47 protein-coding genes and 1 other RNA gene (1 of these 48 running past the window's edge) are annotated in these 57,671 nt (G+C 52.3%); 46 read left to right on the forward strand and 2 right to left on the reverse strand.

Annotated features, from left to right (window positions below; genetic code table 11):
• Positions 1-492 precede the first annotated feature (492 nt).
• The 40 genes from addB to rnpB all read left to right on the forward strand — a co-directional run bounded on the left by addB (position 493) and on the right by rnpB (position 49,348).
• Positions 493-4,053, forward strand: coding sequence for a helicase-exonuclease AddAB subunit AddB (gene addB, locus MHH78_RS10535; protein ID WP_341167368.1), 3,561 nt, complete (start codon positions 493-495; stop codon positions 4,051-4,053).
• Positions 4,050-8,234 (forward strand): UvrD-helicase domain-containing protein, encoded by a 4,185-nt coding sequence (locus MHH78_RS10540; RefSeq protein ID WP_341167369.1) that lies wholly within the window; start codon positions 4,050-4,052, stop codon positions 8,232-8,234. Before addB ends, MHH78_RS10540 begins: the two co-directional genes overlap by 4 nt.
• Before the next feature lie 160 nt (positions 8,235-8,394).
• Positions 8,395-9,576 (forward strand): exonuclease SbcCD subunit D, encoded by a 1,182-nt coding sequence (locus MHH78_RS10545; RefSeq protein ID WP_341167370.1) that lies wholly within the window; start codon positions 8,395-8,397, stop codon positions 9,574-9,576.
• Position 9,577: 1 nt separating this feature from the next.
• Positions 9,578-13,270: an AAA family ATPase gene (locus tag MHH78_RS10550; protein WP_341167371.1), complete on the forward strand. Its 3,693-nt coding sequence runs from the start codon at positions 9,578-9,580 to the stop codon at positions 13,268-13,270.
• Between the two features lie 1,041 nt (positions 13,271-14,311).
• Positions 14,312-14,671, forward strand: coding sequence for a histidine triad nucleotide-binding protein (locus MHH78_RS10555; RefSeq protein WP_076075810.1), 360 nt, complete (start codon positions 14,312-14,314; stop codon positions 14,669-14,671).
• A 142-nt stretch (positions 14,672-14,813) separates the two neighbouring features.
• Positions 14,814-14,987, forward strand: a complete 174-nt coding sequence (gene rpsU / locus MHH78_RS10560) for a 30S ribosomal protein S21 (RefSeq protein WP_005547957.1) — start codon at positions 14,814-14,816, stop codon at positions 14,985-14,987.
• A 15-nt stretch (positions 14,988-15,002) separates the two neighbouring features.
• Complete coding sequence (locus MHH78_RS10565) at positions 15,003-15,446, forward strand: GatB/YqeY domain-containing protein (RefSeq protein ID WP_036724349.1); 444 nt, start codon at positions 15,003-15,005, stop codon at positions 15,444-15,446.
• A gap of 903 nt (positions 15,447-16,349) precedes the next feature.
• Positions 16,350-16,757: a hypothetical protein gene (locus tag MHH78_RS10570; protein ID WP_341167372.1), complete on the forward strand. Its 408-nt coding sequence runs from the start codon at positions 16,350-16,352 to the stop codon at positions 16,755-16,757.
• A 139-nt stretch (positions 16,758-16,896) separates the two neighbouring features.
• Positions 16,897-17,982 carry a beta-glucanase/beta-glucan synthetase gene (locus MHH78_RS10575; protein ID WP_341167373.1) on the forward strand — a complete coding sequence of 362 codons (1,086 nt, stop codon included), beginning with the start codon at positions 16,897-16,899 and terminating at the stop codon, positions 17,980-17,982.
• On the forward strand, positions 17,979-18,851 hold the full coding sequence (locus MHH78_RS10580; protein WP_341167374.1) for an ABC transporter ATP-binding protein: 873 nt from the start codon (positions 17,979-17,981) through the stop codon (positions 18,849-18,851). Before MHH78_RS10575 ends, MHH78_RS10580 begins: the two co-directional genes overlap by 4 nt.
• Positions 18,845-20,068 carry an ABC transporter permease gene (locus MHH78_RS10585; RefSeq protein ID WP_341167375.1) on the forward strand — a complete coding sequence of 408 codons (1,224 nt, stop codon included), beginning with the start codon at positions 18,845-18,847 and terminating at the stop codon, positions 20,066-20,068. Before MHH78_RS10580 ends, MHH78_RS10585 begins: the two co-directional genes overlap by 7 nt.
• The gene (locus MHH78_RS10590; RefSeq protein WP_341167376.1) at positions 20,049-22,061 is read left to right on the forward strand and encodes a DUF5050 domain-containing protein; all 2,013 of its coding nucleotides are present in this window, start codon (positions 20,049-20,051) and stop codon (positions 22,059-22,061) included. The genes MHH78_RS10585 and MHH78_RS10590 overlap by 20 nt, the downstream gene beginning before the upstream one ends.
• A 172-nt stretch (positions 22,062-22,233) precedes the next feature.
• Positions 22,234-22,779: an RNA polymerase sigma factor gene (locus MHH78_RS10595; RefSeq protein ID WP_341167377.1), complete on the forward strand. Its 546-nt coding sequence runs from the start codon at positions 22,234-22,236 to the stop codon at positions 22,777-22,779.
• Positions 22,780-22,900: 121 nt separating this feature from the next.
• Positions 22,901-23,302 (forward strand): hypothetical protein, encoded by a 402-nt coding sequence (locus MHH78_RS10600; RefSeq protein WP_341167378.1) that lies wholly within the window; start codon positions 22,901-22,903, stop codon positions 23,300-23,302.
• A 91-nt stretch (positions 23,303-23,393) separates the two neighbouring features.
• The gene (locus MHH78_RS10605) at positions 23,394-24,452 is read left to right on the forward strand and encodes an ABC transporter permease (protein WP_341167379.1); all 1,059 of its coding nucleotides are present in this window, start codon (positions 23,394-23,396) and stop codon (positions 24,450-24,452) included.
• Positions 24,449-25,735, forward strand: a complete 1,287-nt coding sequence (locus tag MHH78_RS10610) for an ABC transporter permease (RefSeq protein ID WP_341167380.1) — start codon at positions 24,449-24,451, stop codon at positions 25,733-25,735. Before MHH78_RS10605 ends, MHH78_RS10610 begins: the two co-directional genes overlap by 4 nt.
• A 5-nt stretch (positions 25,736-25,740) precedes the next feature.
• Positions 25,741-26,409 carry an ABC transporter ATP-binding protein gene (locus MHH78_RS10615; protein ID WP_341167381.1) on the forward strand — a complete coding sequence of 223 codons (669 nt, stop codon included), beginning with the start codon at positions 25,741-25,743 and terminating at the stop codon, positions 26,407-26,409.
• 217 nt (positions 26,410-26,626) lie between these two features.
• Positions 26,627-27,991, forward strand: a complete 1,365-nt coding sequence (locus tag MHH78_RS10620) for an NfeD family protein (RefSeq protein ID WP_341167382.1) — start codon at positions 26,627-26,629, stop codon at positions 27,989-27,991.
• A gap of 36 nt (positions 27,992-28,027) precedes the next feature.
• Positions 28,028-29,029, forward strand: a complete 1,002-nt coding sequence (gene floA / locus MHH78_RS10625; RefSeq protein WP_209872081.1) for a flotillin-like protein FloA — start codon at positions 28,028-28,030, stop codon at positions 29,027-29,029.
• A 16-nt stretch (positions 29,030-29,045) separates the two neighbouring features.
• The gene (locus MHH78_RS10630) at positions 29,046-29,639 is read left to right on the forward strand and encodes a hypothetical protein (RefSeq protein WP_341167383.1); all 594 of its coding nucleotides are present in this window, start codon (positions 29,046-29,048) and stop codon (positions 29,637-29,639) included.
• Between the two features lie 181 nt (positions 29,640-29,820).
• Entirely contained in the window at positions 29,821-30,114 is a 294-nt protein-coding gene (gene yqfC / locus MHH78_RS10635; RefSeq protein ID WP_036690297.1) for a sporulation protein YqfC, read from the forward strand.
• Entirely contained in the window at positions 30,111-31,292 is a 1,182-nt protein-coding gene (gene yqfD, locus MHH78_RS10640; RefSeq protein WP_076075818.1) for a sporulation protein YqfD, read from the forward strand. The genes yqfC and yqfD overlap by 4 nt, the downstream gene beginning before the upstream one ends.
• A gap of 15 nt (positions 31,293-31,307) precedes the next feature.
• Positions 31,308-32,279, forward strand: coding sequence for a PhoH family protein (locus tag MHH78_RS10645; protein WP_036690294.1), 972 nt, complete (start codon positions 31,308-31,310; stop codon positions 32,277-32,279).
• Between the two features lie 17 nt (positions 32,280-32,296).
• A complete protein-coding gene (locus tag MHH78_RS10650) occupies positions 32,297-34,576 on the forward strand; it encodes an HD family phosphohydrolase (RefSeq protein WP_036724341.1) in 2,280 nt (759 codons plus the stop codon).
• Positions 34,548-35,048 (forward strand): rRNA maturation RNase YbeY, encoded by a 501-nt coding sequence (ybeY, locus tag MHH78_RS10655; RefSeq protein WP_340938864.1) that lies wholly within the window; start codon positions 34,548-34,550, stop codon positions 35,046-35,048. Before MHH78_RS10650 ends, ybeY begins: the two co-directional genes overlap by 29 nt.
• On the forward strand, positions 35,048-35,443 hold the full coding sequence (locus tag MHH78_RS10660) for a diacylglycerol kinase family protein (protein ID WP_341167384.1): 396 nt from the start codon (positions 35,048-35,050) through the stop codon (positions 35,441-35,443). The genes ybeY and MHH78_RS10660 overlap by 1 nt, the downstream gene beginning before the upstream one ends.
• 179 nt (positions 35,444-35,622) lie before the next feature.
• A complete protein-coding gene (locus MHH78_RS10665; RefSeq protein WP_341167385.1) occupies positions 35,623-36,042 on the forward strand; it encodes a cytidine deaminase in 420 nt (139 codons plus the stop codon).
• A gap of 215 nt (positions 36,043-36,257) precedes the next feature.
• Entirely contained in the window at positions 36,258-36,512 is a 255-nt protein-coding gene (locus MHH78_RS10670) for a hypothetical protein (protein WP_341167386.1), read from the forward strand.
• Positions 36,513-37,003: 491 nt separating this feature from the next.
• Positions 37,004-37,894, forward strand: coding sequence for a GTPase Era (gene era, locus MHH78_RS10675; protein WP_036724337.1), 891 nt, complete (start codon positions 37,004-37,006; stop codon positions 37,892-37,894).
• Positions 37,895-38,004: 110 nt separating this feature from the next.
• On the forward strand, positions 38,005-38,148 hold the full coding sequence (locus MHH78_RS10680; RefSeq protein WP_076075837.1) for a YqzL family protein: 144 nt from the start codon (positions 38,005-38,007) through the stop codon (positions 38,146-38,148).
• Positions 38,149-38,184: 36 nt separating this feature from the next.
• Positions 38,185-38,940 carry a DNA repair protein RecO gene (gene recO, locus MHH78_RS10685; protein WP_341167387.1) on the forward strand — a complete coding sequence of 252 codons (756 nt, stop codon included), beginning with the start codon at positions 38,185-38,187 and terminating at the stop codon, positions 38,938-38,940.
• Positions 38,941-39,387: 447 nt separating this feature from the next.
• Complete coding sequence (gene glyQ / locus MHH78_RS10690; protein WP_036724333.1) at positions 39,388-40,275, forward strand: glycine--tRNA ligase subunit alpha; 888 nt, start codon at positions 39,388-39,390, stop codon at positions 40,273-40,275.
• Complete coding sequence (gene glyS, locus MHH78_RS10695; protein WP_341167388.1) at positions 40,268-42,349, forward strand: glycine--tRNA ligase subunit beta; 2,082 nt, start codon at positions 40,268-40,270, stop codon at positions 42,347-42,349. Before glyQ ends, glyS begins: the two co-directional genes overlap by 8 nt.
• A 175-nt stretch (positions 42,350-42,524) precedes the next feature.
• Positions 42,525-43,004, forward strand: a complete 480-nt coding sequence (locus tag MHH78_RS10700; protein ID WP_036724396.1) for a YaiI/YqxD family protein — start codon at positions 42,525-42,527, stop codon at positions 43,002-43,004.
• Between the two features lie 24 nt (positions 43,005-43,028).
• Entirely contained in the window at positions 43,029-44,864 is a 1,836-nt protein-coding gene (gene dnaG, locus MHH78_RS10705) for a DNA primase (RefSeq protein ID WP_445668036.1), read from the forward strand.
• Between the two features lie 40 nt (positions 44,865-44,904).
• A complete protein-coding gene (gene rpoD, locus MHH78_RS10710) occupies positions 44,905-46,038 on the forward strand; it encodes an RNA polymerase sigma factor RpoD (protein ID WP_036690273.1) in 1,134 nt (377 codons plus the stop codon).
• Positions 46,039-46,177: 139 nt separating this feature from the next.
• Positions 46,178-47,002, forward strand: a complete 825-nt coding sequence (locus MHH78_RS10715; RefSeq protein WP_036724394.1) for a hypothetical protein — start codon at positions 46,178-46,180, stop codon at positions 47,000-47,002.
• On the forward strand, positions 46,999-47,778 hold the full coding sequence (locus MHH78_RS10720) for a tRNA (adenine(22)-N(1))-methyltransferase (protein WP_341167390.1): 780 nt from the start codon (positions 46,999-47,001) through the stop codon (positions 47,776-47,778). The genes MHH78_RS10715 and MHH78_RS10720 overlap by 4 nt, the downstream gene beginning before the upstream one ends.
• The gene (locus MHH78_RS10725) at positions 47,754-48,869 is read left to right on the forward strand and encodes a Nif3-like dinuclear metal center hexameric protein (protein WP_341167391.1); all 1,116 of its coding nucleotides are present in this window, start codon (positions 47,754-47,756) and stop codon (positions 48,867-48,869) included. Before MHH78_RS10720 ends, MHH78_RS10725 begins: the two co-directional genes overlap by 25 nt.
• 63 nt (positions 48,870-48,932) lie before the next feature.
• Positions 48,933-49,348, forward strand: an RNA gene (rnpB, locus tag MHH78_RS10730) — RNase P RNA component class A.
• A gap of 420 nt (positions 49,349-49,768) precedes the next feature.
• Here the strand turns inward: rnpB and MHH78_RS10735 are convergent.
• Positions 49,769-50,983: an aminotransferase-like domain-containing protein gene (locus MHH78_RS10735; protein WP_341167392.1), complete on the reverse strand. Its 1,215-nt coding sequence runs from the start codon at positions 50,981-50,983 to the stop codon at positions 49,769-49,771.
• 96 nt (positions 50,984-51,079) lie between these two features.
• On the opposite strand from MHH78_RS10735, the gene pdxR reads away from it, so the two are divergent.
• Positions 51,080-52,513 carry a MocR-like pyridoxine biosynthesis transcription factor PdxR gene (gene pdxR, locus MHH78_RS10740; RefSeq protein ID WP_341167393.1) on the forward strand — a complete coding sequence of 478 codons (1,434 nt, stop codon included), beginning with the start codon at positions 51,080-51,082 and terminating at the stop codon, positions 52,511-52,513.
• Positions 52,514-52,530: 17 nt separating this feature from the next.
• Here pdxR and MHH78_RS10745 read toward each other — a convergent pair whose 3' ends face one another.
• Positions 52,531-54,402, reverse strand: a complete 1,872-nt coding sequence (locus MHH78_RS10745; protein WP_341167394.1) for a S8 family peptidase — start codon at positions 54,400-54,402, stop codon at positions 52,531-52,533.
• Positions 54,403-54,689: 287 nt separating this feature from the next.
• On the opposite strand from MHH78_RS10745, the gene MHH78_RS10750 reads away from it, so the two are divergent.
• From MHH78_RS10750 to MHH78_RS10770, 5 genes are all read left to right on the forward strand, one after another.
• Positions 54,690-55,187: a YpuI family protein gene (locus tag MHH78_RS10750; protein WP_036724316.1), complete on the forward strand. Its 498-nt coding sequence runs from the start codon at positions 54,690-54,692 to the stop codon at positions 55,185-55,187.
• A gap of 155 nt (positions 55,188-55,342) precedes the next feature.
• On the forward strand, positions 55,343-55,558 hold the full coding sequence (locus tag MHH78_RS10755) for a DUF1540 domain-containing protein (protein WP_076075861.1): 216 nt from the start codon (positions 55,343-55,345) through the stop codon (positions 55,556-55,558).
• A 13-nt stretch (positions 55,559-55,571) separates the two neighbouring features.
• Positions 55,572-55,982, forward strand: a complete 411-nt coding sequence (locus MHH78_RS10760) for a hypothetical protein (protein WP_340938876.1) — start codon at positions 55,572-55,574, stop codon at positions 55,980-55,982.
• A gap of 218 nt (positions 55,983-56,200) precedes the next feature.
• Positions 56,201-56,848, forward strand: coding sequence for a lytic transglycosylase domain-containing protein (locus MHH78_RS10765; protein WP_445668090.1), 648 nt, complete (start codon positions 56,201-56,203; stop codon positions 56,846-56,848).
• A gap of 114 nt (positions 56,849-56,962) precedes the next feature.
• Positions 56,963-57,671 carry the 5' portion of a cysteine desulfurase family protein gene (locus MHH78_RS10770; protein WP_341167396.1) on the forward strand. Its footprint extends 443 nt past the window's final position, so the window shows 709 of its 1,152 coding nt (coding positions 1-709); its start codon is at positions 56,963-56,965; the stop codon falls past the right edge of the window.

The following is a 57,671-nucleotide window of genomic DNA, read 5'->3' on the forward strand; positions in this document are numbered from 1 at the left end:
TAACAGATAAGACTTCTCCGTTGCCCGTTTTCCGGCTGCGATAGGCTTAAATGCACTTTGTACAACTAAAACATCCGATGTCTAATCGATTACCTGTTTAGGTATATTTCGTACAATAAAATATTCACGTATTGCCGGTTCTTGCCTCTTTGGGCAGATCTAGTTGCACAGACTACAGCTATACGAGAAAAGTATGCTGTTCCGCTGCTTTTAAGTGTACATTCTACAACTATCCCTGTCTTGCCCTTCACTTGGGAGGAGTTGCAGCAGTAACTGTAAGGCTTGAGACCTAATTTACATGATTTATTCAGACTCTTCCGTCCGCCGTTTGCGCGGCTCCGGGAGAGTCTTCTTTATTTCTGCATTTGCAAACAATGGCAAACGTACGTTCTGGAGCGTGCGGTGGAGGTATGCTATACTATTGAGACGAGAAGTTTCATAGATTCTGGTATTGCATTGAGTGCCAGGGTTCAACGGAAGGAGTCTGCTGAAATGACGGTTAACTTCATCATCGGCCGCTCGGGCAGCGGCAAGACGACTACAATATGGGAGCGGGTATCCTCCAGGCTGAAGGCAGAGCCGCTGGGGGCCCCAATCATTATACTTGTTCCCGAGCAGGGATCGTTCGGAGCGGAACGGGGGCTGCTGGCGGCGGGCGGCGTGAAGGGAAGTCTGCGCGCCCAGACGCTCAGCTTCTCTCGGCTTGCCTACCGGGTGAAGCAGGAGACCGGCGGCAGCGCAAGTCTGCCTATCAGTGAAGAAGGCAAGAAGATGCTGATCTACAAGATTATCAGCAAGCGCAAGGAGGAGCTGAAGCTGTTCGGGGCTTCCTCGGACCGGCCGGGATTTGTGGAGCGGCTCAGCAGTCTGCATACAGAGCTGAAACGCTGCGCTCTGGGAGCCGGAGACCTGGAGGAGCAGATCGGCAGAATGCGGGATGCCACGCTGGGCAGCCCTATTCTGGCCGGGAAGCTGGATGATCTGCATCTCGTCTTCAGCGAGCTGGACCAGGAGATGTCACAGCTCTATATAGATGAAGAGGACAGACTGGCCGAACTGGCTGAGCATATTGCGGACTCTGCCTATATCCGCGGCGCCGAGATCTGGGTGGACGGCTTCCACGGCTTCAGCAACCAGGAATTCATCGTCTTGCGTGAGCTGATGCAGTACGCGGACACAATGACCATTGCGTTAACACTGGACCGGATCTATCCGCCGGGCGTTGCCCCGCATGAGCTGGAGCTGTTCCATCCGGCGGCGGTTACTTACATTAAGCTGCGGGGAATAGCGGAGGAGATGGGACTTACCGTATGGGATGAGCTGCTGGCTCCGCCCGTCCTGCCAAGGTTCAAGGACAGTCCCGTACTCGCCCATCTGGAGCGCGGATTACAGCGCCGGCATTCCTGGACGGGACCGGCTGAACAGGTGAAGGAAGCCATCAGCATCCGGGCTGCGGCTTCACGCCGCACCGAGGTGGAGGGCGTGCTGCGCGAGATGCAGGCCCTGGCCAGAGAATCGGGAGCCAAATATGGGGAAATGGCGGTATTCATGCGCAATATGGCTGATTATGAGCCGCTGATTGCCCCGTTATTTCAGGACTTCGGCGTTCCGTTCTTCCTGGACCAGAAGCAGAGTGAGCTGCATCATCCGCTGGTGGAATTCATCCGCTCGGCCCTGGATGTCGTCCGCCGCCGCTGGCGTTATGAAGATGTGTTCCGCTGCGTGAAGACCGAGCTGCTGCTGCCGCTGGACGGAAGCATTACCCGCGCGCATATGGATGAGCTGGAGAACTACGTGCTGGCCTGCGGCATTCACGGCTCGCGCTGGACGAACGGGCGCTCCTGGAAGGGGATTCCGCGCCTCTCCCTGGAGGGCAGTGAAGCTGTAGATGAAGCGATGCTGGCAAGGATGGAGGCCTGCCGGAAGGCGGTTGCGGAACCGCTGCAGGCATTTGAGCAGAGAATCAAAGCCAGCCGCAGTGGCCTGGAACTGTGCAAGGCGGTATATCTGCTTCTGGAGGATACGGAAGCGGCACGCAAGCTTGAAGGGATGGGAGCGGAGTCTCTGAAGCAAGGCCGCCCGGAAGCCGCCCGGGAGCATAGCCAGCTCTGGGGCGCTGTTCTGGGTCTGCTGGACCAGATTGCCGAGATGATGGGCAAGGAACGGATAGAATTCAGCCTGTTCGCCGGGGTGCTGGAGACCGGGCTGGCAGAGCTTAAGATGGGGCTCGTCCCGCCCGCACTTGACCAGGTGCTGGTAGGTACGATGGACCGTACCCGGGTGTCGGGGGTGAAGTACGCCTTCCTGCTCGGTTTCAACGAAGGAGTGGTTCCGGCGCAGTTCAAGGAAGACGGCATTCTTTCAGAAGGGGAACGTCTCCTGCTGGAGAAGTCCGGTATGGAGCTTGCGCCGGGCTCCTCCCGGAAGCTGCTGGATGAGCGCTTCCTGATCTACAATGCGCTTACGACGGCCAGCAGGAAGCTGTGGATCAGCTATGCTGTAGCTGACGATGAGGGGAAGGCGCTGCTGCCTTCGGAGGTCATCCGCCAGCTGCAGGGAATGTTCCCGCAGCAGTTAGATGAACAATTCCTCTCCGGCTTCCCGCAGAGCGGCAATGATGACGACGCTGTCCATATGGACTTCATCGGCCATCCTGAGCAGACGCTCCGCATGCTGCTACTTCAGCTCCGCCAGTGGCGTCAAGGGGCAGAGATACCCGGCATGTGGTGGGAGGTCTATAACTGGTTTGCGGCGGAGCAGGGCGCAGACAAGCCTGCGGATGAACAGGCAGCGGAATACCGCCATGCGGATCTGTCCATGAAGCTGAAGCTGGAGCGGCTGCTCGGCTCGCTGTTCTACCGCAATGAAGGCATACGGCTGAAGAAGGAGACCAGCCTGCGCCTGTATGGCGGCTCTACGCTGCGCGGCAGCGTGTCACGGATGGAACGGTTCGTTGCCTGCTCCTTCTCTCATTTCGCTTCTTACGGGCTGAGGCTGAAGGAGCGACAGCTCTATAAGCTCCAAGCTCCAGATATCGGGCAGCTTTTCCATGCGGCCCTTAGTGAAATGGCGAAGCGGCTGCAGGAGCAAGGCCGCAGCTGGGGCAGCATGACTGCGGAGGAATGCCGTCGTGAGGCAGGGGCGACAGTGGATAAGCTGTCTCCGCTGTTACAGGGAGAGATTCTGATGAGCAGCAAGCGCTACGGCTATATCTCGCGCAAGCTGAAGAATATTGTCGGCCGCGCTTCGGTCATCCTCGGGGAGCATTCGCGGCGCGGGAGCTTCGAGCCGGTCGGGCTGGAGCTGGATTTCGGCCCTGGGCAGGAGCTGCCTCCGCTGAGAATTACACTGCCCAACGGTTGTGTCATGGAGGTGGTCGGCCGGATTGACCGGGTGGATAAGGCTGAAGGGGAACAGGGTATTCTGCTGCGGGTGATCGACTACAAATCAAGCCAGAAGGATCTCAAGCTGCATGAGGTCTACTATGGATTGTCGCTGCAGATGTTAACGTACCTTGATGTGCTGCTGACCTATTCCGAGCAATGGCTCGGCCAGGAAGCACTGCCTGCCGGGGCGCTCTATTTCCACGTTCATGATCCGCTCCTGACCTCAGCCAACGGAATGAACCGGGAGCAGGCGGAGCAGGAGCTGATGAAGCGCTTCAAGATGAAGGGCCTGCTGACCGCCGACCGCGAGGTGGTCTCGCTGATGGATACCACACTAGACAAAGGGTATTCCTCTATTGTTCCGGTTGCGCTGAAGAGTGACGGCAGCTTCTACAGCAGCGCATCTGTAGCTACCCCAGAGCAGTGGGGGCAGCTGCGGTCCTCGGTGCGCAGCACGATCTCGGAGATCGGGACCAGCATTACGGAGGGGGATGTGGCGATACAGCCTTACCGCATCCAGCAGGAAACGGCCTGTACCTTCTGCTCCTTCCGCCCCGTCTGCCAGTTCGATGAAGCGGTGGAGGGCAATAGCTATAACATTCTAAGTAAGCCGGGCAAAGAAGTGATCTGGGATCTGCTGTCCCGCAAAGGAGGAGAGAAGCTGTGAGCACAAGACCTGTACCCGAAACGAAGCCGGAAGGTAGTCTGTGGAGTGACGACCAGTGGCGCGCTATTGCCGAGAGCGGCAGCGATATTCTCGTGGCAGCGGCAGCCGGTTCCGGCAAAACGGCGGTTCTCGTCGAGCGGATTATCCGCAAGATCAGTAATGAGGAAGCGGGCTTCAGTGTGGACCGGCTGCTGGTGGCAACATTTACCAAGGCTGCCGCCTCCGAGATGCGCCAGCGTATCCGGGAAGCGCTGGAGCGTAAGCTGGAGGAGGACAGTGAAGGCGGGAATGAATATCTGCGCCGCCAGCTTGCCCTCCTGGGCAGAGCTTCCATTACCACACTGCATTCCTTCTGCCTTGAAGTAATCCGCCGGTATTACCAGATGATCCCGATCGATCCCGGCTTCCGTATCCTGAATGAGCATGAGGCGGAGATGATGCGCCAGGAGCTGCTGGAAGAGCTGCTGGAAGAGAAATACGGCGAGGTTGCTGAGGACGGGGAAGATACCCTGTTCGTGCAGCTCGCAGACTGGTTCAGCGGTGAACGGAGCGATGATGCGGTGCATTCGCTGATTCAGCGGCTGCATGATTTCGCGCGCAGCCATCCCTGGCCTGCGCAGTGGCTGCGGGATACCGCAGCCGACTTTGCGCTGCCGGATGCTGAGGCTCTGAGCCATACGCCTTGGGTGCAGAGCATTCTTGCCGAAGCCAGGCTGACGCTGAAGGGGGCGGTCAGCCAGCTGGAGCAGGGGCGTGACATTGCGCTTCAACCCGGCGGTCCGGCGCCTTACGCGGAGAATCTTGCTGCCGATCTGGAGATGGCGCAAGGCCTGCTGGACGCGGTGGACTCACAGCCCTGGGCCGGATTGTATGATATCTTCATGGAGATCTCCTTCGGGAAGCTGAAGCCCTGCAAGAAGGATGCCACTGATCCGCTGCTTCAGGAGAGCGTTAAGGCAATCCGGGATCAGGTGAAGAAGAGCCTGCTCGAGCTGCAAAAATCCCTGTTCGGCCGTCCGTCGGAATCCTTCCTGAGTGAACTACATACGGCGGCTCCGCTGATGCAGGAGCTGGCGGAGACCGTAATCGCGTTCGGCGAGCGCTACAGGCTGGAGAAGGCGGGCCGGGGGCTGGTGGATTTCAGTGATCTGGAGCATTACTGCCTGCAGATTCTGCGCCATCCGGACTCGCAGCCGGGGCATTCGCTGCCGTCGGATGCGGCGATGGAGTACCGCAGCCAGTTCGACGAAGTGCTGCTGGATGAATATCAGGATACTAACAGTGTACAAGAGGAGATTGTCCGGCTGATTTCCCGGGAATTCCCCGGCAACCGTTTCATGGTCGGGGATATGAAGCAGAGTATATACCGGTTCCGCCTGGCGGAGCCGGGACTGTTCCTGGATAAATACCGCAGGTTCAGTAATGATCCATCCTACGGAGACAGTGCAGGTAGCACCCTGCATGTCGTTGAGGCAGATGGCTGGTCGGGGGCTGATCCGGGACAGGAGGAACGGGAAGATGGTCTCGTCATCGATCTGGCCCGCAATTTCCGCAGCAGGCTAGAAGTGGTGAATGCGGTGAATATGGTCTTCCGGCAGATCATGGACAGCAACGTCGCGGAGATCAGTTATGATGAGCGGGCAGAGCTGGTGTACGGAGCGAACTTTCCGGGAGCTGCGGAGAAAGGTCCGGATACTTATTTTACGCCGGAGCTGTTGCTGATCGACAAGGGAGCCTCAGCCCCGGGTCCGGCGGACGAAGCGGCAGAGGGCGATGAGCTGCCCCTTCTGGAGCTGGAGGCTGCCGAGAGTGAGACGGCGCAGCTGGAAGCACGGGCCATTGCCCGGCGTATCTCACAGATGACGGGAATGACCGGCGGTGAGCCGCTGCTGATCTATGATAAAGGACTGCGGATCATGCGTCCCGTGGTATACGGCGACATTGTCATTCTGCTGCGTTCGGCCCGGGTATGGACGCCGCTGATGATTGAGGAGCTGCGGGGTGAAGGTATTCCGGCATACGGGGACCAGAACAAGGGGTATTTTCAGGCTACCGAGGTGGAGATTGCCCTCTCCCTGCTGCAGATTGTCGATAATCCCCGACAGGACATTCCCCTGGCCGGAGTACTGCGCTCACCGGTAGTGAATCTTCGCGAGGAGGAGCTGGCGAAGGTGCGGCTGTGCAGCAGAGGGACGTTCTACGATGCGCTGGTTGCGGCCTCTGAAGCAGGGGGAGCACTGCGGAATAATTCGTCAGACCTGTTCCGGGAGTCTGCGCTGCTGGCGGGGCAGGGTGCCGGTACCGGTGACACAGCCGGAGAGACAGCCGCCGCGTCAGAGCTTACGCCATCGTCAGGAAATGAGAGTGTACAGGAAGGTATAACTGACGGAACCGATGCTTCGGCGGCGCTGCGGGATATTCCGCTTACGCTGCAGCGTAAGCTTAAGTCCTTCCTGGATAGGCTGGAGAACTGGAGAAATGCTGCCCGGCAAGGAAGCTTAAGCGAGCTGATCTGGAGGATCTACCGGGAGAGCGGGTATCTGGAGTGGGTCGGAGGGCTTCCCGGAGGCTTTCAGCGCCAGAACAATCTGAAGGCGCTGTATGACCGGGCTGTTCAATTCGAGAACGAGACCTCGGCCAGAGGGCTATTCCGCTTCCTGGTATTCATCTCACGGCTGAGAGAGAACGGCGGCGATCTGGGGGTTGCCGGAGGAAGCAGCGAGGAGGCCGGGGGCGTCAGAATTATGACGATCCACAAGTCCAAGGGTCTGGAGTTCCCTGTTGTCTTCCTGGCAGGTATGGCCAAAATGTTCAACCGTCAGGATCTGCATTCTCCATTCCTGATGCACAAGGAGCTTGGCTTCGGGCCGCGCTTCGTGGAGCGGGAGACCCGGGTCAGCTACCCGACACTGCCCTATCTGGCGATTAACCGCCGTTCGCGGCTGGAGCTGCTCGCTGAGGAGATGCGTGTGCTCTATGTCGGACTGACCCGTCCGCGCGACAAAATGATTCTGGTCGGCACGGTCAGAGATCTGCCGCGCACGGTTTCGGGCTGGGCAGCGATGCAGGGCCGCGAGGAGCTGCTGCTGGCGGATCACCTGCTGGCCCGGGGCCGCAGTTATCTGGACTGGGTGGGACCGGCGCTGATCCGTCACCCTGCCGCTGCTATTCTGCGTAAGCTGGCAGGCAGTGAGGGCCCGGTATCCACGGTGCTGCATGGTGATGAGTCGAACTGGAGCATTACGGTGACTGGTGCGGCGGAGCTTAGCCCGGGCGCTTTTCTTGCCGGGGATGGCGATCAGGACAAAAACGAACAACGCCGGGTGATGCTGGAGGCGCTCCGCAGGGGCAGGGCGGTGTCAACACCTGAGACCCCGGCAGCTGCGCAGATTGCAGAGAGACTGGGCTGGACTTACCGGTATGCGGCAGCGTCAAGCATCCCTGCTAAGACCTCGGTTACCGAGCTCAAGGGATTATTATCGATGCAGGAGCAGCCGTCTTACGACCAGCTGGAGGAGCGGAAGCTCCCGGGTGGACCGGACGAACGGAGTGAACGCGGGTATAGGGACAGCCTGCATCTCCAGCGGCCGAAATTCATGGAAAAGCGGGGACTCACGCCTGCAGAGCGTGGAACGGCTTACCATACGGTGATGCAGCATATTCCTCTGGATGAGCCGGTAGACCGGTCTGTGCTGGAGGCTACGCTTGCGCGTCTTGTAAGGCTTGCTATCCTTAGCAAGGAACAGGCAGATGCGGTGGTGCTGGAGGAAGTTGAGCAGTTCTGCCGGAGTGAGCTGGGCCACAGACTTTTCCACTCTGCCTGGAAGACCAGAGAACAGCCCTTCAGCTACACGATGCCAGCCGGTGAAGCCTACCGGGGGCTTGACTATCTGGACGAAGCGGCTGCCGGACTTGCGGATGAACGCGGCGGCGGTGATTTTGCAGAGACGGTGCTAATTCAAGGGGTGATTGATTGCCTGTTCCGGGAAGAGGGGCGGCTGATTCTGCTGGATTACAAAACAGATCATATCCCTCCGCACGGAGACGGGCTTACACGGCTGTCGGACAAATACCGTTTCCAGTTGGAGCTGTACAGCAAGGCGCTGCTGGATATTCTGGGCGAGCCGGTCAGCGAGGTGTGGCTGTACTTTTTCGACGGCGGACATGCTGTGAGATTGTGAGCGGTGGTTATTTAGCGCAGGAAGGTTGTAGTCCGTACAGGATTACTGGCCGATGACCAGGAGCAGCCGCAGGTGAATAATTGCGAGAGGTAAGTTTGGATAGAAATTTCGTTAGATGAATCTATGATTGCCGCAGACAGGCGGGGAAAAGAGGGCGGAAATGCGCATATTGCATACGGGAGACTGGCATCTGGGGCGGACGCTGGAGGGCCGAAGCCGGCAGAAGGAGCAGGAGCAGTTCGTGGATGAGCTGGTTATGATAGCCGACTCCTCCGGGGCGGATCTGATTCTGATGGCGGGGGATGTCTATGATTCGGTCAATCCTCCGGCTGCGGCAGAGCAGCTGTTCTACGAAGTGGCGGCCAGACTGACGGCAGGCGGCCGTCCGCTGGTGGTTATTTCGGGCAATCACGACCAGCCGGAGCGCGTAGCTTCCGTGTCCCCGCTTGTCCGCAGGCAGGGGATTACGCTCGTTGGAATGCCGACTTCGGAACCGGTCACGGTGCATGCGGCCAGAACCGGCGAGGTTGCCAAAATCGCTGCGCTCCCTTACCCCTCCGAAGCCCGGCTGGGCGAACTGCTTGCCGGAGACAGCGGAGAGGCTGAGCTGAGGCTGGCTTACAGCGCCCGGGTAGGGCGGCTGATGAATCTGCTTGGACGCGAGTTCACCCCGCAGACCGTCAATCTGGCGATGAGCCATATCTATGTGCTGGGGGGTGTGGAGAGTGACTCTGAACGGCCGATTCAGGTCGGCGGCGCTTATACCGTTGATCCTTCGGCACTCTCTTGCGGAGCGCAGTATACGGCACTCGGACATCTTCACCGCGCCCAGCGGGTCAAGGGCGAGGGGATGATCCGCTATAGCGGCTCCCCGCTGGCATACAGCTTCTCTGAGGCAGGCCAGGCCAAGTCGGTGGCCATGATTGATGTCGCACCCGGCGGGGAGCCGGTGTTCGAGGAAATCTATCTCTCCTGCGGGCGGCCGCTGGTGAACTGGAGATCTGCGGGCGGATTGCAGGAGGTCTACGGCTGGCTGGATGAGGGCAGGGATGAAGGAGCATTCATTGATCTGGAGCTACGGCTGACCGAGGCCATGTCCATGAATGATATCCAGCGGCTGCGCAAGTCACGGGAAGGCATCGTCCATATCCGGCCGATCTATCCGCAGATGGAGCAGGAGCTGGAAGAGATGTCCCGCTCCCGCATGCCGGTACAGGAGCTGTTCCGCAGGTTCTATCAGCGCCAGACCGGCGGTGCGGAGCCGGATGACAGCCTGATTGAGCTGTTCCTGGAGCTGGCGGAAGAAGAGCGGCATGAAGCTGCGGAAGGGGAGGAGAACTGATTTGAAGCCGATATTGTTGAAATTATCAGGGCTGCAGAGTTACCGGGCGGAGCAGGAGATTGATTTTGCCAGCCTGACCGAGACGGGGCTGTTCGGGATCTTCGGGCCGACGGGCAGCGGCAAATCCAGTCTGCTGGACGCGATTACACTGGCGATGTACGGTAAAGTGGAGCGCGCCGTGAACGGAACCCAGGGGATTATGAACCATTCTGAGGACCAGCTCAGCGTGGCCTTCACCTTCGAGCTGAACTCCTCTTCCGGGGCGCGTCGCTACCGCGTGGAACGGAAGTTCAAACGCACCGGGGAGCAGTCGGTCAGCAATACGATCAGCCGGTTCATCGAGGTCAAGGCGGACGGGGATTTTGTGATGGCCGACAAGCTGGCAGACGTTACGCGCTGTGTCGAAGAGCACATCGGGCTGAAGATGGACGACTTTACCCGAGCCGTTGTGCTGCCGCAGGGCAAATTCGCCGAGTTCCTGTCGCTGCGGGGCGTGGACCGCAGGCAGATGCTCCAGCGTCTGTTCCATCTGGAACAGTACGGCGACGGGCTGGCACTGAAGCTGAGCCGCCGCGTCAAGGAGAACGAGGCGGCACTGCGCGCTCTGGAGGCCGAGCAGCAGGGGCTGGGCAGTGCGGGCAAGGCAGACGTGGAAGCGGCCGCCGTCCGTGTGCAGGAGGCGATCCGTCATGCGGCGGATTGCCGGGGGCGGCTCACGCAGGCTGCGGAGCGCGCCGAGCGCTTCGCCCGCATCCGCGAGCTGCAGGAGGAACGGGCCCGCCGCGAGTCGCAGCGGCAGGCTCTGCTGGCCCAGGAGGAGCAGATCCTCCTCCTGGAGCAGAAGCTCGGCAAGGCGGACGAGGCCGAGCGCAGATTGCCCGCGCTGAAGGCCTGGCGCAGCGCGGAGGAGGCCTGGAAGGCCCGGGCGGCACGCGCCGGGGGCCTTGAGGCCTTGGCCGCCGCCGCCGTGCAGGAGGCGGCAGCCGGGGCGGAAGCGGAAGCAGCGGCCCAGGCCGCGCTGTCCGCAGGCGAGCCGGCCCTCCGCGAGGAGGAGGGCCGGTACCGGCGCGCGCTCGAGCTGGAGGCCGAGCTCGGCGCACTGCACAGCGAGCGGGCGGCGCTGCAGGCGCGCCGCGAGGAAGCCGCCCGGGGCCTGGCCGCCGGGCGGGAGAGCCTGGCCCGGGAGCGTGAGCTTTTGGCCCGCGGCCAAAAGAAACAGCACGAGCTGCAGCAGAGCCTGCAGCCGCTGGCGGTCCGCTCCCAGGAGCGGCAGTCTCTGCAGGAAGCCATGCAGAGACTGCAGGGACTGCGTTCTGCCGAGGCCCAGCGGGAATCGGCAGAACGTGAGCGCCAGGGCCGCGCGGCGGTGCTCGCAGCGGCGGAAGTGCGGCTGGCCGCCGCCGGGTCCCGGCGGCAGGCGCTGGATGCCGGGCGCGGGGAGCTGCTGGCCGCCGCCGCCCTGCACCAGGAAGAGCTGCGGACGGCCGAAGGGGCAGCGGGAGACGCTGCCGGCCGCCTGGAGGGGCACATCAGCGCGCTGGAGGCTGCGCTGAAGGAGCAGGAGGTTCACCGGCTCTCGCAGGCGCTCGCCGGTGAACTCCAGGAAGGGGTTCCCTGCCCGGTATGCGGCAGCGAGCATCACCCCTCCCCTGCGCTTGTTCAGAAGCAGGGGGACCCTGAGGAGCTGGACAATAGGCTCCGCCATGTCCGCGCTCAGGCCCGGCAGGCGCTGGAGACGCGCCATCTGCTGCGCAGCCTGCTGGAGCAGGACAGCTCGTGGCTCGCTGGGCTAGCGGGAGCCGCGTCCGAAGAGGCGCTGCACCAGTCTGCCGCTGGCGCCGCCGGGGCAGAGGCGGCTGCGGACAAGACGGCAAGCATTACTTCCTACGCCGCACCCGCACCCAAGCTCTCAAGCAGTTCCGGTTCGGATGCCGGATCTGTCACTCTCAGCAATTCCGAGTCCCACGCCGCTTCAGATTCCTTAAACACTTCAGAGTCTCTTGAGGCTTCCAAGTTCCCAAGCAGTTCCGGTTCTTATACAGCATCTGACTCTCTGGACAGTTCCGGCTTCCACGCCGAACCTGATTCTTTAAGCACCTCGGCCTCGGAGTCTCACGACTCCATGGTAACCGCGCAGCTTCCGGATGAACAAGCCTTATCCGCGCTGGATGGCCGGTTGTCTGCCTTGAATGATCAGCTGGCCGCGCTCCGAAGCCGCTCCGCAGAGCTGCGCCGCGCGGCTTCGGACTGGCAGCGTTCCCTGCAGGAGCTGGAGCAGGTGTATCACAAGGAAGCGGCAGGTGCCGAAGCGGAGAAGACCTGGCTGCAGGGACTGTCTGCCAAGGCAGAGGAGCTGGCTGCTTCAGCCAGCAAGCTAAGGGAGGAATGGAGCCGTCTCTTCCCGGAGCTTGCCCCGGAGGAAGCGGAGAGAACGTATCAGGAGATGCTTGGCAAGGATGAACGCGCCGAGGAGATCCGCAGCCGGCTGGAGATCAGCGTCAAGTTCCTGGACGAGAAAAGCCTCGCCGTGCAGACGCTGAACGAGCAGCAGGCCGGGCTGGACAAGGAGCTGGCGCAGTGGGATGCGCAGCTTGAAGGCAAAGAGGCGCTTGCCCGCGATAAAGAGCAGCGCCTTCGCGAAGGGACCGGCGGCCGGCCTGCCGGGGAACTGCTGGCCGGGTGTGAACGCAGATTGCTGGAGCTGCAGACTGCGCTGGAACGCAGCCGGCAGGAACACCGCCGGGCAGCGGACAAGGCGCAGCAGCAGACCCGTGAAGCTGCGGTAGCCCGCCAGGCGGAAGAATCGGCGCAGGAGCATTATACCGCCGCCGCCGCCCAGTGGGAGGAGAGTCTGCAGTCTTCGCCGTTCGCTTCGGCCGCAGAAGTGGAGGCCTCATCGCTGGAGACCGGAGAACGGGCACAGGCTGCCGAGCGTGTGAAGTCCTACCGCGAAGAAGAGGCGGAGTGCCTGCTGCAGCTGCGGAGTATTGAAGAGAAGCTGGCTGGAGCTGTGCTCAGCAGTGAAGAATGGCAGGAGAGCCAGGAAACGCTGCTGAGATGCAAAGAGGAGGATGAAGCCTCGCTTCAGGCCCGTGCACGGGCAGAGCGGGATCTGGAGGATCTGCAGCAGCGCCATATCCGCTGGGTAGAGCTGGAGGACAAGCGGGCCGGACATGCGGCGATGCAGGAGCGTCTATCCAAGCTGCAGACCGTACTGCGCGGCAACGCCTTTGTGGAGTATATTGCAGAGGAGCAGCTGATGCAGGTATGCCAGGCTGCGTCACAGCGTCTACGGTTCCTGAGCAAGCAGCGTTATGCATTGGAGGTGGATTCAGGCGGGGGCTTCGTCATCCGGGATGACGGGAACGGCGGCGTTAGACGTCCTGTGTCCACGTTATCCGGGGGAGAGACCTTCCTGACCTCCCTGTCGCTGGCGCTTGCCCTGTCAGCCCAGATTCAGCTGCGCGGACAATACCCGCTGCAATTCTTTTTCCTGGATGAGGGCTTTGGCACCCTGGACCCGGATCTGCTCGACACCGTTATCACTTCACTGGAGAGACTGCATAATGACCAATTGTCTGTGGGCATCATCAGCCATGTTCCTGAGCTTCGGGCCCGCCTGCCGCGTAAGCTGATTGTGGTTCCTGCAGAGCAGGGCGGCGGGGGTTCAACCATTCTTTTGGAAAAAATGTGAAAGATGGGGTTGGTTGTGATGAGAATCACAGATACACCTCCAACCCCCTGTTATAATACAGCTAAGCCGACATTATTTGAAACACCTCGGCGGACGTATGACAGGGAATGAACTCCTTCTCATACGTCCGCCGCCGAAGCAGCTCATATGAGTTGTGAAGGGTGTTTCCTTTTTTTTGTCTTTTTTTGGGTCCACACTCAAAATTAGCAGCGGTCCTACCCCAAGGAGGGAGCACCCTCCTTTAAGGCAATCGAACAAAACGTATGCGAAAAACCGAACACAATGAGCTAGTAGGCGTGTAAATAGCCAAATATATGCGAAAAAGCGAATACATTATGCCACAGCGAGGGTTAGAGGAGCAGTTGTGCTATTGAACGTATTCCAGAACCATATGTTTGCGGAAAACCGAATACATTATGCTACAGCGAAGGGTTACAGGTCCAATTGTGCTAATGAAGGTTTTCCCGGATCGAATGTAGACGAAAAACCGAACACAATGTGCCACCCTGTTATAATACAGCCCTCCCTCCCTACACCCCCTGTTATCGTGATCATCCACCCCCTGCCCCTGATCCATAACCCTCTGTTATCATGACACTTCGATCTCTGCTCCCCTGATCCGCCCCCACCTGATATCCTGATCCCTGCTTGTTTACCTGCTCCTATACTCTCTGCTGCTCCCACCTCAGCTCCCCCATACATCGCCGCCCGCCCACTTTCCCTCACAATCCCAGCATAAGCCGCGCCGAACATCTGATTTCACCAGAATATAGCCTTTCGCCTTTCGTAATTGCTCAACATCCTGTATGATTAGTTCCATAAATTGAAATTTGTCGCGAAGCCGATCAGGCCGGAAGCCCGATGATCTTCAGGCGTGTGCGCCCCGCAGAGCTCTAGCTGTATTGACGGATCATCGCCTGTGAGTGGCGTGTGGCCGTTGCACGAATAACAGTTAGGTTCGTGTCTGTTATCTCAGCCTGTGCTGCGGAAAGTGCCGGATGCAAGCTTCTGCATTACAAATTTTTTGGGAGGAAGCGTGGTATGGAAACTGTATTCAGCAAAATTATCGAAGGTGTAATCCCGTCCAAAAAGGTGTTCGAGAATGAGCGGATTCTGGCGTTCCACGATATTGAGCCTGCCGCCCCTGTGCATGTGCTGATTATCCCGAAGAAATACATCGCTTCCATGAATGAGGTTACGCCTGAGGATCTGCCGCTGATTGGCGAGATTCATGCCGTAGCACAGCAGCTTGCCGCAGAGCTCGGAATTGCCGATACCGGCTACCGGCTGATTAATAATTGCGGTCCGGACAGCGGGATGGCAGTGCCGCATCTGCATTATCATCTGCTGGGCGGAGCCAAGCTTGGTGCCCTTACGGGGAACTCCAGTTCTCATGCCTAAGTAAGCAATGCAACTATGTACAGCCCGGCTGAAAAAAGAATAACGCGAAGGTTGACACCTTATTTAGGTTTGACCTATAATGAAAGGTGATGAACCGTGTTGTTATGCTCTTGGACGGTCTGGTCGGAGGGAGGGAAAACTGGTGTCTGAAACGAAAGTTCGCAAAAACGAGACAATTGATGCTGCACTTCGTCGCTTTAAACGTTCCATTGCTAAGGATGGTGTCTTGGCTGAGGTGAAGAAACGCAAGCATTATGAGAAGCCAAGCGTAAAGCGCAAGAAGAAGTCTGAGGCTGCTCGTAAGAGAAAGTTTTAGGAGGATTACCCACGCATGAATCTTAGCGAACGATTGAACGAAGATATGAAGCAAGCGATGAAGAGTAAGGACAAGTTCACACTCTCCACCATTCGAATGGTTCGTTCTACAATAAAGTATCTTGAAATAGATTTGAAGAGAACATTAGACGACAACGAAGTGCTTGATATCCTTAGTCGTGAAATCAAACAGCGCAAAGATGCCCTCCAAGAATTTGAAGCAGCGGGTCGCGATGAGCTTGCCGCGAGTACTAAGGCAGAAATCGAGATTATCATTAAATATCTTCCCGAGCAGCTTACCGAAGAAGAAATTAAAGTAATTGTACAGCAGACCATCCAGGAAACCGGTGCTTCTTCGAAAAGTGAAATGGGTAAGGTGATGAGCGCACTGATGCCTAAGGTCAAAGGTCGCGCCGATGGTAAACTTGTGAACCAGGCGGTTCAGCAATTTCTGCAATAATATAACGCTAGCACCCCTTTTATAAGGGGTGTTTTTCATTTTTAAATGATAAGAATTTATATGTTTTAGGGGAAGCGAAGCTTACCCCTTATTTAAATTTTTGCTTAATTAGAGAAATGGACTCGAATATTCTTAAGCAGATTTTTTTTCAATAAACATCAGTATTGGGACAGATTTATGGGTGTATTCCCGGAAGTTGAAGAAAATAGGCACTAGTCACGAGTTGGCAAAAAGAGGCTCGAAAGTGGATTGTGCGTGCGCAAAGACAACACAAACGTAGAAAGTGGAGAGAACGAATACAAAAAGGAAGCGGAAGAGATCCACTGGTCTGTCCCAAGTGTGAATGCTATTACGAGTTTAAGGGAGAAGTCTGTCTACATGAAGGAAAATTGACAATAAGATATGCAGCGTGTGATCGAACACGAGGTTGTTTAGAAAGCATGATTGAAGATCTCACCCGTTTCGAAGAAACGAAAGCCCCTGAAAAAGAAGAAAAACCCCGAGTATTACCAAGGTATCCATGGGTACGAGTACCAAATGCTTGAAGGTACACCGAATGTAAAAAGGACCTGAAGCCAAGCTTCAGGTTTTTCTTATATTTTTCTCCTTGTGAAAAACTTACATAACTCCTTTCTGATTGCTTTAGTCTGAGTATTTTGAGAAAATCTTAACAAAATATGTAGAATAATGTGATTTCTTATCATTAATGTAATGTTATAAATAAGGGTTTTTTTGTTTGCCCTTAACAATAATTCGGAAACGACTTAGAGAGTTCAACAAATTATATTGTACTCTGACATCAGTGTTCCGATATGTGGGGAGTTGGTAAGTTAATACGAAACAATAGAATGAGGTATTGTGACGAAGGTGAACAAGAAAATATTATTTTTAGGAGGAGTTTATATGAAATTTACCAAAAAAGTGATTGTTCGCATTGCTGCTACTGCTTCTTGTTTGTCCCTGCTATCAGCACCAGTCTTTGCAGATGATTCTGCCGTTAAAAATGCACCAGGTTATGGGACGCTTACAGGTGTTTTATCGGCAGCCTATTATGGTTCATATTTTCACACTCTTGTAAGTCATAATAATGATAACGCTTACTTGACAATAAACGGGACCGTGCAAAACCAGAGCGGCATTACTATAAGCACGAAGGCTCAAGTTAACAGCGCAAGAGGGGCGACGACGTTCTTTGATAATTTAGCCCCGATGCCTTCAAATGCCTATGCAGTCTATGGAACGCATGGAGTACAGGGCGGAAACACATATGGAGCATCTGCTGTGTATACTTACACCAACATCACAAACTGAGTAATAAAACACACAAAAATAAGTTATGGCAGCAGGTAGAGATTGACTCTCTATCTGCTGTTCATCACTAAAGTGGAAAACAAGCAAACTGAATGACGAAATCCTCTTGATTTCGTAACACAAGAAGGGAATGAAAAGTATGAAAAAAATCTGGAGGTATATATACATTACATCAATCTTCGGAATGTTAGTACTTGCAACAGCTTGTTCTTCGGACAAGCCAGACCCCATCCATATAAATCCATCTGATATTGTAGTGAGTAATTCGGGAGACAACTTGACTCAGAATCCATTTGAGATGGATGAAAAAAATGTGGTTTTAGGAAGTATAAATCATCATGCTGTTAATTTGCAGGCTGATGAAGCTGGGAGAGTATTACCTATCCAGTATAATGGGGGAGAATTGAAAATCGATTATAGTGTGAATGCATCAGGAAAGGCTAGAAATGTGGGCTTCCTTTTATTTATTGACGGACTACCACAGCCTTACAAATTGGATTCTTCAGGGACTGCTTATGAGTATATGCACATTTTTGAACTAGAGGAAAATAAGGCTACTCCATTTACTTTTACGTTCACTCCCATCACTGGGAAAAAGGGAGAACTCCTGCCAATCAAGTTCGTTAGTGTCTACAATCCATCCTTTATACCGGATATGAAGGTAACCGCTTCATATGGGGGGGACCAGACGATTCTGGAAGCCGGAGGTGAAGTGTTTTTTAATAAAGATACGGAACAGTGGGCTGTCCCTCTCAGCTCAAAGCAGGCTGGATTATTGAATGTCAGACAATCCACAGAGCGTGTGACTCAGGAATTGTTAGTGAGTCATGGCAGGTCTGAAAAGATAGCTATTGAAACGTTAGATTCCAAGGTGTTCAGCGAATTGTATGTGGACGGGTCAATACGACACGACAACTTAAAGGTGGAGAACAGTGGCCTTCTTCAAATAACCTTTAAACTGTTTGGTCATCCTGGGGTTTCCTACAGAAATACAATTTACCTTAATCATAAGCCTTTGGAGAGCCAAGATGGGGTCTCTTTCCCAATGGCACTAACTAAGGGCAATCTTGAGGTACTGAGTGCTGAAATTACTCTGGATCAGTTGGGGGACTTTAGTACTTTTTATGTGGTATCAGTTCCTTTAAACGCTGAGGATTTTTATGATGACGTAATTATTCTGGAAAAGACACCATCTCTGCTGCTTTACAAAGGAGCAGGCATATGAAAGTGAATATCAACCAGATTTCCAAACAATATAAAGGGAGATATGCACTAAAGGATTTTTCAGCACAGTTGGAGAATGGAATTTACGGGTTGTTGGGGAATAATGGTGCGGGAAAAACTACACTTATTCAAATTTTAGTCGGTATTCAGAAAAGCGATAAGGGTCAAATCTTAATTGATGGTATAGATACGAGATGCTTGGGTGTACATTTTTTAAATCATATTGGGTATTTACCTCAATTTCCGGGATTCTACAAAAATTTCACAGTAATTGATTTTCTTAATTACATGTGTGTCCTAAAGGGGATTCCTAAAAATAAAGGTGCAATGCGATCCAGAGAGCTGTTAAGGGTCGTGAATATGAGTTCGGCCGAGGATAAGAAAATCGGTACACTCTCTGGGGGGATGCTCCAACGGGTCGGCATTGCTCAAGCAATGCTTAATGATCCCGCTATTTTGATTCTTGACGAACCAACTGCAGGTCTAGATCCGCAGGAACGTATCCGCTTTCGTAACCTGATTACCAAGTTTTCTGAGAACAGAATCGTTTTGCTTGCCACACATATCGTCTCAGATATCGAATTTATTGCTAACCAGGTCATCTTGCTAAAGAACGGGAGGTTGCTTAAGCAGGACACACCTCAAGCATTGATTGATGGGTTGGCAGGGAAAGTCTGGACAGTATCAGCATCGGATCAGATTTTAGACAGGCAACTTCATCAACTCAGAATCAGTAATATGCTGCGGATGGGGGAAAAGATTCAACTTCGTGTCATTGATGACGCGAAGCCTGATGAGAGTGCAGTAAATGTGCAGGGCAATCTTGAAGATGTATTCCTGTATTATTTTGGAGAAAGTGGCCAATGGTAAAGTTGATTTCTTATGAATGGCAAAAGCACTTTCGTAAAGGGACCATCATTATAGCGATATTGCTTTTCTCAATTATGAATATTGGGAAAATATACAGTATCTATGAAAGGGAAGCTCTGCTTTCTAATCCGGGTTGGAAGGAACTTTACGCTGAGCAATATCATACGTTTGGCGGGAGAATCACAAATGCGAAAATAAAGCAGCTTATGACGATATATCAACCAATGGAAAATCAGACTGCAGAACATACACTGAGTTCCACTTATCGTCCTGAAGGTACTTGGTTAAGCAATGTGTATGAGGACTGGAATTTTTTTCGCTACTGCTTTGTTTATCCAATGAAATACAACTACGATTATAAAGCTTACGCTTCTAATGTGGTAATTAAAGCAAAGGAGAATTCAATTTTTTTTAAATCTTTCGGCAATTTATACGAGTCTAGAAAAAATGAAGTGATTGCAAGAATATTTCATGGGAGAGATATTACCAGTTTTTCAGACAAAGAAATGTATAGAGGTTATGTTCAATATGAATTTTCATCGCTTCTGGTTCTACTGCTGTGTATGTATGGGCTTATTAGTGTTTTTTTATCAGAGAAGGAAACAGAGATGGATTCGTTGCTAATGACGACTAAGACAGGAGGCTTCAAAGTCCTTTATGCCAAGCTGTGGGCATCAGGATTATTTATATGTTTGATTTCAATATGGTTTTGGTTCCTTGATTATACGACATTTTATTTAATATATGGATCAAAGGGTGGTTCTTCGTCTCCGTTATATGCTCTAGAGGATTTTGTCCATACGCCGCTAAATATAAGTCTTGGCCAATATGCACTTTTATACTCATTTTTTAAAACAATGGGCATGATTGTAGCAGGCTTGTCATTTTTATTTATTTCTAACTTATTCCGAAATGCTCTGATTCCTTTTCTCTCAGGACTTACATTGATAATTGTCTGCACCTATATGCAAGAGGCTTTTGCAGGCCCAGGACATATGCTGTTGAAACTTCTCAACCCATTTGTATTGGTGGTCAACCGAGATCTTTTTCGAAAAGCAGAATTTATTGCCTTGTTGGGCTATCCAATACCTAGCTATATCGCTGCTGGTGTGTTGACAGTGTCTTGGGGGATTGTATTTCTATACGGCATCAAATTAAGTGCAAAAAAGAATGCAATGCTGAAGGGGAGCCGGAAACGTGTCAACTCCGTTATATGAATTAAAGAAAATATTTCTTTTGCAGAAAGGTCTACATTTTATTCTGCTGTTACTTTTCTTGAAAGCACTCCTACTGTTTTTGATGGATAAACCAGTGAATGCTGATATTGAGATGAATTACCCGCACTATTTTTCGTATCTTAAGGAGGTTCAAGGGTCGTATTCAGAGATTACCGAACAATTCATTTTGGAAGAGTCCGAGAAGATAGCTAATGCGAAAACATTGCAGCAGAAGATGACTGAAGATTATTACGACGGTGTCATTGAAGAAGAGGAATTTCTTGCAGGAACCTTGCCTCTTGAACGGGTGCTGCAAAACGAAAGGGGATATGAACTGATTTATGACCAATATACATACATACGTGAACATCCGGCAGACAGGTATTTCTTATATAGAAATGGCTGGGATGGCTTACTATCCAATGATACCTTGGATTTGCTCTGGGTATTGTTGGTGGTGCTGCTGGTAGCGCCTGTGTATTGTTATGAGTACGAAAGCAAGATGGATAGACTGCTTCTGACAGTGCGAAAAGGGACCTTCCAACAGAGTGTCTGCAAGATTTGTATGGCGTTATTGTCGGTTGCGGTGCTGAGTCTGTTGATGTCATATATGGAGTTTGTTTTTTACCAATTGAAATATGGATTGGAATACGGGGATTATCCATTGCAGAGCTTGTCCTATTTTGCTGAATCCAGAAAAAAATGTACATTGTTTGAAGCTTTTCTGTGGGTGACATCAGGCAAGATTTTTGGCAGTTTATATTTGGCTTTGTTAATCCTGTTTGTCTCCGTGTGTGTGAAACGTTACGCGTTTACTCTTTTTACCTGCACAGGAATCCTTCTAATCCCTTATTATGGACTTCCATTAGAATCTAGCAAATATAACATACCAACTCCACTTGGCTTTCTAGTGTCAACTGGTTATCTTCGCGGGGATGAGTATAGACGTGACCCGTTTAATGATCAACTCACGGCAGTGTTCCGTGAAGTTTCTTTAACAGCATTGGGGATCGTTCTAGGGATCAGCTTACTTATCATCTTTATTATGTTGTTAATGATTGTAATCACGCGCAGTAATGCATGGAGCATTAAGACAGGGCAATTTCGAGGGAGATTGTTCAGTACTTCATTGTTAATATGGCTATCAATCACTTTATTATCTGGTTGTACTTCTTCCGGCTATTCGGAGCAGAGTGCTACATATAACTTTTCTACCAGGAGTTCATGTGAGAATAATAATTACCGATTTTACTTGGACGAAACTGATTTGAATAACATTCACACTGTATTTGAGGACAAACGTACAGGCAAGAAGAATGAGTTTATGCGCAACGCTACATCGGCTTTGACCAGAGTGCAGAATTCATTATTTTGCACAGGCAGCTATGTGTATTACATGAAATATGATTCGGAAAAAAAAAGGAGGTTTGAAGAGCAGAAATGGTTTTCTATTGTCCAAGTGGACATGGATAACTTCAATGAAAAAGTTATTTTCGAAAAAAACCTAAATTCGGAAGAACGGTTCTTTAGAGATGCCAAGAAGATGGGGAATTATGAATCAGCTTTCTTTTTCTCTATACAGGCGTTTTTCTTGGATGATAAAAATATTTATTTTATTGGACCTGAAGAAATTAGAAGTATTAATCGATCAACCGGAACCATGAAGGTTGTTTTACGCATTTCGCCTATCAGCAGCTTAGCATTTGACGGCCGTGCCGTTTATTATGTCAACAATTCATATGTCATCAAATATGATATCGTAACACAAACTAAAACAACAATTCCTGACATAGTAACAAGGGACTTTTTACTGGAAGATAATAAATTGATTTTTGTGAATCGTAAAGACGGTTACAGGCTCTACATGTATGACCTCAAAGAATATATTATCCGAAAACTTAACGATGAGCCTGTAATGAGTTTCAGAGTTAAGGAACAAACAATCTATTATATAAATAAGATGAACTTGAAGGAATATGGATTTAAATTATAAGCGAAGATAATCGATTTCCATCAGTTGTATTAAGATAAATTACAAAAAATTACGAAAATGTAATTGGAAAATATAATTATAAAAGTTATAATTATTTATAAATATTGTTAAATAATTAGTTTTTTTGGAATCGCTTCAAAAAGTACGGAAATTGGATAAGGGGGAGAGGGTATTGTGGGAAAATAAGCAACGAGATGTGTTCTATGAGCAGCTCTGCGAACAGAACATCACGAGTATCTACAAATATTGCACCCGATTAACTAAAGGACATTCACAACTCACTGATATCGTAGAAGAGTGTGCCCAGAAAACTTTTCTTGAGGCCGGCAAGCAGCTTATCAAGCTCCAAAGTCATCCGAATGTAAAAGGTTGGCTGTATGTTACAGCAAAAAATCTCGTGCTTAATAGTTATCGGCGGATGTATCTCAAGCGAAAATATGAAATTGTGTTTGATGAAAAATTAAAACTTATAAGTGATAACGATGAACTAGCTACCTGTTTGGAAGAAGTATATGACATCAAAGAGTTAAGCCAGCAGGTATTAAGTACTCTTAACATGAAGGAATATGCGCTTTATCATGATTATTTTAGAAATTGTTTATCCATAGCGGAATTGTCTGAGAAGTATTGTATTTCCAATAGTGCAGTGACTACAAGAATCTATAGAATCAAGAGCAAGCTTAAAGAGAAGATTAAAGAGTGCTTTGAGGTAATTTAACAATACGTATATTTTGTCGGAAAAATATATATAAATCATGAATTCATGTGATCTTATATCTTTTATGTAATATACATATAGAACCTAAAAATTTAATCATAATGGAAAAGGAGGAAAAAGAATGAATAAAAAAAGCTTGATTCCATTTATTGCAGGATTTGTTGTTTTGGTGGGGGTTTCTGGATCTGCTCTGGCTACAACAAGTTTAAATGACAGTTCTGTTTCCGGAGGGTGGAGTGAAAAGGAGGGCAACTTTTCAACAAGTAGCTCCAGAGTGTCACCAGCTGCAGAAGTGGTTACGGTGCATAATGGCTGGAAGGAGTCCAACAAGTGGGGATTCGAACGGGCTGCATGCACTACTTGGTGGAAAGACACTTATCATTATTCCCGGGCAAGAATGGAAGGGCCTTTTTCAATGGATTTGACTGACAGCGGCAGACAATGGGGATATGTGGATACTTCAGCTGTATCTCCTTACGCAGATGCTATTTGGGTGGCAAAAACTTATTATGGAAAAGACTGACAAGCGATAATGAAGTTTAATAATTTGAGAACAGAGAGATTGCTCTTTTATTATTTGCAATCTCTCTATTTAGTAAAGAAGGTAATAAGATATGGAGAAATACCGGTTGTGCAATGTAAATAATCTATTAATTGCTGCTTTATTTATTTTATTGAGCCTGATTGTTGTCGTCTTCAATTACTATCAAGTCCAACATAATGAACTGAATCAATTATCAAGAGGCTTGTATACTAAGAATAGTATATTTTTCACCATAAAAGAAAAGGCTATTGAAATTAACTGGAGTGAGATTGAGACCTCAGATGATTATACAATATTTTCCGAATTGGGATCTGTTGAAAAAAATGGAAGTTGGCAAGAGCTTCGCGCAATTTATTTTAATAAAAGTACTTATGATCCACCTCTCGCAGAGGGTAGGTTCTTTAATAATGCAGATTTTTATAATAATGACAATCTGGCGGTAATTGGTAAAAATATTGATGGAACCGATCTATTAGAAAAAGCGGGTGAGCTTTATTATACTTTTGCAGGGAGAAATTACAAGGTCATTGGGATCATGGGCGCTCCCTATTCATCAAAGTTAGATGATACGGTATTCGTGAATCTTGACTCTTTGCAATCGGATTCTTTCATGGACTCAACCGTGTATGTGATGAATATTGCTCATAATCCAATCACCTCTAATCTAAAGCTCCCCTTTCTTCAGAATGATTTGCCTATTCATGTGTTCGACAGAGGAGATAGCGGCACTGTAAGGGCAATGAACATTGGAACGCAGCAATTAATGGTTACTTTTATCTTCATTATTTTGTTATTTAGTACCAGTGTTATTTCTGCTTTGTTTTGGATGAATAGGAAGAAGAGTGAGATTTTAGTTCTTTGGCAATGTGGAATTTCACTTAAAACGATCGGAAGACGAATTCTGAGCACCTATATGGCTATAGCACTTGCTTGTTACATCTTTGTTGCGACAGGTAGTATGTTGTTCTTCAAACTTTCTCTGACCTTCAATCGAAATTCATTATTCATATTCATACAAGGGTTAGAGATTGGATTGTTAGCTGTTTTGATAACATCTGCATTGGTGGTGTGGATATTTTACGTCCAAGTGGCCAAGCGGATAACGTTGAAAGGAAAAACATATCGATGAGAATAATCTTAAGTGAAGTTAAGGAGAGTCTATTTCGAAAAAAAGTAGTATCAGCTCTTCTCCTTATACAGCTTCTTATATTTTATTGTGTAGTTTCACTCCTTTTTGTACAGTCTTCGACACTTCATGAACAATCATCAGAGGTCAGCTCCCTGTCAGAGATGAATGACTATCAGCTCTCGGATACTCTTCTTGAAGATGAGGCTATGAAGGACTATACCAACCGGCCTGAGTTTCTAGAGAATGCTAACACACTGTATCGGAACTTAAATGAACATTTTGAGGATCAATATATTTATTTATTTAATCAGTCCATAGCCATATTGCCGGAGGAAGTTGAGTGGGAACCGAAGTTTATGTATGCATATGAAGAGGGTAGGTTAAGCAAACCGTTCTCAATGTTTGGCAATGGTCCTTATTATGCCTCCAAAGCGGTTCAAATGAACTCACATGCTTTTAAGAAGTATAAAATAGAAGTGGAGATTGGGCAGCCATTCGAGCAGGAAGACTTCAACAATACCGATAACCATACCATTCCAGTCCTACTCGGTACCGAATATAAGTCAAAATACAAAATTGGCAGCTTATTGAAGGCAAATTATCTGATGAAGGATTTTGAATTAGTTGTCAAAGGATTTCTTCCCTCAAACACCATGGTATTTAATTCTCAATTCCCGGAAATGTTTTTGGACCGATATATTGTAATGCCGGCCCAAACATTTCCAGCTCCCACTACTCCAGACGATTTTTCGTTTCAAAAGAAACATTATATGCAAATTGTCAATGGCCATATTTTTTCTATGGATGATGAATATACAATAGTAAATAAGCTTGAAGAAGTTAAGCAGTTATCTGATTTTCATGAAACGGAAGTATTGGGAACGCATAAGCTTCCTTTGAAATTTCTGCTTGCCACATATCAGATAAGCACAAAGTGGTTATCAATAGTAGCCAGTGTCCTTTATGTGATATGCGCTGTTAGTATCACATTACTGATATTGGAGAAAATGCGTCAACAACTAAAAAATATGATGATTCACTTGATCTGCGGAGCCACAATAAATCAATTGATCTTTTTTTATTTAACTGAACTTATCATTGTAGTTGTGTTACCGGGTGTTATAGTGATGTTGGCCTATAAGCTCTTAATAGACAACTCAATGCTTTTATTAATACTAGTAATCACAGGTTCAATGCTGACTCTAACGCTTATATCAGCCCTTCCGATTATTTGGTGGTTTAAACATATTGATTTCAATAAATATATAAAACGGATGGAGTGAAGAACGTGCTTAAAGTTTCTCATCTGCAGAAATCCTTCCTAAGCGGTTCCCATAGAAATGATGTGCTTAAAGATGTGAACTTGGAAATCCATGATGGCGAGATGGTCGCTATTATGGGGAGAAGTGGGTCCGGCAAAAGCACACTTCTGAATATATTGGCCGGGCTGGAGCAAGCAGATTGCGGAAATTACTATTTTGACAGTACCGATGTACTGGCATTAAATGTTGTCCAGGCTGCAAATTTTAGAAAACATAATATCGGTTACATTATTCAAAATTCAGTTCTTATCCATGGTAAAAATGTCTTTAATAATATTGCTTTACCGTTAAAGTATAGCAAACACTCTAAATCTCAAATTAAGCAAAAGGTTTCATTTGTGCTTGCTGCTCTTCATATTAGCAATATAGGGTATAGTCCGGTGGAAGTATTGTCGGGAGGTGAGACACAACGGGTTGCCATAGCAAGAGCGATTGTTCAGGAACCCAAAGTAATTATTGCTGATGAGCCAACTGGGTCTGTGGATGAAGAAACCGAAGATGACATTCTAAAACTGTTTAGAATGATAAACGAACAAGGAAAAACAATCATTATCGTAACACATAATCAGAAAGTTGCTGACATCTGTGATAGGACTTTCTATATGAATAACGGAAGCTGTAATCTAATCACTTAATTCTTGTGGAATACAGGCCAAATTAGACAATTTATGCAATACTAAAAGACAAGACGTAAGCCGTAGCTTATGTGTTGTCTTTTTGGTTTATCTGTTAAGATAGCGGATATTGAGAAGTAGCGTTGCACTGCACAGACCCATTTAAGCGTAATTCTGGAATCTACGCACAATGGGTTACATGCAAATTTAACCTTTGGGAGGAAGGAGGGATTATATTTTGAGCATACTTCGAAAACTCACCACATGGGCTATTTATTCCATCTTTTTGCTATTCATATTACTATTGGACGCCAAAGCTTTTAGTGAGGCATCATCTTCGTCAGCCGCAGTCAAACATGGGCCAGTCTTCATTATCCCGGTGGACCAGGAGATTGAGCGGGGTCTGCAGAGCTTTCTGGAACGGGGCTTTCAGGAAGCCGCGAATTACGGCGCAGTTCTGATTGTTCTGGAGATCGATACACCTGGAGGGCGGGTGGATTCCGCCGAACGAATCGGCACTCTGGTCAGAGACAGCAAGATCCCGGTAGTAGCCTATATCAAAGGCAACGCCGCTTCAGCAGGCAGCTATATCGCGCTGAACGCGGACGCCATTATCATGAAGCCGGGCAGCATGATCGGGGCCGCTTCGCTGGTGGACATGAACGGGAAGAGCGTGGAAGACGCCAAGATGGTATCCTACTGGAAATCCAAAATGATCGGGGCTGCCTCGCTGAACGGGCGTGATCCTGAAGTGGCTGCCGGCATGATGGATGTTCATCTGGTAGTTAACCGCCCGGAACTGGGCGTGAACAAGCAGGCGGGCGAGATTATCGCTCTGAGCAGCAATGAAGCACTTCAGGCTGGTTACACCGACCGGATTGCTGGAACGGAGCAGGAGGCGATTACCTGGCTGGGCTACTCGACAGACGACATTTTTCGCATTGAACATACCGGTGCGGAGAAAATGTCGCAATTTCTGACTCATCCGGTAGTCATGACAATTCTGCTCTTTGTGGGCATCGCCGGTGTGTTCATCGAGCTGCTGGTGCCCGGCTTTGGGGTGCCCGGAATTGTCGGTACGCTGGCATTTGCCCTCTACTTCTTCGGCAACTATGTGGCCGGCTTCGCCGGGGCGGAGACGCTGCTGCTGTTCATTCTGGGACTGGTGATGCTGATTCTGGAGCTGTTCGTGCCGAGCTTCGGTATTCTGGGAATCCTCGGGTCCATCAGTCTGGTGGCGGGTGTTGTAAGGGCTGCTTACAGCTTTACACATGCTCTGTTCAGCCTTGGTATCGCTTTTTCGGCGGCGGCTGTGGTTATCGTGATTGTAGCCGTAGTCTTCAAGGAGCGGGGAATCTGGAACCGGTTCATCCTTCAGGACAGCCTTACCAGAGAGAAGGGATTCGTGCCTGTCCCGGAGAAGCTGCGTCTGATCGGGGCTTCCGGCATGAGTGTAACCCCGCTGCGTCCGGCCGGAACCGCCACCTTTGGCGGCGAACGGATAGATGTGGTGACAGAAGGCGGGTTCATCGAGGCACAGACGGCTGTGTCCGTGGTGAAGGTTGAGGGCGGCCGTGTGGTAGTGAAGGAAGCTGTGAAATAATTTTTGTCTATCAAAATATCGGAGGTAGGTAAGCGTATGTTAGAAGCATCTATGATTACTTTTTTGCTGATCGCGGTAGCCGTGATTATTGTACTAAGCGTCTTCTTCAGCTTCTTCCCGGTCATGCTGTGGGTGTCCGCCTGGGCCTCCGGGGTCAAAATCAGCATTATCACGCTGGTAGCCATGCGTCTGCGCCGGGTAACGCCGAGCCGGATTGTCAATCCGCTGATTAAAGCGACGAAGGCCGGGCTGGGACTGAATATCAATCAGCTCGAGAGCCATTATCTGGCCGGAGGGAATGTGGACCGTGTAGTGAACGCGCTGATTGCTGCCCAAAGAGCGGATATTCCGCTGGAATTCACACGTGCCGCCGCCATCGATCTGGCCGGACGCGATGTGCTGCTGGCGGTTCAGATGAGCGTTAACCCGCGTGTCATTGAGACGCCGATTGTTGCGGCTGTAGCCAAGAACGGGATTGAAGTCAAGGTCAAGGCACGGGTAACGGTGCGGGCCAATATCGACCGGCTGGTCGGGGGTGCGGGCGAAGAGACGATTATTGCCCGTGTCGGCGAGGGAATTGTAACAACAGTCGGCTCCAGTAATTCGCATAAGGATGTGCTGGAGAATCCGGATTCCATCTCCCGGACCGTATTATCCAAGGGTCTGGACTCAGGGACTGCCTTTGAAATTCTGTCCATTGATATTGCGGATGTGGATGTAGGCAAGAACATTGGTGCGTACCTGCAGACCGAGCAGGCGGAAGCGGATAAGCGCATCGCCCAGGCGAAGGCTGAAGAACGCCGGGCGATGGCGGTTGCCCATGAGCAGGAGATGAAGGCCCGCGTGGTTGAGATGAAGGCGCTGGTCGTTGAATCCGAATCCCAGGTTCCGCTGGCGATGGCCGAAGCCCTGCGCTCAGGCAAGCTTGGCGTGATGGATTATATGAATCTTAAAAACATCGAGGCAGATACGCAGATGCGCGGTTCCCTCGGCAAACTAAACGATGGGGACGACAGCAGCCGTCCGCCCCACAAATAAAGGGATGTGAGCTCCCATGAGCGGCGTGATCTATTTCCTGGTGCTTGCGGCCATAGCGATCATCACCAATCTGAACAAAAGAAAGGGCAAAGACAAACAGGCTCCGCGCGGAGGGATGCCTACCTTTGGCGGCGGCGGGGGCAGCGGCAATATGCTGCCCCGCCGCCGGAAGGCCGGACACGCACAGCAGCAGGGCAGCGGCTTCCCTGCGCCTGCCGGGACAAAGATAGCCCCAAACCAGTCTGCTCCGCTGCCGGATGCACAGGATGCCCCGTCTTCGCCAGCCTGGGCTGAGGCTGAGCAGCCGGCTCCCGGTGATGAGACGGGCGAAGGTGTGTCTCTGGAACAGGCCGATGACCTGGACAGCGTGGAGGCCCGCACAGAACGCATGCAGCGGGAGCTGGAGGCGCTGCAGGCTGCCTTCGACGGAATGGCGGCTGCTGTCCCGTCTGCGGGCTCTGAAGCAGGCGGAGAGGGCACTGGCGCAGCTTCACCAGCATTCGCCAGCCATCCGCTCACAGGCGACCCTGACACGCTGCGCAGCGGTCTGGTGTGGGCGGAGGTGCTGGGTCCGCCCCGTGCCCGCCAGCCGCATTCCACGCGGCGCTAAGTTCTTGCCTTCGCTTCCTGATCAACATGAAATACTGCACATAAGCCTGGATCTATTCCTTAGCGGGAAAGGATTCAGGCTTTTTTGCTATTTTGCCGGGAGACTGCATGTGAGTTCTTCTCATAAACGGCCGCTCCGCCGCATAAGGTGTACAGAAGGCAGGAAGGGGGAGCGTCTACTTATGACCCGTATCGGCCGCAGGCTGCGGGGATGGACAAACGGGGTACTGGATCTTCCGCAGGATGTGCTGCAGGAGATGCCCCGGATCACCCTGATCGGCAATAAGGAGCTGTATATTGAGAACCACCGCGGCGTGCTGCACTTCTCTTCGGAGCAGCTCAGGCTGGCATTAACCCAAGGGGTGCTGGAGATTTCCGGTGAAGGACTGGTCATCCGCAATATTCTGGGCCAGGAGCTTGCCGTCATTGGAGTAATCGGTGAAATCAGATATAAGGAAAGTGGGGAGAATCCATGAAAGAACCGCCTCTGTCATCACTGCGGGGGTTCGTTACACTGCATGTGAGCGGACCGCAGGTGGAGAAATTCATTAATGCTGTAACCGGAGCGGGCATCATCATCTGGGATGTGAGGCCTGCCGGGGACGGTGCTTCTTTAAATCTGCTGCTGGATGACTTTTTCCGGCTTCGCCCGCTCCTCAAAAAGACAGGCTGCCGTATGCATGTTACAGCCAGGCACGGACTTCCGTTTCGCCTCGCGCGCTTGTGGAGACGGAAGTTTTTTGCCGCAGGGATGCTGATCTTCGGTGTAGGTCTGCTGCTGCTCTCCTCGATGATCTGGAGCGTCAAGGTGGAAGGGAATACCCGCATTCCGACCGAGGACATTCTGGAAGCCGCACGCAAGGAGGGTGTCTATCCGTTTCAGTGGATTTGGCGCATGCAGGAGTCGGACGAGCTGTCCCGGGAGCTGACCACCCTGGTTCCGGGCTTGACTTGGGCCGGGTTCCACCGGAACGGGACGAGCATTACCATACAGGTCGTCGAAGCTGACCGCCCGGATAACAAACCTCTGCTCAGCAAGCGCCATCTCATCAGCCGGACCGATGCCGTCGTGACTGAGATCTACGCGGAGCAGGGCAGACCGGTGGTCAGCCGGAATTCGCGGGTCAAAAAAGGGGACATCCTCATCTCCGGAGCGCTGGGTGACGAGGAGAATACAGAGTTCGTTGTCGCCAAAGGCATGGTTAAAGGCCTTGTATGGCATGAATATAATTTGGAGGTACCGCTCAAAAGAACAGGCAGTGCGTATACAGGAGAACGCAAGGACCGCACCTATCTCGTTCTCGGCAAATGGGCAATTCAGCTATGGGGCTACGGGGACTCCGGGTTTGCGAAGTCACGTACTCTTTCAGAGCCCGATATGCTGTCGTGGCGTTCTTTTCAGCTGCCGCTGGGCCTGATGACCGAGAAGGAGCTGGAGATTAAATATACGACTGAAGCGCTTACTTCGGAAGCCGCGCGTGCAGAAGGGCTGACGCGGGCCAAGAGCGATATTTTCGCGCGTTACGGCGCTGATAGCGTCATCAAAAGTCAAAAAATTTTGCATGAGAAGAAAGAGAATGGTAAAGTTTATATGAAAGTGCTGTTTGAGGTGGAAGAGAGAATCGCGGAAGAGCTTCCGATAGTAAACAATTGAGGAGAATGAGGCTACTTGTCAGAACAGACTGCAAGCATTCAAATATCTTTGCACAATGCGGGAGAAGCGCAATCCCTGTTCGGCCCGCAGGACGGATTCCTGAAAATCATCGAGAAAGAAATTCCGGCAGTTATTAACTCACGCGAGGCCGAAATCACGATTCGCGGTACGGAGCGGGAAGTGGACATGCTGGGCCAGCTCTTCAATGTGCTGCTGTCACTCGTACGCGGGGGTTACATATTGAGCGAACGCGATGTGCAGTACGCCGTGGAGCTGGCGAAGGATTTCCGTGCCGATCAGCTGCTGGACCTGTTCAAGGGCGAGATTACGACAACTTTCCGCGGCAAGCCGATCCGTGTCAAAACGATTGGCCAGAAGCATTATGTGAGCACCATCAAAAAGCGCGATATCGTCTTCGGCATCGGCCCGGCGGGCACAGGTAAGACCTATCTGGCTGTGGTCCTCGCGGTGACGGCGCTGAAGGAAGGCTCGGTCAAACGGATCGTGCTTACGCGTCCGGCTGTAGAGGCCGGTGAGAACCTGGGCTTCCTCCCGGGAGATTTGCAGGAGAAGGTAGATCCGTATCTGCGGCCGCTATACGACGCCTTGTACGACGTTATGGGGCCTGATCAGGTGGCGAAGGCGCTGGAGCGCGGGCTGATCGAGATTGCACCGCTTGCCTATATGCGCGGACGTACGCTGGAGGATGCTTTTATCATCCTCGATGAAGCGCAGAATACCACACCCGAACAAATGAAAATGTTCCTCACCCGTCTGGGCTTCGGCTCCAAGATGGTCATCACGGGCGATGTGACCCAGATCGATTTGCCGCGCGGCAAGAAGTCAGGGCTGATCGAAGCCAAAACGATTCTTTCCGGTATCGAGGAGCTTGGCTTTGTCTACTTCGCTGAGCAGGACGTTGTCCGTCATTCCCTTGTGCAGAAAATTATCGTTGCCTATGACCGCTCTGCCGAAAACCTCCAATAAAAAAGGGGATTGTCTTCATGGCCTCAAAGCAACCATCGAAATTAAGCGGATTTGTATATAGCAGCAGCGGATGGAAGTATAGCGCGGTGTCGCGCTATGCTCTTTTCCTGTTACTCGCCGTTGTTTTCTACCTCAGCCTGTCCTCTGATCTGCTGCCCAAAAGGTATGATATCAAAGAGGGAACCCGCAGTGCCAAGGAGATTACAGCACCCAAGCAAATCCTGGACACCAACGCCAAGCTCAAGGCCCAGGAAGAAGCAGCTGAGAATGTAACTAACCGCTATGCCATTATCCCAATGCGGACTGAGAATCTCGTAACCATGCTTCTCGATAGAATAGACCGGTTGAATCAGGATGATACGATCTCACAAAGCGAAAAGACGGAGATCTACCGTGAAGTTATTCCAGAGCGTGCAAATGATTTTATTCTTAATTTTGTGGCTGCCAGCCAGAAGGCCGGGACCTACTCCGAGCACCTGCTGAATGAAATGCAGTCCGTCATCAAGGATCAGGCCTACGTCATTCCGGAAGAGACCTATATCAAGATCCCGCGCCTGACTCAGCAGGATATCATCGAAATGAAGCCGGTGGCCCGTGACATAGTCATCAAGCTGATGAATGACCAGATTACCGATGCCCAGACCGCGCGCGCCAAGGTGGCCGAGCAGGTCAGCGTCAGTTCGCTGGGGCAGCGCACCGCCCGCGAGGTGGTGCAGGAGCTGGTGCGGCTGGTGATCACCGCCAACAAATTCTATGACGAGGATGCGACCAAGGAAGCGAAGGTGCAGGCCCGTCAGAATACGCCGGATGTGTTCATCGAGCAGGGGGATGTGCTGGTCGCCAAGAATCAGGAGATTACCCCTGAGCTGTACAAGCTGCTGGATGAGAACGGGCTGCTCAGCAAAGAGATTAATTACTGGCCGCAACTCGGCCTGCTGCTGCTCTCTGCACTGCTGTCCTTTGGCCTGATGACCTTCATCCGCTACAATGGCGGAGCCTCAGGCTTCAAATACAATAACTCCCAGCTGCTTATGCTGGTACTGGTCTTTATCATTACCATCGTTATGATGAAGCTGACAGCCTTCCTGCAAACGGATGTGCGGACATATATCGGCTATCTGGCACCTGTGGCTCTCGGCGCGATGCTGATTTCCATGCTGCTGGACATGACTTTAGCTTATTTCTGTTCCATTCTGTTCAGCATTCTGGCCAGTATCCTGCTGAATGTTCAGCAGAATACGATATTTGATTTCACCTTCGGCTTCTTTGCCCTAATCGTAAGTTATGTTGCCATCTTCTCGACGCACCGCGCCGGACAGCGCTCAACCCTGCTGAAGGGCGGTATTATGGTGTCCCTGCTCGGCTGCCTGACCGTAGCCATACTGACCATGCTGAGCGGCGGCGTATGGAACGAGACGAATACGTTATATGCCCTGGGCTTCTCCTTTGCCGGGGGGCTGCTTACCGCAGTGCTGGTCATCGGCCTGATGCCGTTCTTCGAGGTAACGTTCGGCATTCTGTCGGCCCTGAAGCTCGTAGAGCTGTCTAACCCGAACCATCCGCTGCTGCGTAAGCTGCTTACTGAGACGCCGGGAACCTATCACCACAGCGTGATGGTAGGCAATCTGTCCGAGGCTGCGGCCGAAGCGATTGGTGCGGACGGATTGCTGTGCCGGGTAGGCTCATATTATCATGACATCGGCAAGACGAAGCGCCCGTTCTATTTCATAGAGAACCAGAACAATATGGAGAATCCTCATGATACGATTGAGCCGAAGCTGAGCAAGTCGATCATTGTGGCCCACGCCCGGGACGGGGTGGAGATGCAGAAGGAATACAAGCTGCCGAAGCCGATCCGCGATATTGCCGAGCAGCATCATGGCACGACGTTCCTGCATTATTTTTATCATAAGGCATTGAAGCTTGCAGAGGACAAGGGTGTAGAGCCGGACTTCACGGAGGAGGATTTCCGTTATCCCGGTCCGAAAGCACAGTCGAAGGAATCCGCAGTCGTCGGGATCGCCGACAGTGTGGAGGCTGCAGTCCGTTCGCTCCGCAAGCCAACCGTGGTGCAGGTGGAGACCATGATTGAGAAGATTATCAAAAGCCGGCTGGATGACCATCAGTTCGATGAGTGCGATCTGACCATCAAGGAGCTGGATATTATTTCGCGGACATTGAAAGAGACGGTAATGGGCATATTCCATTCCCGGATTGAATATCCCGAGGATGTGCGCAAGCCCAAAAAAGAGGAAGGGGCCATCAAAAATGAGTCTGAGCGTCGTTTGGAACAATGAACAGGATGAACATGAAATTAACGGCGATCTGATCGAGCTGCTGGAGCGGATTCTGCAGACAGCAGGGGAAGCGGAAGGGATTGACACGGGGGAAGTGGATCTGACCTTCGTCAATAACGAACGCATTCACGAGCTGAATCTCGAGTACCGCGGCATTGACCGTCCGACCGATGTGCTCTCCTTCGCGATGAATGAGGCCGGAGAAGATGAGCTGGAGATCCGGTACGACCTGGCAGATGAGGACGAAGAGCTGGAGGAAGTACCGAATGTGCTTGGGGATATTATCATCTCGGTTACCCGGGCGCAGGAGCAGGCTGAGGAATACGGCCATTCGCTGGAGCGGGAGCTGGGCTTCCTGTTCGTCCACGGGTTCCTGCATTTGCTGGGCTATGATCATCAGGAGCCGGAGGCTGAGGCCGAAATGATGTCCAAGCAGGAGAAAGCTCTGGCTCAGGTCGGGTTGACACGCTAATGGTCAAGAATACGGCGGTGGGCCACAAAAAATTCTGGCATTCCTTTCGCTTCGCCGCACACGGCATTGCGGCAGCATTCCGGTCGGAGCTGAACATGAAGGTGCATAGCGGTCTTGCGGTTATCGTATTGATTGCCGCCGCTGTATTCAGGCTTCCTCTGTCAAGCTGGATGCTGCTGCTGCTGGCCATTACGCTGGTGCTGACAGCCGAGCTGCTGAACACGGCGATTGAAGCGACGATTGATCTGGTTTCGCCTGAGGTTCACCCCTTGGCCAAGAAGGCCAAAGATACCGCCGCAGGCGCCGTGCTGCTTACGGCGGTGTTTGCCGTGATTGCCGGAATCTATGTTTTTTATCATCCCGTGATGGACTGGATCACAGGTCTTATGTCATAATCAGTTTACAACTTCAGCTGGTGGAAGAGGCGGACCCGCTTTGCGCGCTCCGTCATCTTTAATTAGGATAATATTTTCGGGCCATGCTCCCAAAACTAAGGTTATGCTTACGAAGCGACTTTTATTTCGAAGAAGATTCGATGAAGAGAGTGCTCAATAAAACTTTCAGGAGGACAATTATGGATTATGCGCTACTTCTTCAGGAAGCGATCAAGGCAAGAGCCAATGCATATATACCTTATTCCCGCTTCGGGGTAGGGGCAGCCCTTCTGGATCAGGACGGCAAGGTCCACCACGGCTGCAACATCGAGAATGCCGCTTACGGCCCGACCAACTGCGGCGAGCGGACGGCCATGTTCCGCGCCATTGCGGACGGCCACAAGCCCGGTACCTTCAAAGCTATCGCAGTCGTGGCCGACACAGACGGCCCCGTATCGCCTTGCGGCGTCTGCCGCCAGGTGATGGTCGAGCTGTGCGGACCTGATATGCCAGTCATTCTCGGCAACCTGAAGGGCGATATTATGGAGACTACGGTCCGTGACCTGCTCCCCGGCGCCTTCGGTCCTGCGGATCTTACGCAGGGGCAGAGTGCGGAGTAAGCGTAGGGACAATTGGCAGAATATAGGGACAGGGACCCGAAGGCTGCTGGGTTGGGTAATCTATTGCATAATGTGCAATAGATTATGCTACTATTGCTGCAAAACTGGTTTCTGTTGTATTTCGTACAATAGAATTTGGATAATAACCTGATTATGGGTTGTTTTCAGCAAATCTAATGTATGAAATACAATAGAACCGTTAAAGAGCCTTAGATTTGCTTATTCTGTTGTACAAAATACAATTAAGCCTGCTGGTGCTGGTGCTGGTGCTGGTGCTGGTGCTGGTGCTGGTGCTGGTGCTGGTGCTGGTGCTGGGACATGGGCCAGGCGAGCGTTCCGGTATTCAACGAATCATCCGCGCTGTAGTCAAGCGTGCTCCAGAGTTAACTGTATATTGTACAACTAACTTTCCACTATTCCCGCCAAAAGTTGATTTAAGTGTAATTTGTACAACTATATTCATCGGATAATGCCAAAAGTGACTTTGATGAAGAAAATAGATGTATGAATTACAACTACACTCTAATAACCTCTGTTTTGGAGCAGAATAAGTGTACAAAATACAACTAAGCTGGTTGTGGGCATGGCAGGCTAGTTATTGTGGGAATGCCGGGCTAGATTTTGCGAGTGGACGTGGGTAGGATTCAGGTATTCAACAAATTAATCTTTCCCGCGCCGCAGTCAAGCGTGTTCCCGCAGGGAACGGTAAGCGTTCATGCTCCGCAGCTCCCTGTCCCGCGCCGCATGGTGGCCACCGCCAATCAACCGCGCCGCAGTCAAGCGTGTTCCCGCAGGGAACGAAAAGCGCTCGTGCTCCAGAGTCTCTTACCGCGCCAACCGCTGTGCCCAAGCCAGTTCCGGGTGTCCAGAGGGCCGGGGCCCTTGGGGTCCCCCTTGGCGAAGGGGGATTTAGGGGGATCGAACGCTTTTGACCAAGTTGTAAGATAAATAGGAGGATCATATGAAATTCAAATCAGGGTTTGTCGCCATTATCGGCAGACCAAACGTAGGCAAATCAACGCTCATGAACCAGGTAATCGGCCAGAAGATTGCCATTATGTCGGACAAGCCGCAGACCACCCGCAACAAGATTCACGGGGTATATACGGCGAATAATTCGCAGATTGTATTCCTGGACACCCCGGGTATCCATAAAAGACAATCCAAACTGGGCGATTACATGAATCAGACCGCTATGAGCACGCTGCATGAAGTGGAAGCTGTATTGTTCCTCGTGGATGCCTCTGAGGGTATGGGCGGCGGGGACCGTTTTATTGCGGAACAGCTCGGGAGCATTAAGACCCCGGTCATTCTGGTCATGAACAAGATTGACAAGATTGAGCCGGAAGCGCTGCTGCCGATGATTACGGAATACAACAAGCTGCATGAGTTCGCCGAAATCGTACCAATCTCTGCCAAGATGGGCAATAACGTCAACACGCTGCTGGAGCAGGTGCAGAAATACCTGCCGGAAGGTCCGCAGTATTACCCGGACGACCAGATTACCGATCACCCCGAGCAGTTCGTCTGCGCGGAGCTGATCCGCGAGAAGATTCTGCATCTGACCCGTGAAGAGGTGCCGCATTCCATCGCAGTGGCTATTGAGGATATGAGCGTGGAACCGAATGGGGTTGTGCATATTTCGGCGGTTATCTTTGTCGAGCGCGATTCCCAGAAGGGGATTATTATCGGTAAGCAGGGAGCGCTGCTGAAGGAAGTCGGACGCCGCGCGCGGACGGATATTGAGAACCTGCTGGGCTCGAAGATTTTCCTGGAATTATGGGTGAAGGTGAAAAAAGACTGGCGTAACCAGGACCGCGTCCTGCGGGATTTGGGCTTCCATAAAGAATGATCACCTCTCCCGCCGCCTCAACATGGCAGGAATTGCACGGATAGATCCTGGGGCATCGCACATCCTACATCTGAAGAGACATCGTGTTTCCGAAGAAAGGATGAATACGAATGCGGAATTTTTCGTGGAAGTATTTTGCAATGACTGGAGATCTCGATGCGTATTTGCTGTACAGGGAAGCTGGGGATTCGCCCGAGGGCAGCGGACCGCTGCCGGCGGAGGAAGAGATGGCCATCGATGAAGAAGCACAATAAGGACTGGTTGCTTGCCGAGTGGTTGGGGGAAGAGGCATGCTATACAGTGTGGAAGGGATCGTCATCCGCAGCATGGACTACGGTGAAGGGAACGCCATTATTACGCTTTGCACCGAGAACGCCGGTAAAGTAGGGGTTCTGGTGCGGGGCGCCAAGAAGGTCAAAAGCCGTCATGCTGCCCTGATCCAGTTGTTCACAACAGGTGAGTTCGTGTTCTTCCGCAACAACGGCGGACTGGGAACACTGAATGCCGGCGAGATCACGAAGTCCCATCATCCGCTGCGCGAGGATCTGGTCAAGGCGGCGTATGCATCCTATGCCTGCGAGCTGCTGGACCGGGTGCTGCATGATGAAGAGACAGGCAGCTTCTGGTACCGCCAGCTGACCGCCTGCCTGAATGCACTGGAGGAAGACAAAGAGCCTGGCATTATCAATAATGTATTTGAAATGAAGGTGCTGCAGGCTGCCGGTTATGGGCCTCAGCTCGATTCCTGTATCGTCTGCGGCAAGGATAAGCCGGATGAGGAGCTTAGAGTCAGTCCGCGTCTGGGGGGAGTCGTCTGTCGTAGCTGCCGGCATAACGATCCTCCGGCCATGGAGATTTCTCCGCGTGCCTTGAAGCTGCTGCGGATCTTCGCGGCGCTGGATCTGACCAGGCTGGGGAACGTGGATGTGAAGCCGGAGACCCGTGCGGAGCTGAAGACCGTCATGCGGGGATTCATGGATATGCAGCTGGGGCTCAGACTGAAGTCCCAGAGCTTCCTGGACCAGCTCGACAAATACAATATTTGACGAATCGCAAATTATCCGTTACTATAAGTTCAGTTTCTTTTATAAGATTGCCGTGTTTGCTCCAGAACTGGAGAGAGTGCGTGGATCGGGAAAGTAGTGGGCGATATTGTCGCAGCAGCGAGCCGGGGGTAGTGGAAGCCTGGCGGGACGACGTTCATGAACAGGGCACCCGGGAGTACGGAAGCGGCGACATCAAAAGTGGATTTCGTGATTTTTGCGTAATCAAGTAGGGTGGAACCGCGGGAGAACATATTTGAGCTCTCGTCCCTATGTCTGTTCATCAGGCATGGGGGCGGGAGCTTTTTGGCTTGTGGCTGTGCGGGGAGATCCTTCTTCCATCATATACCGCAGGTACATAGAAGCTGGTGCCGCCTCCATCGCGCAGCAGCAAGAGCCAGTCATAAGCAAGAGGCAGTACACACTTGTAAAGCGAAGGAGCCGGTAGTTATGAACTTTCAGCAGATGATTCTGACCCTGCAGCAATTCTGGGCCGCCCAGAACTGTATTCTCGTCCAGCCGTATGATACGGAAAAAGGGGCGGGCACGATGAACCCTATGACTTTTTTGCGTTCCTTGGGTCCGGAGCCGTGGAAGGTTGCTTATGTGGAGCCTTCACGCCGTCCGTCCGACGGCCGTTACGGGGAGAACCCGAACCGCCTGTATCAGCATCACCAGTTCCAGGTGATCATCAAGCCGTCCCCGGACAATATTCAGGAGCTGTACCTGGATAGCCTGAAGGCACTGGGCGTAGATCCCCTGCTGCATGATGTGCGGTTTGTCGAAGACAACTGGGAGAATCCGTCTCTGGGCTGTGCGGGTCTCGGCTGGGAAGTGTGGCTGGACGGTATGGAAATTACCCAGTTCACGTACTTCCAGCAGGTTGGCGGAATTGAAGCAAGTCCGGTAGCGGTGGAGATCACTTACGGGATGGAACGACTGGCCTCCTATATTCAAGATAAGGAGAATGTATTTGACCTGGAGTGGGTAGACGGCATGACGTACGGAGATGTATTCCATCAGCCGGAGGTTGAGCATTCCACCTACACCTTTGAAGTCTCGGATGTCAAAATGCTATTCACCTTGTTCAACACCTACGAAGAGGAAGCACGCCGGGCGATGGAGAATCATTTGGTTTTCCCGGCGTATGATTACGTGCTGAAATGCTCGCATACCTTCAACCTGCTGGATGCGCGCGGCGCAATCAGCGTAACGGAACGCACAGGCTTCATTACGAGAGTACGCAATTTGGCCCGTACCGTAGCGGCGACATATCTGGAGGAACGCGAGAAGCTGGGCTTCCCGCTGCTGAAGAAAGAAGGTGCTGACCATGTCTAAGGATATTCTGTTCGAGATCGGTCTGGAGGAAATCCCTGCACGCTTTATCCGCGCGGCGATGGAGCAACTGAAGGACAGAACGGCGAAATGGCTGGAGGCCTCACGGATCAGTCATCAGGGCGTCAGTGCATATGCAACACCGCGCCGCCTTGCCGTGCTGGTGAAGGATGCCGCAGAGCGTCAAGAGGATGTAAGCGAAGAGGTCAAAGGCCCGTCACGCAAAATCGCACTGGATGCCAGCGGCGAATGGAGCAAGGCTGCATTAGGCTTTGCCCGCAGTCAGGGCGCCACGCCGGAGCAGTTCACGTTCAAGGAACTGGCTGGCGTGGAATACATCTATGTGACCAAGAGCAGCACCGGCATCGAGACAGCCTCCTTGCTCTCCGAAGGCCTGGCTGGCATTGTCAGCAGTATGACCTTCCCGAAAAATATGCGCTGGGGCGCTTATGATTTCAAGTTCGTCCGTCCGATCCGCTGGATGGTAGCTCTCTTCGGCCAAGAGATCATTGACCTTACGATTACCGGAGTCAAGGCGGGCAAGGTGAGCCGCGGCCACCGTTTCCTCGGTGAAGAAGCTGTGATCGCAGAGCCTGCTGCATACGTTGAAGCACTGCGCAGCCAGCATGTGATGGTGGATGTGAAGGAGCGCGAAGAGCTGATTCTAAGCGGTATTCATAAGCTTGCGGAAGAGAAGAACTGGAAGATTGCGATCAAGGAGGATCTGCTGGAAGAGGTCCTGTTCCTGGTAGAGACGCCGACTGTGCTGTTCGGTACCTTTGATCCGGCCTTCCTGAATATTCCGCAGGAGGTGCTGATCACCTCGATGCGTGAGCATCAGCGTTATTTCCCGGTATTTGGTGAAGACGGCAAGCTGCTGCCGTTCTTCGTAACAGTACGTAACGGGAATGCGGTATCGCTGGATGTCATCGCCAAGGGGAACGAGAAGGTGCTGCGCGCCCGCTTGTCGGATGCCAAATTCTTTTATGAAGAAGACCAGAAGCTGCAGATTAACGATGCTCTGGCCAAGCTGGAGAATATCGTCTACCATGAAGAGCTGGGCAGTGTAGGTGACAAAGTGCGCCGCATCCGTGCCATCGCTGACCGCTTGGCGGTGAAGCTTGAGCTGTCTTCAGAGGCTGCTGCGGAAGTGAGCCGTACAGCGGATATTTGCAAATTCGATCTGGTTACCCAAATGGTGGGTGAATTCCCTGAGCTGCAGGGTACGATGGGTGAGGATTATGCCCGCAAGGCCGGGGAAGCAGAACAGGTGTCCAAAGCGGTCTTCGAGCATTATCAGCCGCGCTTCGCCGGAGATGCTGTTCCTTCTACACAGGCAGGTCTTGTAGTCAGCCTTGCTGATAAAATCGATACGATTGTCGGCTGCTTCTCGATCGGAATTATTCCAACCGGCTCCCAGGACCCTTATGCCCTGCGCCGTCAGGCGGCAGGAATTGTCCAGATCGTACTGGAGCATCAGCTGAGCCTAAGCCTGCAGGAGATTTTTGCAGCGGCACTGGAAGTTCATGAAAGTTTCCGTACAGAGAAACATTTCACCCCTGAACTGCGTATAACTCTGTACGAGTTCTTCGGTCTGCGCGTCAAACGCCTGTTAGCCGACAACAATGTACGTTATGATGTTGTAGATGCAGCGCTTGCGGCTGGATTTGATGATATCGTTGATGTAGTAAGCAGAAGTTTGGCTTTGATGAATGCCGTAACCGATCAGGCTGATTTCAAAATTACTGTGGATTCCCTGACCCGTGTCAGCAATCTGGCCGCCAAAGCTCCGGAGGATGCAGTTATCGACCCGGCCCTGCTTAAGGAAGAAGCGGAACAGAAGCTGTACGCGACTTGGCAGAGTATTCATGAGCCTTACCGCGCAGCCCTTGCTTCCAGACATGCCGCTGAGGCCCTGCAGATTCTGTCAGGACTTGAAGCATCCGTTACCGGATTCTTCGATTCGGTTATGGTTATGGCCGAAGACGAAGCCGTCCGCTCGAACCGTCTGGCGCTGCTGGCCGGCATTCATACCGACTCCAAGTTGTTTGCTGATTTCGGCAAGCTGGTGTGGTAATTCAGGCAGGTTTTAAGTAATGTTTACGATTTTATGGTATAGATCGAGGGTTTAGGGTATAAATATACGGAACGGTGCCAATGCGTAAGTTGACATTCGTTCCGTATTTATGCTTTACCAAAGAAGGATTTTTGAACGGTTGAGCGTAATATATATTACACAGGAATTTGGTGAGGTGAGCTTGGGAACTTCCCGGCTAAGAAAGATTGTTGTGGACGGGGATGCTTGTCCGGTTAAGCAGGAGATTATTACCGTGGCGCGCGAATTCGGGCTTCCGGTGCTGATGGTCTCCTCCTATGATCATGTGCTGCGGGCGGAAGAAGGCGTTAAGGTGGTTCAGGTGGACCGCGGGGCAGACAGTGCCGACCTCTATATCGCCAATCATATTTCTGCAGGAGATATCGTAATTACGCAGGATTATGGACTGGCGGCGCTGGCGCTGGGCAAACGCTGCCTTGCACTTTCAAACCGGGGCCAGGAATATGAGAATTCTACCATGGATTTTATGCTGGAGAGCAGGCATGCCAAGGCGGTTGAACGCAGGCGCGGGCACTATTCCAAGGGTCCCAAAGCGATTACCGCAGAGGAAAAAAATCTTTTTCAACATAAACTGACAAAACTTTTAACAATTTTGCAGGAGAATGTCCAGCTATAGCGAATTATATTTAACTGTTAAGAGATGAAGGTGGTTGAAGTGGCTAGCGGACATGGTCCTATTCCCGAAGAGGTTATCGAGAACGTGCTGGCGCGGCATGATATTGTCGATACAGTCAGCAAGGTTGTCCATTTGTCCAAGCAGGGTAAATATTTATGGGGCCTCTGCCCGTTCCATTCGGAGAAGTCCCCTTCTTTCACTGTCACCCCTGACCGGGGAGTCTTTCATTGCTTTGGCTGCGGTATGGGCGGAAATGCCATCAAATTCAGGATGGAAATCGAAGGATTATCCTTCCCCGAAGCAGTCAGAATCATGGCGGAAGAGAGTGATATCCCTGTTCCTGAGGGGAGAGGCGGGGCGCTTGCTGCCCCCGATCCCGAGCGGGACCGGCTGATTCAGGCGTATGAATTATCGGCGAAGTTTTATCATTTTTTGCTGAAAAACACGGAATACGGCACTGCCGCCATGGATTACTTAAGAACCCGGGGTTTCAGCGACAAAATGATTGACCAGTTCCAGATCGGTTACGCGCCGGACCGCTGGGATACGCTGCTGCAGTTTCTGGAGAAGCGCAGCTTCGATCTCGCCGAGATGGAGAAGGGCGGACTATTGTCTGCCAGAGGGGAAGGCAAAGGATATCTGGACCGCTTCCGCGGCCGGGTTATTTTTCCGATTGCGAACCGCATGGGCAAGACGATCGCCTTCGCCGGACGTATTCTCGGGGAGGGGCAGCCGAAGTACCTGAACTCTCCCGAGAGCCGGTTATTTAACAAAAGCCGCATTCTGTACAATCTGCACCAGTCCAAAGCATCCATCCGCAAAACGCGGCAAATCGTCCTGTTCGAGGGATACGGTGATGTCATTTCGGCTTGGGAGGCAGGTGTGCAGAACGGGGTAGCCACGATGGGAACCTCGCTCACCGAGGGTCACGTGGGCTTGATGAAGAGCCTTGGAGATGAGATTGTGCTTGCCTATGATGGAGATAAGGCTGGACAAGCTGCGGCCCTTAAGGCCATTCCTATCCTGGAAGCCAGCGGTCTGCGGGTCAAGGTAGCCCTGCTTCCCAGCGGTCTGGACCCGGATGAATTCATCTCCCGGCATGGCGGGGACAGATTCAGGGAACAAGTGATTGACTCTGCCGTGTCATCCATCAAATTTAAGCTTATATATCTGAAAAAAAACCATATACTCCTAGAGGAAGACGGCAAAATTGCCTATGTCAAGGAGGCTCTGGAGATTATCGCCGGGCTCCCTTCTTCAACGGAGCGGGAGGTGTACCTACGGGAAATCGCCTCCGAGCTTGAGCTGTCTTACGACAGTCTGAAGCAGGATTGTAATTTACTTCGGGCCTCCATGCAAAAAAACATCCCCGAAGGGGATAATAACGATAATAGGTGGAATAATGGTAGGCATAAAAAAGGGCAAGTGCAGACACCTACCTTACTGCCTGCTTACCATGTTGCGGAACGGCGCCTGTTATCATTCATGATTCAAGATCCGGAAGCGGCGGCCTATGTGGGTGAACGGCTCGGAGAAGAGTTCAATATTGATGATCATGCGGCAATCGCCGCTTATCTATATGCTTATTATGCGCAAGGCAAACCACCCGGCATCAGCCGGTTTCTATCATCGCTTCAGGACGACCGTCTGGAGAAGACCGCAACGGCCATCTCCATGATGGATACCCCTCCAGACTGGAATACCCAGGTTCTGGACGATTGTATTCGTGAAGTGCGGAAGTATCCTCTGCAGCGCAAAATTGAACCCAAGCGTGAAGAGATGATTCAGGCGGAGAAATCCGGTGACTTTTTGCGTGCAGCACAAATAGCAAGTGAAATTTTAGCCCTAGAGAGACAATGAGCTGTTGACAGGATGTACCTAGGGAGGAGGGAGTCGAATTATGGCGAACGATCAGCACACTGAACTGGAAGCGGAATTTACTCTGGATCAGGTTAAGGATCAGCTTATTGATCACGGGAAGAAAAGATCATCACTTAATTACAAAGATATCATGGAGAAATTGTCGCCATTTGATCAAGACCCCGAGCAGATGGAGGAATTCTACGAGCAGCTGAGCGATCTGGGGATCGAGGTTGTCAATGAGAATGATGAAGAGGTGAACAGCCTCCGTCCAAGCGAAGACAATGAGGACAAAGAAGGAGACGACTTCAGCTTCGACGATGATCTGTCGCTGCCTCCGGGGATCAAGATCAACGACCCCGTCCGGATGTATCTGAAGGAAATCGGCCGCGTGCCGCTGTTATCGGCTGACGATGAAGTGGAACTGGCGATGCGGATCAAGAATGGTGATGAGGAAGCGAAGCGGAGACTGGCAGAAGCGAATCTGCGGCTCGTGGTCAGTATCGCCAAGCGTTATGTCGGACGCGGCATGCTGTTCCTGGATCTGATTCAGGAAGGCAACATGGGTCTGATCAAGGCAGTTGAGAAGTTTGACCATAACAAAGGCTTCAAATTCAGTACTTATGCAACCTGGTGGATTCGTCAGGCGATTACGCGTGCGATTGCTGACCAGGCGCGTACGATCCGTATTCCGGTGCATATGGTTGAAACCATCAACAAGCTGATCCGGGTCTCCCGCCAACTCTTGCAGGAGCTGGGACGCGAGCCGTCGCCGGAAGAGATTGCAGCGGAGATGGAGCTTACCGTTGAGAAGGTTAGAGAGATCATGAAGATTGCCCAGGAGCCGGTATCGCTGGAGACACCGATTGGTGAGGAAGATGATTCGCATCTGGGAGATTTCATTGAGGACCAGGAGGCGCTGGCGCCTGCGGATGCAGCGGCATATGAGCTGCTGAAGGAACAGCTGGAGGATGTGCTGGACACGCTGACTGAGCGTGAAGAGAATGTGCTCCGCCTGCGCTTCGGACTGGATGACGGACGGACGAGAACACTTGAGGAAGTGGGCAAGGTGTTCGGCGTAACCCGCGAGCGGATTCGCCAGATCGAAGCCAAAGCGCTTCGTAAGCTGCGTCACCCCAGCCGCAGTAAGCGGCTGAAGGATTTCCTCGAATAGACCTTACAACCTGGACCTTCTGCTGCACGGTGGCAGGAGGTCTTATTATGTTGTCAAGGGGATTCACCAATGCTGGAGCCCCGCCGTGTGCGGGAGCTTATAATGTAGTGATGGCAAGTTCTGGAAAGAGGGATGCCGGTTGAACCTGGAGAAACGTGATACTATATTAAGAGAAATTCAATACTGGAGAAGAAGCAAGCTTTTGCCCGAGCAATATTGTGACTTCCTGACTAATCTGTATGATGATCAGGCAGAGGTGAAGGACAGCAATCCGGTATCGTTACGGAATCTCCAGCAGGGAAGCATCAAAATTTGGCTGTTTGGTTTTGGAATTATTTCCTTGATTTTCTTGATTAGTCTTTATTTTAGCGTTTTTCCCTGGCCTTTGCAACTTGCAACAGCGCTCAGTGTCCTAATTATTTGTTATGGATATTCAGCGATTTACCTGAACCGCAACAAGACAATCAGTCTGATGCTGGCGGGAATTGGCAGCATTTTAACGCTGGGATTCGGACTGTGGCTCATTGAGCTGCATAAGCTGGATGCTGATTTTTGGACACCGCTGCTGATTGCGGCCTGCGGGCTGCTGTGGTGTGTGCTTGGTTTTTTTCTGCGCATCGGGCTGCTTCATTTCTGCGGATATGCCTTCTGGGCTCTGCTCTATGCAGGATTCTTCGGACATGTCCGGCCGGATGCCTCTCTTCTGGAGCTGGAGCTGCTCTGGCTTCCGCTGTGTGTGCTTATGATCTGGATGAGCTGGTTGATGTATCACAAGGTTAGCGGGGTCTCTGGGGTGTACCTGGGGGCGGGTGCTGCCCTCTGGCTGATGCCGGAGGTGGATGCGCTATGGCTCAGAGCGGGATTCCCGGAATGGACCTCGCTGATATTAATACTGAAGATTGCAGTGGGCCTTGCGCTGCTGTTCCTCTTCAGAAAAAAATGGATAACGTGGGTGGCCTCATGAACAACGTAAAATTATCTGACCGGCTTCAGTTGCTGCTGGAGCAGGTCCCTGCGGGCAGCAGACTTGCCGATATCGGCTCAGATCATGCCCTGCTGCCTGTCGCCGCTGTGAAGAGCGGCCGGGTGCCTTCGGCTATTGCCGGAGAAGTAAATCCGGGACCCTATGAAGCGGCGCGTCGTGGTGTTGCGGAAGCAGGACTCGGTGCAAAGATCGCTGTACGGCGCGGAGACGGGCTGGAGGTGCTGGAGCCGGGGGAAACGGACTGCATTACCATTGCCGGGATGGGCGGCTCACTGATCGCGGCGATTCTGGACCGCGGGCAGAAGCTCGGCAAGCTGGCCGGGGTGAAGACGCTCGCGCTGCAGCCCAATGTAGGCGAGGATATTCTGCGCCGCTGGCTGCTGGCTAACAGCTGGGTGCTGGTCTCGGAGCATATTTTGGAGGAAGACGGCAAAATCTACGAGATCCTGACCGCTGTCCCTGAGGGCGCTGAAGCGGCGGGGACGAATGAAGAGCTGTACAGCGGACGTCTGCTTGCAGCAGGAAAGGTAGCCCTTGATCAGGCGCTGCTGCTGGAGATGGGACCGCTGCTGCTGCAAGCGCCGAATGAAGTATTCGCTGCCAAATGGCAGGGTGAAATCTCCAAGCTGGAGAGCATCCTGGCCTCGCTCGCACGTTCGGAGCTGGAGGCGGCTGAGGAGAAGCGCAGCAGAATCAAGCATCAGATTAAACGGATTGCGGAGGTGCTGGAATGTTTGCCAAAGGACAGACCGTAATTGGATACATGGAGCAGCTTGCTCCGAAGCATCTGGCTGAGGAATGGGATAATGTCGGGCTTCAGGTCGGCAGTCTCCAGAAGGAAATCACCGGGGTGCTGGTGGCGCTGGATGTTAATGAGAGCATTGTGGACGAAGCGATTGCCAAGGGCTGTAATCTGATTATTGCCCATCATGCGGTGATTTTCCGGCCGATCAAAGGGATTCTGACGGATACCCCGGCAGGCCGCTTATATGAGAAGCTGATTAAAAACGACATTGCCGTATATATCAGCCATACGAATCTGGATGTGGCCGAAGGCGGAATGAACGACTGGATGGCCGAGGCGCTGGGCATTGAGAACGGTGCACCGATCAAGGATATTCATACCGAACAGCTGTCCAAGCTGGTGGTATTCGTACCGAAGGATCACCATCAGAAGGTGCTGGATGCCATCCTGAATGCCGGGGCAGGCTGGATCGGCAATTACAGCCATTGCAGCTTCAATATCGAAGGCTATGGCACCTTCATTCCGCAGGAGGGCACAGACCCGTATCTCGGCACGCCTGGCAAGCTGGAGCGGGCTGAGGAGGTCCGTATCGAGACGATTGTGCCGCATACGATCCGTAACAAGGTGGTACAGGCCATGCTGAAGGCTCATCCGTATGAAGAGGTGGCTTATGATCTGTATTCCATGGACCTCAAGGGACGCAGCCTTGGACTTGGAAGAGTAGGGAAGCTTAAGGAGCCAACAACGCTTGGTGAGTTCATTGAGACGGTCAAACGCGGGCTGGATGTGGAGAATGTGCGGGTAGTTGGAGATCTGGACCGCAAGGTCCGCAAGGCGGCAGTCATGGGCGGGTCCGGTGCCAAGTACTACAGCAGCGCTATCTTCAAGGGAGCGGATGTGCTGGTGACCGGCGATATCGATTACCATACCGCACAGGATGCGCACCTCGCGGGAATCGCCCTGATCGATCCGGGCCATAATGCGGAGAAGATCATGAAGGTGAAGGTAGCGGAGTTTCTGGCCGGCAAGCTGACGGAGCATAAGTACGGCACGGCGGTGCATGCCTCGCAGCCGGATACCGAGCCTTTTACATTCCTGTAGGCTGTTATTATTTACACTTGTGCGCTGGGCGGCATATCTGTATAATATACAATGTTGTTTCGGAAAGTTTGACAGACAATCGCCGGTATGCGTGAGAGCGTATGCGGGAGGAAAGTCCGGGCTCCACAAGGCAGGGTGCTGGATAACGTCCAGTCGGCGCGAGCTGAAGGATAGTGCCACAGAAATGGACCGCCGATGGCCGCTTTCGGGCGGCACAGGCAAGGATGGAACCGAGGTGTAAGAGACCCCGAGGAACGCTGGTGACTTCGTTCCTGGTAAACCCCATCTGGAGCAAGACCTAATGAGACGCAGCGTCTTCTTCACGGAAGCCGCAGCCTTCGCCTGAGGCGTGTCTAGGTTGGTCGCTGGAGCTGTGCAGTAATGTATGGCCTAGATAGATGATTGTCGCTTATGGTGGGAGGGTAGTTCCCGGCTGAACCACAACGAGCACAGAACCCGGCTTACGGCAAACTTTCCTAACTGACAACTTTTATAAGAACAGTGCAGTAATTAGTTATGACACATACAGACAATAAGACGGCGGTCTCCTTCGGGGGCCGCCTTTTTGTCATAAGTCCATATCATACCTCAGCCTCTTCACTCGCGGACTCAAAAGCCGTTAATTCGGGCAATGAGCCTATTTTGTAAGCTATGCGGACTCAGTGGCCCTTAACAAACAAATTTTGCTTCATTTTGCGTTCCCAGCGACCCAATAGCGGCCCCTCAGTCCGTAACGAGTAGAAAGCTGTTTCTTTAGCAAAATAACATCTTCTCAGTTCACATAGCTTTATAAATGAGGGCTTTGAAAGAGGAGTTCCTGCACAAGACGACCTCTGCGAAAAAGCCATTTCGCAGACGCCGCCAGAGTGGATGTTCCCATGTTCATTAAGCAGATTCCGTTACAACGGCAACAAACGCTCCTCATACCGGGACAGCGCGGTGGACAAGCGCCGCACCGCAAGCGGCAGCAGCTCCGGCCGGGTATGGGTGAAATTCAGGCGCATCGTGTTCTTCAGGGGCTGCTCCGAATAGAAAACTTCGCCCGGAACGAAGGCAACCCCTTGCTCCACAGCAAGCGGCAGCAGCTCGGCGGTATGTATCCGGGCAGGCAGGCTTAGCCACAGGAACATGCCGCCGCGCGGCTCCAGGAAGGATGTATCCTGCCAGCTCTGTGAAGCCAGCTCTGCCGAGAGCAGCTTCATCCGTGACTTGTACTCGAGGGAGACCAGCCGGATATGGGCTTCAAGGTCGAAGGACAGCAGCAGCTCATGCAGGGCGCGCTGATCGATGGTGCTGGAGTGCAGATCGGCGGCTTGCTTGGCTCTGGCGATCATCCTGATCAGCCCGGCGGGACCAGCGATCCAGCCTGTCCGCAGTCCCGGAGCTACGATCTTGGAGAAAGTACCTGTATAGACTACGCAGGTATCCCCGCCCAGATTCCTGTCGATGGCTGCGAGGGTAGGCGGATACGCTTGCAGGGATTCATCGAATCTAATCTCTCCGTAAGGATTATCCTCCAGCATCAGCACACCGTATTTCCGGCATAGCTCCACCACTTGTTCACGGCGTACTTTGCTCCAGGTTGCGCCAGAAGGGTTATTGAAAGTGGGAACGGCATAGAGGAGCTTAGGCCGGTGTGTGCGAAGCTGCTCTTCGAGATGCTCCGGCAGCAGCCCTTCCTCATCGCTCTTTACAACCTGGATGTCTGCTCGGTAAGAACCCAGTACCTGCAAGGCGGCGAGATAGGTCGGTGCCTCTACAAGTACTGTGTCTCCAGGATCAAGCAGAATTCTGCAGAGCAGATCTATGGCCTGCTGGGAGCCGGTAGTGAGGATCATTTCATCGGAGGAGACAGGGATGCCCTGTTGCCCCAGTCTGGCGGCAAGCTGTTCACGCAGCGGAAGATAGCCTTCTGTCAGTCCGTATTGCAGCGCAGAACTGTCGCCGCTCAGAACTCGGCTGTAAGCTTCCCGGATCGCTTCTGCCGGAAACAGTTCTTCGGCAGGCAGCCCGCCGGCAAGCGAGATGATGTCCTTGCCCTGTGTGATTTTAAGGATATCGCGGACTGCGGAGGACCCCAGATGGTTCGTCATATCCGCATAGTTGATCTTCATATTCATGCTCCCTGCTATTCTGAATTTTGTAGTATCATAACGGTATAGCGGTATAACAGTAAAGCGATAAATATAACAGTTGGGAGGAGACGGACCATGCATATTGATTTACTCCGCAGCGGTGACAAATCGCTGCCCCGGCAGATCAGTGAGACGATCGCGCAGCGGATCACCTCGGGACTGCTCCAGCCGGGCACGCGGCTACCGTCCGTTAGAGGTCTGTCTTCCTCCTTGAAGGTAAGCCAGGTAACGGTAAGCAAGGCTTATGCTGACCTGGAGCTGCGCGGACATATTCTGTGCAGCCAGGGGAAGGGCTGCTATGTGGCAGAACGGGACCGGAGCAGGCAAGGGGCAGAAGCAAGGTGGCAGGACGGTTATGATGACTATCTGCCACGGGCCCAGCTCTGGCGTAACTTCGATTATTCTGAGGTGGACTATCCCTTTCATCTGGCCTCCATTCACAGCAGCCTGCTTCCGCTCGGGCCGATTGGCACGACCATGGCTGCACTTGTGAAGGAGCAGCCTGAGCTGATGGCCACCTATGGTAATTTCCAGGGTGACCTGGAGCTGCGCGAGGTGATGCGCAGGCACCTGCAGAACCGGGGAATCCAGCTGGGCGCGGATGATTTGATGATCACAAGCGGCGCCCAGCAGGGGATCGATCTGGTCGCCCGGACCTTTGTCGGTCCGGGGGATACGGTGTATCTGGAGGCGCCCAGCTATACGGGGGCGATTGATGTTTTTGCCGGGCGGGGGGCTGAGATGATCTTCGTTCCGATGGACGGGGACGGCATGCGCGTGGACCGGCTTACAGCGATGTGTGACCGGAGGCCGCCTAAGCTCATCTATACCAATCCGACCTTCCAGAATCCGAGCGGGGTCACAATGAGCATGCCAAGAAGACAGCGCCTGCTGGAGCTTGCCCGCAGCTACCGCTGTCTCATTGTGGAGGATGATCCGTTCAGTGACCTGTATTTCCATCAGCCGCCCCCGGCGTCCATTAAATCGCTGGATACCGCCGGGCATGTAGTCTACATGAAGAGCTTCAGCAAAGTCCTTGCCCCCGGCTGCCGGATCGCCTGTGTCGCCGCTGAGGGCAATATTCTCTCCCGGCTGATCGCCGCCAAGTCGGCCAGTGATCTGGGCAGTCCGCTGCTGACCCAGCGGGCAGTGCTGCCCTTCATCGAGCGCCATTATGACGAGTACGCAGCGAAGCTACGGTCAGCGCTGCGTGTCCGCCAGGAGGCGGCAGCGAGGCTGCTGAAGCAGAATGCTCCGGCCGGGGTAACCTGGCAGCTGCCGGGGGGCGGGCTGAATCTGTGGCTGCAGCTGCCGGAATCCCCCGGGATTGAGCAGTTGCATGCTCTGGCCGAGCAGGAAGGGATCTCCTTCCTGCCGGGCGATGTCTGCTATGCCGGGGATATACCCTCCAGGCATATCCGGCTGAGCTATTCGCAGCTGACGCAGGAGGGGATGGAGCGCGGACTCCGCCGGTTCCTGCTGCTGCTGGAACGGCATCTGCTCTCTTAACAGCTAACGTGCGCAGCTTATTGTATAGAATCGAGCTGTTTGCCGACCTGCTGCGGGAACAGCTGGAGCGGAACCTGGCCTCCTCCTGCCGCCTGCAGGGTACGGTAGATATCCACCTGGCCCCAGCCGTAATACTTATCATGGCCGGCGGTGCCCAGATCGATGGCATTAGAGGTCAAGAGCGCGGTCACTTCCTTGTTCGTCAGCGCAGGGTTCAAGGAGCGCACCAGTCCGGCCAGCGCCGCTACATGGGGACTGGCCATCGAGGTGCCGGATAACGCCGCATACTGATTATCGGGATAGGTGCTGGCAATGCTCTCCCCGGGTGCAGCCACATCGATGTAATCCCCGTAATTGGAGAAGGAAGCACGCTCTCCCGCCGCATTCGTTGCGGCGACTGCAATCACCTCTTCATAGGCTGCGGGATATCCCGGCCGCTCCGTATTGTCATTGCCGGAAGCGGAGACAATCACTACATCCCGGTCATAGGCATACTTAATCGCATCATGCAGAAACTGCGAGTCGGCATAGTTGCCCAGGCTGAGATTAATCACCTTAGCCCCCTGATCTGCCGCCCAGATAATGCCTTCGGCCACCGAATAGGTGGTGCCCGCCCCTGAATTATCCAGCGCTTTTACCGGAAGGATCTTGTTATACCAGCTGATGCCGGCGACCCCTTCTTCATTATTGGTTAACGCTCCAATGATGCCGGCCACATGAGTGCCATGTCCAACATCGTCATCCGGCGTGCTGCCGCTGGTAATCGCATTGTAGCCCTTGAGCAGCTGCCCCTTCAGATCCGGGTGGTTCGCTTGAACACCGGTATCCACAACGGCGATTACGATCTCCTTGCTGCCCTTGGACAGGTTCCAGCCCTGCGGGGTTTCAATCGCCGGCAGATTCCACTGGTAAGTTGAGAAGAGCAGGTCGTTAGGGGTAATCACATTAGCTCCCGTATTTTCACTGACCGTATCATTGGTTAAGTACATATAGTGAGGCTCTGCGTACAGCGGATGCCACTTATTGGCGAAGTAAGTCTTGAGCTGGGAGTAACTCATCTTGTCTGACCGGAAAATATAGGCATACCCCAGCTTGCGCGGCTCCTTGCAGCGGATATCGGCAGCGATGGTCTGAAGCTGTGCCGCCGTGGGATGTCCATTCGGGAAGCGGACGACAATCTCATTCTCGTAGTAATGGCTGGCATTCTCATTGTCATGTCCGGTCTTGACCGTGATGTCCTTCAAGGTATCGGCATGGACGGATTCTACCCGGTACTTGCCTTCCTTCGGGTACGGAATGAGCCGCAGATTCTTCAGCTGATGCAGCGCAACGCGGTCCAGAATCTTTTGGTTAATCAGAGCGATGACAGCCACTTGTCCCTCCCGGTTTCGTTGGGCCACGAAATAATACTTTTTGTCGCCGATGATGAACGAGGGGGATTCATAGGATTGGTGGCCTTTAATCGCAGATTTGGCGGTGTTCAGATAATGAAGCAGCTGCTTATTCTCCTGGTCGGTTCCTTCCGGCAGCGCAGATTTGAAGGTGGTTGTCTTACGGGTGTTGAAATCAACCATCATCAGCATGGTAATATGCCCGTGCCCCTGCTGAAGGCTCTCGGCATAAGCTGAGATAGCTTCAGGGGAAGCATGATGCATATCGGCCAGCAGTGTGCTCAGATGTCTGTGCACATCGACTCGGTTCAATTTGTCAGTGGCCGCTACATCCTGCACAAGGGTGGTTTTCTTGATCACTTTTTCCTGAGAGGGATTAGGCACAGACGCTTGCCGAAGGGTGCCGCCGCTGCCTTCCGGCCGCAGGGCGAAGGTGAGCAGCAGTACGGTCAGCGCGGCAGTGACTATACCGGCGACGGTTAGATTTTTACGTGACATGATTTCCGCTCCTTCCTTGTCGTTTCATATACCTGTTAGGGTTCGGAGCTGAAGCTGGTTTTATTCATCTTACGAAAAGGCTACCGCCGTCCTTGGTTTTATGTTAATATCAAAAAGAAAGCGCCTTCCGGGGCTTGTACTTTTCTTTTTAGAAGAAGGATTCTTTTCCGGTATCCGTACGGTGGAGGCTTAGGAGATTTTGTGATACTATCAAGAGAGTACAACTGCAATGTCTAAGTGTCATTAACAACTACTAATGCAAGGAACAATAAGGGGGAGCAACCGCCATGTCAGCAGTAAGTGTGCAGAAATTGTGTGAATCGACGAGAGAGAAGCTTAAATCCGTTATCGACAAAATGGAACTGTTCCTGAATGAGCATGCACTTCCGCAGCTTGTTACCGAAGAGGATGAAGAAACGCTGCATTTCTATCGGGGGTTCTTGTCCGATCTCCGCCATCTGCTGGTGTTCTCGGAAATGTCTTATGAGAAGCTTGGGCTTGCATTGCGCCGCGCTACCTTCGATGAACCTTTCGCGCAAAAAGCGCTATATAATGTATATCATCTAGGAGTTAATAACTTCTTCTATCCTAAGAATGAGAGTTATTCGGAGGATGGACGTTACGCTTATACCGGTCAGGATGCGATCCGTTTCCGTAAGAAGCCTGTGCGTCCGGCACGCGATATCATTATGGAGATCACCAAGGTCTATGAAGAATTGCGCGATGATCTGACTTATTATGAGAATGATTATTTGACAGAGAAGCGGATGCAGAATCAGGTGTAATCCATTCTCCGGTCTATATTTCTATTTCTGTAAAAGACTGTCCCAACTGCCGATATGGCTGCTTGGGGCGGTCTTTTTTGTCGTCTTAAGGCAGGCAGCCCTTAGCCGCATATCCAGAATTCACAGCGGGCATAATACATGACGAGGTGATCATTATGACAAAACCGCTTGTGAAGTGTAGTGTAAGCAACTGTCATTTTTGGGGAGAACAGAACCTGTGCCGTGCCGAGGAAATTGTCATTGAGATCGATCAGCATGCAGGCAGCCGTTACATGGAGGAATACGCAGAGGAGCTGACGGCGGGTAATCATCATGATCATGCCGGAACCTCGTCCGCAACCTGTTGTCTGACGTTCAAGCCGAACGCCTGAGAAGGAGGCCCTTATGGATAATCCGAATGATGAACCCAAAGTGGACCGTTCCGCCCGCAGAAAGGTTATCCTGCGCCCGCGCAGCAGAGTCGATTACCCACGCCGGGACCGAAGCCACAATGAGGAGTATGCCGCCGAGCTCAGTCCGCTCCCATCGCAGCTTCAGAGCACTATGGAACGGAGCGGCGAAGCTCAGCGGACAACAGGCCGCGTAAGAGAGGGAGAGGACAGGAGTATCGGCTATATCGGCCTGGGCTTCGGTGTAGTATCCTTATTCATCTGGTCCATTATATTGGGGCCGATTGCCGCTGTTCTGGGATATTATGCCTATGCCAGAGGACAAAAATCAGCCGGGGCCTGGTCGATGGGGCTGGGGATTGTATCCACTTTAAGCTATTTTGTCTTAATTCCTTTTGCCCGTTAGAGCCGGCTGAATCTGCATATCCGATTTTCAAAACAGGCTATCAGACCTAACTATGCAGGTCTGAGGTCTGTTTTTTCGCTTAGGCATATAGTAATTGCTGTGAATAAATAGTAAAGTTCAAATATAAGACTTCGCGTGAAAGAGGGAATGAATGCATGTCAATCAATGCCGCTGCGCCAAGCGGTCAGTTGAAATGGGTAGACCTGAGAAGCTCAAGCATGAAGCGTGAGGATACCAAATCGAATCCCGGAGTGACCGGTGCCTCGGCGGCGGCGTTCACTGCAATGCTTCAGCAGGCAGCCGGGACGTCTCAAGCCACTGACAGCAGCAATAAAAGCACATACGTTGCTCTTGCAGGTAGCTCTTCGATGGATAATCTGCTGTGGCAGCAGCTTGGGGAAGCAGCAGAGGCGAATAGCGGCATTTCCGGGGAAATAACGCAGACCGTGCCTACAGATTATGAACAGCTGATTCAGACTGCCAGCGCGAAATATGGCGTTCCGGTTGATCTGATTAAGGCGGTTATTGATACGGAATCCTCTTTTAATCCCAATGTTGTATCCTCTGCCGGTGCCAAGGGACTGATGCAGTTAATGGACGGAACGGCTAACGGACTGGGTGTCTCTGATCCCTTCGATCCTGCCCAGAGCATTGACGGCGGCGTACGATACCTCTCGTACCAGCTTAAGCGGTATGACGGACAGGAGAAGATGGCGCTGGCCGCCTATAATGCCGGACCGGGCCGGGTGAACAAGCTTGGAGTCAGCAGCGATGCTGAGCTTATGGCGAACATTTCCGGGCTTCCGAAGGAGACTCAGGCCTACATTGCCAAAATAGAACGCGCCCGCGCGCAATTCGCGGTATAATATAAGGATCAAACGGAATCTGCACCCTGCTTCTTTTGGGGGGGAGGCCGTTTGATCCTTTTTGCAACATATAAGCAGTTATGAATTCTGATCAACAAAGGAGAACGCAGATATATGCTGTATTGGGATTATGCCGCTGCTGCCCCTCCCTATGAGGAGGTAGTGCAGACGCTGGAGCAGGTGATGAGGAAGCACTTCGCCAACCCCTCTTCCCTGCACAGGGCGGGAGAAGAGGCGGACAAGCTGATCAAGCGTGCGCGTGAGGTGTGCGCAGCTGCGCTTGATGTGCTGCCGCAGGAAATACTATTCACCTCGGGTGCTACCGAGAGCAACAATCTGGCGGTCAAAGGTGCTGCGCTGCAGTATCAGAGCAGAGGGCGGCATATTGTGACCACGGAGCTGGAGCATCCTTCGGTCTACGAGAGCTGTCTTCAGCTGCAGAAGCTGGGCTGGGAGGTTACCTTCGTACCCCCTGACCCTCAGGGAGTGGTCGAACCCTCGCGGATTGCCGCTGCGGTTCGGCCGGATACGGTGCTGGTGAGTGTGATGCATGTGAATAATGAGATCGGCACGGTACAGCCGCTGCGTGAGATCGGACAACTGGTCAAGGCGGTGAACCGCCGGACGCTCTTCCATGTAGACGGCGTGCAGGGCTACGGGAAGCTTGAGGCTCCACTGAAGGCCTGGCAGGCAGATCTGTACAGCCTGTCCGCGCATAAATTACGCGGGCCGCGCGGGACGGGAATTCTCTATGTCAGAGAAGGCGTCACGCTGTTTCCCTTGTTGACTGGCGGTTCCCAGGAACAGGGCAAGCGCGCCGGGA

Source organism: Paenibacillus sp. FSL H3-0333 (genome assembly GCF_038002805.1).
GTDB lineage: Bacteria > Bacillota > Bacilli > Paenibacillales > Paenibacillaceae > Paenibacillus_AQ > Paenibacillus_AQ silagei.

Bases quoted from the DNA above. Each gene is read 5' to 3' on its own strand.
- rpoD (WP_036690273.1), top strand. From the start codon at position 44,905: ATGGCGAACGATCAGCACACTGAACTGGAAGCGGAATTTACTCTGGAT.
- MHH78_RS10630 (WP_341167383.1), top strand. From the start codon at position 29,046: ATGAGCGGCGTGATCTATTTCCTGGTGCTTGCGGCCATAGCGATCATC.
- glyQ (WP_036724333.1), top strand. From the start codon at position 39,388: ATGAACTTTCAGCAGATGATTCTGACCCTGCAGCAATTCTGGGCCGCC.
- MHH78_RS10760 (WP_340938876.1), top strand. From the start codon at position 55,572: ATGGATAATCCGAATGATGAACCCAAAGTGGACCGTTCCGCCCGCAGA.
- MHH78_RS10575 (WP_341167373.1), top strand. From the start codon at position 16,897: ATGAAAAAAATCTGGAGGTATATATACATTACATCAATCTTCGGAATG.
- MHH78_RS10650 (WP_036724341.1), top strand. From the start codon at position 32,297: ATGGCCTCAAAGCAACCATCGAAATTAAGCGGATTTGTATATAGCAGC.
- addB (WP_341167368.1), top strand. From the start codon at position 493: ATGACGGTTAACTTCATCATCGGCCGCTCGGGCAGCGGCAAGACGACT.
- glyS (WP_341167388.1), top strand. From the start codon at position 40,268: ATGTCTAAGGATATTCTGTTCGAGATCGGTCTGGAGGAAATCCCTGCA.
- recO (WP_341167387.1), top strand. From the start codon at position 38,185: ATGCTATACAGTGTGGAAGGGATCGTCATCCGCAGCATGGACTACGGT.
- MHH78_RS10570 (WP_341167372.1), top strand. From the start codon at position 16,350: ATGAAATTTACCAAAAAAGTGATTGTTCGCATTGCTGCTACTGCTTCT.
- MHH78_RS10610 (WP_341167380.1), top strand. From the start codon at position 24,449: ATGAGAATAATCTTAAGTGAAGTTAAGGAGAGTCTATTTCGAAAAAAA.
- MHH78_RS10680 (WP_076075837.1), top strand. From the start codon at position 38,005: ATGCGGAATTTTTCGTGGAAGTATTTTGCAATGACTGGAGATCTCGAT.
- MHH78_RS10565 (WP_036724349.1), top strand. From the start codon at position 15,003: ATGAATCTTAGCGAACGATTGAACGAAGATATGAAGCAAGCGATGAAG.
- pdxR (WP_341167393.1), top strand. From the start codon at position 51,080: ATGCATATTGATTTACTCCGCAGCGGTGACAAATCGCTGCCCCGGCAG.
- MHH78_RS10745 (WP_341167394.1), bottom strand. From the start codon at position 54,402: ATGTCACGTAAAAATCTAACCGTCGCCGGTATAGTCACTGCCGCGCTG.
- ybeY (WP_340938864.1), top strand. From the start codon at position 34,548: ATGAGTCTGAGCGTCGTTTGGAACAATGAACAGGATGAACATGAAATT.
- MHH78_RS10555 (WP_076075810.1), top strand. From the start codon at position 14,312: ATGGAAACTGTATTCAGCAAAATTATCGAAGGTGTAATCCCGTCCAAA.
- MHH78_RS10665 (WP_341167385.1), top strand. From the start codon at position 35,623: ATGGATTATGCGCTACTTCTTCAGGAAGCGATCAAGGCAAGAGCCAAT.
- MHH78_RS10720 (WP_341167390.1), top strand. From the start codon at position 46,999: ATGAACAACGTAAAATTATCTGACCGGCTTCAGTTGCTGCTGGAGCAG.
- MHH78_RS10735 (WP_341167392.1), bottom strand. From the start codon at position 50,983: ATGAAGATCAACTATGCGGATATGACGAACCATCTGGGGTCCTCCGCA.
- MHH78_RS10605 (WP_341167379.1), top strand. From the start codon at position 23,394: ATGGAGAAATACCGGTTGTGCAATGTAAATAATCTATTAATTGCTGCT.
- MHH78_RS10750 (WP_036724316.1), top strand. From the start codon at position 54,690: ATGTCAGCAGTAAGTGTGCAGAAATTGTGTGAATCGACGAGAGAGAAG.
- dnaG (WP_445668036.1), top strand. From the start codon at position 43,029: ATGAAGGTGGTTGAAGTGGCTAGCGGACATGGTCCTATTCCCGAAGAG.
- yqfD (WP_076075818.1), top strand. From the start codon at position 30,111: ATGAAAGAACCGCCTCTGTCATCACTGCGGGGGTTCGTTACACTGCAT.
- era (WP_036724337.1), top strand. From the start codon at position 37,004: ATGAAATTCAAATCAGGGTTTGTCGCCATTATCGGCAGACCAAACGTA.
- floA (WP_209872081.1), top strand. From the start codon at position 28,028: ATGTTAGAAGCATCTATGATTACTTTTTTGCTGATCGCGGTAGCCGTG.
- MHH78_RS10660 (WP_341167384.1), top strand. From the start codon at position 35,048: ATGGTCAAGAATACGGCGGTGGGCCACAAAAAATTCTGGCATTCCTTT.
- MHH78_RS10600 (WP_341167378.1), top strand. From the start codon at position 22,901: ATGAATAAAAAAAGCTTGATTCCATTTATTGCAGGATTTGTTGTTTTG.
- yqfC (WP_036690297.1), top strand. From the start codon at position 29,821: ATGACCCGTATCGGCCGCAGGCTGCGGGGATGGACAAACGGGGTACTG.
- MHH78_RS10545 (WP_341167370.1), top strand. From the start codon at position 8,395: ATGCGCATATTGCATACGGGAGACTGGCATCTGGGGCGGACGCTGGAG.
- MHH78_RS10580 (WP_341167374.1), top strand. From the start codon at position 17,979: ATGAAAGTGAATATCAACCAGATTTCCAAACAATATAAAGGGAGATAT.
- MHH78_RS10725 (WP_341167391.1), top strand. From the start codon at position 47,754: ATGTTTGCCAAAGGACAGACCGTAATTGGATACATGGAGCAGCTTGCT.
- MHH78_RS10585 (WP_341167375.1), top strand. From the start codon at position 18,845: ATGGTAAAGTTGATTTCTTATGAATGGCAAAAGCACTTTCGTAAAGGG.
- MHH78_RS10755 (WP_076075861.1), top strand. From the start codon at position 55,343: ATGACAAAACCGCTTGTGAAGTGTAGTGTAAGCAACTGTCATTTTTGG.
- MHH78_RS10765 (WP_445668090.1), top strand. From the start codon at position 56,201: ATGAAGCGTGAGGATACCAAATCGAATCCCGGAGTGACCGGTGCCTCG.